Raw genomic sequence first — 55,579 nt, 5'->3', positions numbered from 1 at the left:
AGCGGCGGCAGGCGCTGGCTGGAGCTGACCAACAGCGGCAGCGGCCATGCGCGCCTGAGCAATGTCCGCGCCGGCGGAGCCGCCCTGGGCAACGGCCTGTTTGGCTATGTGCTGGCACACAGCAGCCAGCGCTGGCCGGTCAGCCAGCCTCTGCGCGGAGAGCTGGCAGCCGATGTCAACAACCGCGCCTGGCGCAGTACTGCCGCACGCTAATGACGCCTGCGCCCTCGCGTTATCTGCTGCTGGGCAGCGTACTGATGATCCTGCCCGCGCACGGGCGTGCGGAGAGCTGGTCTGCGCTGCCGCCTCCGCCCGCGCTGGAAAGCAGCGCACAGGGGCAGCAGCTGATGCTGGAGTTAATTATCAATCAGCGCGCGCGCGGCGATATTGTTGCCGTTGAACATCAGCAGGATCATTTCTGGCTGCGCCGCAGCGATCTGCTGCAGGCGGGCGTGGCGGCGGAAAAGCTGCCGGATGAGCGGGTCGATCTTCGGCAGCTGCCTGGCGCGGATGTCACCTATGATGAAACCCGGCAGCGGCTGCTGCTGACGGTGCCGCCGGCCTGGCTGCCGGCGCAGCGGCTCGGGCAGGCTGAGCAGCGTCCCCGCTTTCCGGCGCGCGCCAGCAACGGGGCGCTGCTGAATTACGACGTTTATCTGACCCACACCGACCGGGCCGGCTCACGCCTCTCCTCGTGGAATGAGTTACGGCTGTTCGGCCCGACAGGACAGTTCTCCTCTAACGGCGTCTATACGCAGCAGCTGAATGGATCGCTCAGCGGTCAGCAGGAGGGATATCTGCGTTACGACACCTGGTTCAGCAATGAGAATGAAGACGCCGCGCTCAGCTGGCGGGTGGGCGACCTTATCACTGACGCCCTGAGCTGGAGCAACAGCGTGCGGCTGGGCGGGGTGCAGATAGCGCGTGATTTCAGCGTGCGTCCCGATTTAGTAACTTATCCGCTGCCTGCCTTCAGCGGCCAGGCGGCGGTGCCCTCCTCGGTCGATCTGTTTATTAACGGCTATCGCAGTGCGCAAACGGCGGTGCAGCCCGGTCCGTGGTCGCTGACCAACATCCCCTTTGTCAATGGTGCCGGGGATGCGGTGATCACCACCACCGATGCGCTGGGGCGTCAGGTCACCACCACGCTGCCCTTTTACGTGTCGGCCAGCCTGTTAAAAAGTGGCCTGTCTGATTACGCCTTCTCTGCCGGCGCTGTCCGGCAAAATTATGGTGTGAAGAGTGCCGACTACGGCGCTGCCGCTGCCAGTGGCTCCTATCGCTACGGTATCAGCGACTGGCTGACGCTGGAGTCGCACGCTGAAGGCAGTGATGACGTTGTCATGGGCGGTGCGGGCGGCCTGCTGAAAGCGGGAAGCCTGGGCGTCATCAACGCGGCGGTGGCGCAGAGCGACGCGCAGAGCCAGAGCGGCACGCAGTACAGCTGGGGATATCAATATAACAACAGCTGGTTCAGCCTTGGCACCCAGCACATTCTGCGCGATACCACGTTCAGTAATCTGGCGCTGATCGGCAGCCGCAGTGAAAGCGCCGACAGCCGCTATTCACTCGCGCGTCGCAGCGCACAATATACGGCCAGCCTGTCGCTCAGCGACTACGGCAGTCTGGGACTCGCTTATCTCGATATCAGCGGCGGCTACGGTGAGCGCACGCGTCTGTGGAACCTGACCTGGAGCAAAAATTTGTGGGGCAACAGCAGTCTCTATATCTCAGCCAGCCGCGATCGCGATCTCGGTAGCTGGGACGGGGCGATTTCACTGGTGATCCCGTTTGGTGAACAGAGCAGCGCGTCTGTGAGCGTGGAGCGCGATCGCCAGGGGCGCAGTAACCAGCGGCTGTATGCCTCGCGGGCAATGCCCACTGAGGGGGGAATCGCCTGGGACGCCTCCTGGGCACGCCAGGGGGGCGACAGCGGCGATTATCGTCAGGGCAGCCTGCGCTATCGCAATAACCGGATCGATACGTCAGCCGGATTCTGGGGCGATGATGACAATACAACGCAATGGGCAGATCTCTCTGGCGCGCTGGTGCTGATGGATAACCGCCTCTTTGCTGCTAATGATATCAACGACGCCTTTGTGCTGGTGAAAACCCGCTATCCCGGCGTGACCGTGCGCTACGAGAACCAGGCGATGGGGAAAACTGACGGCCAGGGCTATCTGCTGGTCCCGGCGGTCAGCAGCTACTACGGCGCAAAATATGATATCGATACGCTGGATCTGCCTGCCAGCGTCGCCGCATCCCGGGTTGAGCAGCGCATTGCCGTGAAGCGTAAAAGCGGTTTTCTGCTCGACTTCCCGATTGAGCCGCTGCGTGCCGCCAGCGTTATTTTGCACGACACGCGCGGTCAGCCGCTGCCGCTTGCCAGTCAGGTGCTGCGCGCAGGTAAAGAGAGCAGCTATGTCGGCTGGGACGGCATCGTCTGGCTGGAGAATTTGCAGGCGCGTAATACGCTGCAGGTTATCACGCCCGATGGCCGCCAGTGTGAAACCACGTTCAGCGTCGCGCGCGGCGAACCAGAGGCGCTGAAAACCTATGGCCCGCTGGTCTGCGCGCTACCTCTCCCGCAGCCCGGCGCCGGTGCGCTGGCGCAGACACCCTCAGCAGGATTACAACATGATTAAGTTACTATTGATGCTGGCACTGCTGCTGCCCGGCGCCAGCTATGCGCTCTGCCCGCTCTCCGCTTCGCCGGCCAGCTTTGGCAGCCAGACCACCTTTTCTGTGCAATCCCAGGTTATCCCCACGTCCGCCAATACGAATGTCAACTGCGGCTCCGCCACGCTTAATCTGCTGGGCAACGACTATATTGCCTATGCGTTTACCGCTGCCAGCTACCTGAACGGGACCCGCGCCACGCTGAAAGCGAGCACCGGCGGCAGCGATAACGTTCCGATCCAGCTTTGTGTCGACAGCGCCTGCGCCACCGAGCTGCGTCAGGGCAACAGCTATCGCTGGAACGCCTCGGCGCTGCTGGCGCTGGGCAACAGCCTCAACTTCACTATCCCGCTCTATTTCCGCACCGTGCCGGGCCAGGTGATTGCGGCAGGCACATACACCACCACCCTGACGCTGACGGTAAGCTACAGCGTCTGTACCAGCGCCGGCGTGGCCGGTATCTGTCTGGGAACCGTGCAAGCCAGCAGCGGCACCGCCCTGCCGCTGACCGTGACGCTGGTGGTCACCAACGACTGCACCACCATTACCGCCCCGAACCTCAACTTTGGCAGCGCGCCGCTGGCGGGCAGCTTCTCTGCCGTTCAGCAGACCATCAGCGTGGTCTGCTCTAAAGGGAGCACCTATAGCGTTGGGCTGAGCAACGGCAATAATTTCAGCGGCACCGCGCGGCAGATGGCAAACGGAGCCAGCCGGCTGGCCTATGACATTTATAAAGACGCGGCCACGACCTCGCGCTGGGGACCCTCCGGCAGCGATCGCTGGAGCAGCACAACGTCAACCTCGCTTAATCCCGATACGGTAACGCGCAACTTTACCTACACGGCCCGGATACTGACGACGCAGGCGACGCCGGCAGCCGGAAACTACACGGATAACGTGGTGGTGGACGTGGCGTTTTAGCGGGGAGAGAGCCGGCCGCAGGGCGCGGCCGGAAAAGCATCAGAGTGAGGCGCTGGCGGGCGTTACCGCGTGGCGCTGCTGATACTGTCTCACCATCCGGCCAATCAGCAGTGTGCCTGCCAGTCCGCAGACGGCAGCAAATGAGAGCCAGATGCCGGGCATCGCTTTATCGCCGGTGGCATGAATAAGGTAGCTGGAGATGGCTGGCGTAAAGCCGCCAAACAGTGCGGTCGCCAGGCTGTAGGCCAGGGAAAAGCCGGATGCGCGCACCTCTGCCGGCATAATCTCTGCCAGATAGACCACCATGGCACCGTTGTAGCTGGCATAGAGAAAAGAGAGCCACAGCTCCGCTTCGACCAGATGCGCAAAGCTCGCGGAACCGGTGAGCCAGTGCAGCACCGGCCAGGCCGTCAGGATCATTAGCACGGTAAAGATAATCAGCAGCGGTCGCCGTCCGACCCGATCGGAAAGTGCCCCCATAACCGGCAGCCAGAACAGATTGGATATCCCGACAAACAGCGTTACCAGAAAGCTCTGCTTATCGCTCATCATCAGCACCGTTTTGCCAAAGGTTGGCGTGAAAGCGGTGATCATGTAGAACATCACGGTGGTGGTGACCACCATCAGCATGCCCGCCAGCACCAGCGCCCAGTTTTGTCCGACTGACCGCACAATCTGACGCATGGAGGGATGCGTTTTACGCTGGCTGAACGCCTCTGTCTCTTCCAGCATGCGGCGGATCCAGAACAGAAACGGCACAATCATACAGCCCACCACAAACGGAATACGCCAGCCCCATTCGGTAACGGCCTCTTTCGCCAGCAAATGATTCAGCCCCAGTCCCAGCAGCGCGGCGAAGATCACCGCCACCTGCTGACTGCCCGACTGCCAGCTGACCCAGAATCCTTTACGCCCTTCGGGCGCAGCTTCTGCCAGATAGACCGAGACGCCGCCGAGTTCTACCCCCGCGGAGAAGCCCTGCAGCAGGCGTCCGAGCAGGATCAAAATTGGTGCCGCGGCGCCAAGCGTGGCGTAACCCGGCACCAGCGCAATGGTCAGTGTGCCAATCGCCATCAGCCCCAGCGTCAGCAGCAGGCCTTTGCGCCGGCCGTGATGGTCAATATAGGCACCCAGCACAATGGCGCCCAGCGGACGCATAAGAAATCCGGCGCCGAAGGTCATCAGCGTCAGCATCAGAGAGGCAAAGGGATCGTCGCCGGGAAAAAAGGTTTTCGCGATGGCGGTGGCGTAGTAGCCAAAGACCATAAAATCATACATCTCAAGGAAGTTACCGCTGGTAACGCTAAAGATGGTTTTCGCCCCGCTGCGCGCAGGTTTTTGCAGAGATAACTGGCTGCTCATACTGTCCTTCCTGGTTTTTTACCCGTTGTAGCCTGCTCAGCCAGGAATGAATGTGATCTGAATCACCATTGTGCTTTACAAAGACTGACAAAAGGTAACAGGAAATTAACAATGCGGGGCGGTTCTGACAGCCGCTCTGCAGAAAGCAGATATAAAAAAAGCCGCTGTTATCAGCGGCTTTCTCTTCGGCAAAACAGTCCGGCTATTTGCCGGCCGTTTCCATTCCCATCAGGCCAATCTTCAGATAGCCCGCTGCGCGCAGCTGGTCCATCACCGCCATCAGCGTGGCATAGTCCACTGACTGATCGGCCTGGAAGAAGATAGTGGTCTGCTTATCTCCCGCGGTCTGCGCAGTCAGCGCGTTTACCAGCGTCTCTTTCGTCACCGCATCATTGCCGATATAGATCTGCTTATCCGCTTTGATTGAGAGATAGACCGGCTTCTCCGGGCGCGGCTGCGGTGCGCTGGTGGACGCTGGCAGGTTAACGCGTACATCTACCGTTGCCAGCGGTGCCGCCACCATAAAGATAATCAGCAGCACCAGCATAACGTCGATAAACGGCGTGACGTTAATCTCATGCATTTCGCTGTCGCCAGCGGCCTCATCGTTTAAACGCATCGCCATAATGATTATCCTGCGCGCAGCTTATGCGTAGCGGCCGGACGGCTGGTTTCCGCCGCGACGTGCGCTGTGCCGAGATCGAGATCGCGGCTTTGCAGCAGCAGCACCTGGGCTGCGACATCACCCAGCGACGCTTTATAACTGGCAATCATGCGCGCAAAAACGTTGTAAATAACCACGGCAGGAATAGCGGCAACCAGGCCGACTGCTGTCGCCAGCAGCGCTTCAGCAATGCCAGGCGCGACCACGGCAAGATTGGTAGTCTGCGTTTTAGCGATGCCGATAAAGCTATTCATAATGCCCCATACGGTACCGAACAGGCCGATAAAAGGCGCCACGGAACCGATGGTTGCCAGAAAACCATTGCCGCGCCCGGCATGACGACCGAACGCCCCTACCCGACGCTCAAGGCGAAAACTGGTGCGATCCTTGATGCCCGCCAGATCGTCTGTGCCCGCTGACAGCGTCAGCTCCTCGCGCGCATCGGCCAGCAGTACAGCACTGTGACTGCTGGCTTTAAAGCTCTCTGCCGTACGGTAAGCGTCAGCCAGCGAGCGTGCTGCGCCCAGCGCCTGCTGCTCTTTTTTCAGGCGACGTTTCGCGGCGCTCAGTTCAGCATATTTGCCAAAAAAGATGGCCCAGGTCACGACGGATGCCAGTAACAGGCCAATCATGACAATTTTAACCACGATGTCGGCATGCTGGTACATCCCCCAGACGGAGAGGTCTGTCTGCATTAAATCACTGGCTACCACGCTGCATCTCCAGATTCTGTTGTAGAGTTCACGACTGAAGAGACGATCATAGCAAAAAAAAGGATCTAAGTGATAGTCGTTCTCATTACTATTTACAAAGCAGCGCCTGCTGCTGCTGTGCCTTCGCCACCGGGCTGGTGCCACTCTGATAATCGGTAAACAGGCTCAACCCCTCCCCTGATTCGTGGTAACGTGAATGCTTTGTAAGATGGGTCAGGACAGGCAGTGATGGCTACGAAAAAACTGGATACCGCGCTGGTGAGCGCAGGACGTAATAAACGTTATACGCAGGGCGCGGTGAACAGCGTAATACAGCGCGCCTCATCCCTGGTTTTTGATACCGTCGCGGATAAACAACGCGCCACCGCCGGGCGGGCTGAAGGCGAACTCTTTTATGGCCGTCGCGGCACGCTTACGCACTTTTCGCTGCAGGATGCGATGAGCGAACTGGAAGGTGGCGCAGGCTGTGCACTCTATCCCTGCGGCGCAGCCGCCGTTGCCAACGCCATTCTGGCGTTTGTTGAAGCGGGCGATCACGTGCTGATGAGCGGAGCGGTCTACGAACCGACGCAGGATTTCTGCAGCAAAATCCTCACCAAAATGCAGGTCACCACCACCTGGTTTAATCACTGCACTGGCAGTGAGATCGGTGAACTGGTGCAGCCCAATACCCGCGTGGTGTTTCTTGAGTCGCCGGCGTCGGTGACGATGGAAGTGCAGGATATCCCGGCGATTGTTGCCGCCGTACGTGCCAAAGCGCCCGAGGCGATTATCATGCTGGACAACACCTGGGCGGCGGGCGTGCTGTTTAACGCGCTGTCGTTCGGGATTGATATCTCTATCCAGGCTGGCACCAAATATATCATTGGTCACAGCGACGCCATGATTGGCACCGCGGTGGCCAACGCCCGCTGCTGGCCGCAGCTGCGTGAGAACTCTTACCTGATGGGGCAGATGGTCGATGCGGATACGGCCTATATGGCGAGCCGCGGTCTGCGCACCTTAGGCACCCGCCTGCGCCAGCACGAAGAGAGCGCGCTGCAGGTGGCGGAGTGGCTGACTGGCCGGCCTGAAGTGGCGCGGGTCAATCATCCGGCGCTGGCGCAGAGCCCGGGACACCGTTTCTGGCAGCGCGACTTCAGCGGCAGCAGCGGCCTGTTTTCATTTGTGCTGCATGAGCGGCTGGATGCGCAGCAGCTGGCAAATTATCTCGATCGCTTCCATCATTTCAGCATGGCCTATTCGTGGGGCGGTTATGAGTCGCTGATTCTGGCCAGCCAGCCCGAAGAGCTGGCGGCGATTCGCCCGGCAGGCGGCGTCGACTTTACGGGCACGCTGATACGTCTGCATATCGGTCTGGAGCACGTCAGCGACCTGCTGGCCGATCTGCAGGCGGGTTTTGACCGCTTAACGAATTAAACCAACCTTCAACCATCCGTGGCTCGCCGTGTCAGATCAACGCGCCGGCGGCTGCGGAGGGCTACTATAAAAGCCTTGTAACTCGACGGGATAGCAGATGGGTGTTTTACATGAGATTGTCCAGGCGCTCTGGCATCAGGATTTTGCTGCGCTGGCCAATCCGGATGTCGTATGGATCGTCTACGGCGTGATGTTTCTGACGCTGTTTCTGGAAAATGGCTTGCTGCCGGCGTCGTTTCTGCCGGGTGACAGCCTGCTGCTGCTGGCGGGCGCCATGATTGCTAAAGGCGTAATGGACTTTGTGCCGACCATGGTGATCCTGACCACTGCCGCCAGCCTCGGCTGCTGGCTGAGCTATCTGCAGGGGCGCTGGCTGGGCAATACAAAGCTGGTTAAAAGCTGGCTGATGCATCTGCCCGCGCAGTACCATCAGCGCGCCTGGCATCTGTTTAACCGCCACGGCCTGATGGCGCTGCTGGTGGGCCGTTTCCTGGCGTTTGTGCGCACGCTGCTGCCTACCATGGCGGGTATCTCCGGACTGCGTAACAGCCGTTTTCAGCTGTTTAACTGGTTAAGCGGCGTGTTGTGGGTCGGCATTGTCGTTACGATGGGCTACGGCATCAGCCAGGTGCCGTTTATCAAGCGGCATGAAGATCAGGTTATGGCTATTCTGATGATCCTGCCGCTGGTGCTGCTGTTTACCGGGCTGGCCGGCAGCATTGTGGTGATCTGGAAAAAACGCCGTCAGAAAACCTCTTAATTATCACGCCGCGTCAAACGGCAGCGTCTGCACCGTTTGACGCGCGCGGCTGACCTCTTCACCCGGCGTTGTGCCAAACAGCCGTTTGAACTCCCGGGAAAACTGTGACGGACTCTCATACCCTACCCGCAGCGCGGCTGTACTCGCCTTTACGCCATCCTGCAGCATCATCAGCCGCGCCTGATGCAGACGATAGCGTTTGAGGTACTGCAGCGGGGACGTCTGCGTTACCGCCTTAAAGTTGTGGTGAAAAGCGGACACGCTCATGTTGACCTCGGCCGCCAGCGTCTCAACGCTCAGGCTGCCGGCAAAGTGCGTTTCTATCCGCCGCAGCGCGCGCGCAATCTGACTGAACTGCGTCTGCCGGTTAACCAGCGACAGCAGCGCCCCGCCAATCGGACCGGTGAGCACATAATAAAGGATTTCCCGTACCAGCTGCGGGCCAAGCACCCGTGCATCGCGCGGATGGCTCATCACATCCAGCAGCCGCTCTGCGGCACACAGCATCTCTTCGCTCAGCCAGGCAGAATGAATACCCGAGGTCTGCACCGCGGGCTGAAACTGCTCATCGTCACCGATATCCAGCAGCAGATCCTGCAGCGAAGCGGTATCCACGCTCAGACACATGCCCGCCAGCGGCGCATCGGGCGTGGCTTCCGTTTCGCACTCAACCGGCAGCGGCACCGTCAGCATCAGATATTTACTGGCGTCATAGTGAAAGACCGTGCTGCCGAGATAGCCGGTTTTGCGTCCCTGAAACAGGATCACAATGCCGGGCTGATACATCATCGGCGTCCGCGGCAGCGTTTCGCTGGCGTAAATGAGCCGGACATTTTTCACTGCACAGTGCGGTTTTTGCGGGTCGCACATTAGCGCGACGACCCGGCGGGCAAGCTGGCGACACAGGGCGTCATGGGACATGGCGGCTTTCCGGATAAAAAATTCAGTGTGCCGCAACGCTGCACAAAGCTCTACTCCCCTGGAGGATCAGGCAAGATTTTTGCAGAAAAGGGTCAGAGTCCGCTCTGGCAGAGCGATCCGCACTGCACGTTTGTTGTCTAGACTTAAGCACACAGTTTTTCCATTCAGCGATCGCAATGAAAAAGGAGCCCCTATGGCAGATCAACCTATTATCAAACTGCGCGACGGCAATATGATGCCGCAGCTTGGCCTCGGTGTCTGGCAGGCAAGTCAGGAAGAGGCGCATACCGCCGTACTGAAAGCGCTGGAAGTGGGTTATCGCTCTATCGATACCGCTGCCGCCTATAAAAATGAAGAGGCGATTGGCAGGGCGCTGAAGGATACGCCGGTAGCGCGCGACGATATCTTCGTCACCACCAAGCTGTGGAATGATGACCAGCAAAATGTGCAGCAGGCGATGGAGAGCAGCCTGGAGAAACTGCAGCTCGACAGCGTTGATCTCTACCTGATGCACTGGCCCTGCCCGGAAAAAGATCACTACGTTGCGGCATGGGAGAAGATGATTGAGCTGCAGCAGCAGGGTCTGACCAAAAGCATCGGCGTCTGCAACTTCCATGAGGCCCACCTGAAACGCCTGATTGATGAAACCGGCGTGACGCCCGTCGTGAATCAGATTGAGCTACATCCGATGCTGCAGCAGCGTACGCTGCACGCCTGGAACGCACTGCATCAGATTCAGACTGAGTCCTGGAGCCCGCTGGCGCAGGGCGGCGAAGGCGTGTTCGATCAGGCGATTATCCGCACGCTGGCGAAAAAGTATGGCAAGAGCGCGGCGCAGATTGTGATCCGCTGGCATCTCGACAGCGGCCTGGTGGTGATCCCGAAATCCGTGACGCCGGCACGCATTGAGGAGAACTTTAACGTCTTCGATTTCCGGCTGGAGAAAAGTGAGATCAGTGAAATCACCAAACTGGATAAGGGCCAGCGTCTGGGTCCCGACCCGGAGACGTTTAACGGCTAGAGAAGCACGACAATTGCGGCCGCCCTCACGGCGGCCTTTTTCTTCTTCAGGAGAGCGGATTGACGACCATCTGCCCTGCCGTACCGCGATCGGCCAGTTCCAGCGTCTGGCTATAATAGACAAACGGGAAGTGATCGCTGGCGCTTTGCGGAAAACTCACCAGCAGTTCCACACTGCCGTCAACCCAGACGGTATCTTTCCAGCCGCGATCTTCGCCCATCGACTGCGCGCCGTTGACGCTTTTGATAAGGAACATGACGCCCTGAATATGCAGCGACTGCGGGCGATCGGCGTGAATAATCCAGCGCTCAAACGTTCCCTGCTGCGTTGTGGTATCGATGCGGTTCATATCCCACAGCGCGCCGTTAATGCCCGGTACGCTGTCGCCAATACGAAATTCGCGCGTCCGCACCGCCACGCCGTCGAGGATCTGATCGGCCAGCAGTCGCATCGGCAGGTTATCGGTGACCAGCGGCAGCAGCCCGGTCGGGCGCAGCGTCAGCACCAGCGTGTTGGTCAGAATGGATGAGGGTTCAAACAGGCCGCGCAGGCGATCCATAATCCCTGCCGCCGTGCCCGCCGTGATTGACACTTCATCCCCCTGCGACATATCCACCAGCACCTCACGCCGTTCGCCTGGCGCCAGAGAGAGCGTCTGCACCGCGACCGGCGAAGGCAGGAACCCCTGATCGCTGGCAATAACGGTAAAAGGGCGACCGTCTGAAAAACGCAGGTCAAAGCGGCGCGCATTGGCGGCGTTCAGCAGGCGCAGGCGCACCCAGCCGCGGGAAACATCCACATAGGGATTCTGCACGCCGTTAACCAGCAGCGTATCACCGAGAAACCCGCCCTCTGATGGCGGGTTATAGACCGGGGTGGCGAAGTTATCGAGGCGCTTATCCTGAATCACCAGTGGAAAATCATCCACGCCGTAGTGCTTAGGCAGCGGCAGCGATTTGCTGACCTCATCTTCAATCAGCCACATTCCCGCCAGGCCGTTATAGACGTGCGGGGCCATATGATTCGGCGTGCTGGCGTGATACCACAGCGTCGCCGCCCCCTGCCGAATGGGCAGCACCGGCGACCAGTCAGCACCCGCTGACATCATGCGCGGCGCCCCGCCCATCAGCGCGCCCGGCACCTGCAGGCCGCTGACCGTCATCGCCACCGGCTCATTAAGCCGGTTGCTGTAGATAAGCTTAACGTCATCACCGCTGTAAACCCGCACCGTCGGCCCCAGATAGAGGCCGTTAATGCCCCAGACCGGAACTTTGCTGCCGCTGCCCGTAAACGACCAGTGGCTGCGCTGCAGCGTCAGAAACAGCGGCTGTCCGCGGCGGGATTCAATCAGCGGCGGGACCGGCAGCGGGACATCGCCAGCCGGAGTAGCGGCGCGGGCTGAAAAAGTCAGTGCCGGGGAGGCCAGCGCAACGCCGGCAGAAAGCTGAATAAAGTGACGTCTGCTGCAAGACATAAAACTTCAGACCTTTTGAGCGGGGCGTAAAACGCCGTGTCCATGTTGTTGTTGTTGTTAATTTTGCTGTGGTGCACGGGGGTGGCATCCACCACCCCCGGATAGGGCTCAGATTTTACCGTTTTTTTCGCGTTCAGCGACTTCTGCGTTTAACTCTTCCAGCTTAGCAGACATTATTTCACGGCAGTGGGTCGCCAGCTTACGCACAGAGGTGGTCTCAAACTGTGCGGTATCGACCGGTGGCAGCATCTCTACAATCACCAGGCCATTCTTCCAGCGATTCATATTAATTTTGCCATGCGTATTGGAGACGACGATCGGGATAATGGGTACGCCAGCGGCGACGGCAGCGTGAAACGCGCCGGTCTTAAACGGCAGCAGGCCACGTCCGCGGCTGCGCGTGCCTTCCGGGAACATCCAGAATGAGATACGCTTCTTTTTAAATTGCCCGACAATCTCTCCGATAGTGCCGTGCGCTTTCGCCCGGTTGTCGCGATCGATCAGCAGGTTGCCTGTCAGCCAGTAGAGCTGCCCGAAAAACGGGATCCACAACAGGCTCTTTTTGCCCACGGTAACGGTGGTCGGCTGTACGATTTTCGCCGCCGTGATCATGTCATAGTTGTTCTGATGGTTTGCAATATAGATAGCATTACCGTAATTCGCCGCCTCAGGAGGCTTACGCAGCTCAACTTTAACGCCCAGCACTCCGGAGAGCCGGCCAAAAAGATGGCCAAACGTCGCGACATGGCGCGGGTTGCGCGGCGAAAACAGGCACCAGATGCTGCCGAAGACACAGACCAGTACGGAATAGATGATAATAATTATCGCGCGTAAAATTAGTAACATAGCGTCCTCAAAAAAATACTCCTTCGCAGATAACCTGATTACTCTGCACTTGCGTCACGCTTAGGGCGTGCCGGCGCGTTGACTTCAACGCTGTCAATACGCTGCAGGCCGCGTGATACGCTGCCGCGACGGCCGCGATCGGCACGCACTTTCTGCAGATCTTCATCGCGCAGGATCAGCTTACGTTTACCCACATAGAGGGTAAGAGTGCTGCCCGGCGTCAGAATCAGTAGCCACTGCAGCCGGTCGGCACCGGAGGCAGCATCTGCGGCAGGAATTGAGATAATTTTATTGCCTTTGCCTTTAGACATTTGCGGCAGGTCAGCCACCGGGAACATCAGCATTCTGCCCGCCTGGGTGATTGCCAGCAGCATGTCATCGCCGGAATTGACCGCCAGCGGCGTCATGACGCGCGCATTCTCCGGCAGCGTCAGCAGCGCTTTACCGGCGCGGTTGCGCGATACCAGATCGGCAAAGGTACAGATAAAGCCATAGCCGGCATCAGAGGCCATCAGCAGCTTCTGATCGTCCGCTTCCATCAGCACCTGCTCCATCACTGCGCCCGGCGGAAGCGTCAGCTTGCCGGTCAGCGGTTCCCCCTGCCCGCGCGCCGACGGCAGCGAGGTGGGATCGAGCGTATAGCTGCGGCCGGTGGAGTCAATAAATGCCACCGGCTGATTGCTCTTGCCGCGCGCCGCCGCCCGATAGCTGTCTCCCGCTTTATAGCTCAGGCCGGCAGGGTCGATATCGTGCCCTTTGGCGCTGCGCACCCAGCCCATCTGCGACAGCACAATGGTCACCGGCTCAGCGCTCACCAGCTCATTTTCACTCAGCGCTTTCGCCTCTTCACGCTCGTGCAGCGGCGAGCGGCGCTCGTCGCCGTATGCCTGGCTGTCAGCCTGCAGCTCTTTCTTCAGCAGGCTGTTCATTTTCCGCTCAGACGCCAGCGTGGCCTGCAGCTGATCGCGCTCTTTCTCCAGTTCGGCCTGCTCGCCGCGGATCTTCATCTCTTCGAGTTTCGCAAGATGACGCAGCTTCAGCTCCAGAATCGCTTCGGCCTGCGTTTCGCTGATTGCAAAGCGCGACATCAGGACCGCTTTGGGTTCATCTTCACTGCGGATAATGTGGATCACATCATCAATGTTCAGAAACGCGACCAGCAGCCCCTCAAGGATATGCAGGCGGCGCAGCACGCGCTCCAGCCGGTAATTCAGACGGCGCGTGACCGTATCGCGCCGGTAGACCAGCCATTCAGAGAGGATCTCCAGCAGGTTTTTCACTGCCGGACGGTTATCCAGACCAATCATGTTCAGGTTAACGCGGTAGCTCTTCTCCAGATCGGTGGTGGCGAAGAGATGGTGCATGACCTGATCGAGATCGACGCGGTTAGAACGCGGCACAATCACCAGCCGCGTCGGGTTTTCGTGATCGGATTCGTCGCGCAGATCCTCAATCATCGGCAGTTTTTTGTTACGCATCTGGGCGGCGATCTGCTCCAGCACGCGCGCGCCGGAGACCTGATGCGGCAGCGCAGTGATCACTGCCTCACCCTCTTCTTTTTTCCAGACGGCGCGCTGACGTACCGATCCACGCCCGCTCTGGTAGATCTTGCGGATCTCTTCACGCGGCGTGATGATCTCTGCTTCCGTCGGATAGTCAGGACCCTGCACAATATCCAGCAGCTCATCCAGCGTGGTTTTGGGTTTGTCGATCAGCCGCACCGCGGCTTCAGCCACTTCGCGCAGATTGTGCGGCGGGATATCCGTTGCCATGCCGACGGCGATACCGGTGGTGCCGTTAAGCAGAATGTTGGGCAGCCGCGCCGGCAGCATTTTGGGTTCCTGCAGCGTGCCGTCAAAATTCGGGGTGTAATCAACCGTGCCCTGGCCCAGCTCGCTGAGCAGCACTTCCGCATATTTAGAGAGGCGCGATTCGGTATAGCGCATCGCGGCAAAAGATTTGGGATCGTCCGGTGCGCCCCAGTTACCCTGACCATCAACCAGCGGATAACGATAGGAGAACGGCTGCGCCATTAATACCATCGCTTCGTAACAGGCGCTGTCGCCATGCGGATGATATTTGCCCAGCACGTCACCGACGGTGCGCGCTGACTTCTTAAATTTGGCGCTGGCGCTCAGGCCCAGCTCTGACATGGCGTAGACGATACGGCGCTGCACCGGCTTCAGACCGTCACCGATATAGGGCAGCGCGCGATCCATAATCACATACATGGAGTAGTCCAGGTACGCTTTTTCGGTAAACTTGTGCAGGGCAAGACGCTCTGCACCATCCTGCGTCATTTCGCTCATTACGTTTGCATCCTCACTTCGTGGCCCGCACCGGCGGGTCATTTGGCGAGGATAGTACCTTATTCACGCGAGTTAGTCACAGAGAAGCCGTGTCTCTGCGGCAGAAAGGTTTGCGTTAAAAAACAACAGCGCAGCAGGCGGATCCGGCCGCTTTTGCCCTTTGATAAAACCGCTGATTTTGCTGCAGAAAACCCGGTGTGACGTCATACCGCATCAGGGCACTTTACCCAGCCACGCTTGCTGGATCGCCGCATATTCGCCCGTGGCAGTCGCCAGATGCAGCCACTGATCCACGTAGAGTTTCCAGCTCATATCATCGCGCGGCAGCATGTAAGCTTTTTCACCATACTGCATCGGCTTATCCGGATTAATGGCGCATAGCGACGGATAGTGCTGCTGCTGAAACTGCGCTTCAGACGCGTCGGTGATCATCACGTCCGCTTTTTTATCCGTCAGCTGCTGAAAGATGGTCGTATTCTCTGCCAGCTGCAGCGTAGCCTGCGGCAGATGGCTGTGCACGAACGCTTCGTTAGTGCCTCCGGCAGGCTCGATGACCCGCACCTCACGCCGGTTTATCTGCGCAATGGTCTGATAGCGCGCTTTGTCCTCACAGCGCACCAGCGGAATTTTGCCATCTGTGCCGAGCGGTCGGGCAAACCAGGCGATTTTCTGACGCTTCAGCGTGACCGATACGCCGCCCAGTGCGATATCGCACTGGCGGGCAACAAAATCGGCGCTCAGTTTTTTCCAGGTGGTCGGCACCCACGCGACTCTGGCGCCCAGGCTGGCGGCCAGCGACTCCGCCATGCTGATATCCAGCCCTTCATATTTTCCATCACTGCGCAGAAAGCTGTAAGGCTTATAGTCGCCAGTGGTACAGACGCGCAGCGTCTGCTGCTGCTGAATGAGATCGAGACGTGACTGCGCCTGAGCCGTGCCCGCTACCAGCAGCAGCGCGATAGTGATCTGTTTTTTCATAGCCTCTTCTTATTTTAATTCCGGGTTGCGCACAGAGTGTTTCACACGCCGGAGCATTATTGCTTTATAAGCAACAGTATTGTGACCCGTGGCACGTTTTTCCCCGCAACTTTCGCGCGTAGAGTGTGCCGTATCAAACTAACATTCAGGTGCAAAACAGTATGAGCAACATTCTGATCATTGACGGTGGCAAAACCTTTGCTCACTCAAAAGGCGAACTTAACCATACGCTGACCGACGTCGCGGCCAGTCAGCTGCGCGATCTCGGTCATCAGGTCTCTGTCACGCTGGCCGACAGTAACTACGACGTCGCAGAGGAGATCCAGAAGTATCTGGACAGCGATGTGGTGATCTATCAGATGCCGGGCTGGTGGATGGGCGAGCCGTGGACGGTGAAGAAATATATCGATGAGATCTTTACCGAAGGTCACGGCAAACTTTACGCCAGCGATGGCCGCTCACGCAGCGACGCCAGCAAAAAATATGGTTCCGGCGGCCTGATTCAGGGTAAAAAATATATGCTGTCGCTGACGTGGAACGCGCCGCTGGAAGCCTTTACTGAAGCCGATCAGTTCTTTGAAGGCGTGGGCGTGGATGGCCTCTATCTGCACTTCCATAAGGCCAACCAGTTCCTCGGAATGGAGGCGCTGCCTACCTTTATCTGCAACGACGTTATCAAACAGCCCGATGTGCCGCGCGATATTGCGCGTTATCGGACTCATCTCAGCGCAATCTTTGCTTAACTGTAAGCACAACGGGAAAAGAGGAAGCGCTATGTTAACAGTCGTCGCTGAAATTTGTGTTAAACCGGGCCGTCGTCAGGCGGTGCTGGATGCCATCAATGAGCTGATTCCGGCGGTACTGCAGGAGGAGGGTTGCCATCAGTATGATGCGCTGCTCGACCATCAGGCGCAGGTGCCGTGGAAGCAAAACTCACCTGACTCCATTTTTATGCTGGAGCAGTGGGCCTCGCTGCGGGCGCTGGAGCAGCATCAGCAGATGCCGCATATGGATGCACATCGCGCCCGCATCAAAGACGACGTGGTGGATGTAAAAATCCTGGTGCTGGAACCGGCCAGCTGATCCTCTCCTCAGGCAACGCTCTGGCTATGCCGGAGCGTCTGCCGCCCGAATGCTTAAATCAGCTGCTGACGCTGGATTTTCTCCTGCAGGAAATCGAGAAAGCAGGTGACGCGCGAACTCAGCGTCTGGTTGCGATAGTAGACGGCGTGCACCGGCAAACGTAGCTCCCGGGTTTCGCTCGCCAGCACATCCATCAGCCGCCCCTGTTCGCGATCTTCCCGGCTGACAAAATCAGAGAGCCTGACAATACCCAGCCCCTGCAGGGCCAGCTGGCGCAGCGTTTCGCCGCTGGAGGCGGTCAGGGTGGGTTTAATACGCAGAAACTCTCCCTCCTGCTGCCAGACGGGCCAGATGTTATGGGTATCCAGCTGGCTGAACCCGATCAGCTGGTGCTGGCTCAGCGCGGCTACGCTATCGGGTATGCCATGTTTTGCCAGATAGTCCGGACTGGCTACCAGTCGCGTCGCGCTGCTGCCTAACACCCTGGCGCGCAGCGTCGAGTCGCGCAGTTCGCCAATGCGAATAGCGATATCCGTTTGCTGTTCCAGCAGATCGATAACGATGTCGTCGGTGTTGAGTTCAAGTTCAATTTGCGGATAGCGTTGCCGGAACTCCGCCAGCAGCGGCACGATGACGTGCAGCATAAAGGGGGTATTGGCGTTAATGCGCAGTCGCCCGGCAGGCGTCTCACGGCGGCGGGCTATCTGCTCTTCGGCCCGCTCAACGGAGGTGAGGATCTGGCGGGCGTGCTCAAGAAAAATCGCGCCCTCATCGGTCAGCGCCAGACGGCGCGTGGTGCGGTGCATCAGCGTGGTCTGTAACTTACTCTCCAGCCGGCTGAGCGCGCGGCTGATACCGGAGGTGGTCTGCTCCAGCTGTTCTGCAGCGGCGGTGATCGAACCGCTGTCGACCACCGCCACCCAGGCGCGCAGCTCTTCGAGAGTAATTTTCACCGTGTTATCCTCAGCGCGCGTCGCCGTCATTAAACGTCGAGATCGGCGAGATCGCCTTTCTCCTGTAGCCAGTTGCGGCGATCTTCGGAGCGTTTCTTCGCCAGCAGCATATCCATTACGCGCAGAGTCTGCTCAATATCCTCATCGGCAATGGTCAGCTGTACCAGACGCCGGGTATTTGGATCGAGCGTGGTTTCGCGCAGCTGCAGCGGGTTCATTTCACCCAGCCCTTTAAAACGCTGTACGTTCGGCTTGCCTTTTTTCCGCTTCAGCTGCTCCAGCACGCCCTCTTTTTCATCTTCATCCAGCGCATAATAGACCTCTTTACCGAGGTCGATACGATAGAGCGGCGGCATCGCAACATAGACGTGTCCCTGCTGCACCAGTGAACGGAAGTGCTTCACAAACAGCGCGCACAGCAGCGTGGCGATGTGCAGGCCATCGGAGTCCGCATCCGCCAGAATACAGATTTTGCCGTAGCGCAGCTGGCTCAGATCTTCGCTATCCGGGTCGATACCAATCGCTACGGAAATGTCATGCACCTCCTGCGACGCCAGTACCTCATCAGAAGAGACTTCCCAGGTGTTCAGGATCTTTCCCTTCAGCGGCATAATCGCCTGGTATTCGCGATCGCGCGCCTGCTTGGCCGAGCCGCCCGCTGAGTCACCCTCAACCAGGAACAGCTCGGTTTTATTCAGATCCTGGGCGGTGCAGTCTGCCAGCTTGCCCGGCAGCGCCGGCCCGCTGGTGAGTTTTTTACGCACCACCTTTTTCGCCGCGCGCATACGGCGCTGCGCGCTGGAGATCGCCAGCTCAGCCAGCATTTCTGCCGCCTGCACGTTCTGATTCAGCCACAGGCTGAACGCATCTTTCACCACCGCCGACACAAAGGCCGCGCACTGGCGCGAGGAGAGACGCTCTTTGGTCTGACCGGCAAACTGCGGATCCTGCATTTTTACCGATAACACATAGGCGCAGCGATCCCAGATATCTTCCGCTGACAGCTTAACGCCGCGCGGTAAAATATTGCGGTATTCGCAGAATTCGCGCATGGCATCCAGCAGTCCCTGGCGCAGACCGTTTACGTGCGTTCCGCCCTGCATGGTCGGGATCAGGTTAACGTAGCTTTCCGTCAGCAGCTCGCCCCCTTCCGGTAACCACAGCAGCGCCCAGTCTACCGCTTCCACGTCACCGGCAAAGCTGCCCGTAAACGGCGTTTCCGGCAGCGTGGGCAGCCCGTTGACCGCCTCACTCAGATAATCGGTCAGACCATCCTGATAGAGCCAGGTCTGCTCGCTGTTGTTCACCTTATCTTTAAAGACAATCTCAACGCCGGGACAGAGTACCGCTTTGGCTTTAAGCAGGTGTTTCAGGCGCGATACGGAGAAGCGCGGGCTGTCGAAGAAGCTGACGTCAGGCCAGAAATGCACGCTGGTGCCCGTGTTACGTTTGGCGACCGTACCTATCACTTTCAGGTCTTCAACCTTTTCGCCATGCTCAAAAGCGATACGATACACTTCACCATTACGCCGTACGGTCACTTCCACCCGCGTGGAGAGCGCGTTGACAACCGAGATGCCCACGCCGTGCAGGCCACCGGAAAACTGATAGTTTTTACCGGAGAATTTACCGCCTGCGTGCAGCCGGCACAGGATCAGTTCAACGGCCGGTACGCCCTCTTCCGGATGGATATCCACCGGCATACCGCGCCCGTCGTCGATCACTTCCAGTGACTGATCGGCGTGCAGGATCACCTCGACCCGGCTGGCATGGCCCGCCAGCGCTTCATCGACGCTGTTATCGATAACTTCCTGACCCAGATGGTTTGGCCGGGTGGTATCGGTATACATACCCGGACGGCGACGCACAGGCTCAAGGCCGGTCAGGACCTCAATCGCGTCAGCATTATAGTTTGATTGGCTCATTGTATTTGTCTGATGAACAAGAGAAAAAGGAGCCCATGACGCAGCTTAGGAGAGGGATAAACCCAGAAAATCTACTATCTGCGTAAAATGGCGTTCAAATCCGATAAAGGCGTGATTGCCGCCCGCTTCAACCGTCTGCCGGCATGCGCTGTAGTAATTCAGTGCCTGGCGATAGTCGAGGATCTCATCGCCGGTCTGCTGCAATAGCCAGAGCAGATCGGGCGCATCAAGCGGGTCAATCTGCATCACTTTCAGATCGTAAATATGGCGTGACTCTAACACATATTGCTGGCCGGTGTAGGGATTACGGTTCTCGCCCAGATAATCCGTCAGCAGCTCAAACGGACGTACCGCCGGATTCACCACCACCGCTGGCAGCATAAAACATTGCGACAGCCAGGTCGCGAAATAGCCGCCCAGCGATGAGCCAACCAGCCCCAGCGGTTCGCCGGTATGCTGCATCACTAACTCTTCCAGCAGGCTGGCTGCCTCCTCCGGAAAAGCGGGCAGCTGAGGCACCAGAACATTAATGTGCGGCTGCGCTGCGGCGCACCACGCCTGCAGCTGCGTCGCTTTGGCTGACTGCGGCGAGCTATTAAATCCGTGCAGATAGAGCAGCGTGGCCATTAATCAGTACCCATCTGAGTCAAGGTCCGGCCGGAACATATCGCTTTGCAGGCGATTCACTTCCGTCTCCAGTGAGCCATCCGCCGCTAATGTCAGCCAGCGCCAGCCGGGGGCCAGCGTGTCGATGGTGAAACTGGTGCAGTGCGGTTTGAACTGGACGCAGGTAGAAGGCGAGGCCAGAACCCGGCGCCCCTGCCAGTGAAGATCGAGCTCCTGATGAATGTGGCCACATACCAGATGCTGCGCCTGCGGAAAAGCCTGTAACACCGCTTCCAGCTGGTGCGGGTTACGCAGGCTATGCTGATCGAGCCAGGTACAGCCGGAAGGCACCGGATGATGGTGCAGCAGGATGAGCGAGTGCCGCCCAGGAAACCGCGCAAGTGACGCTGCCAGCCACTCCAGCTGATAGTCGCTCAGCATGCCGTGTGGCACGCCAGATACCTGGCTATCGAGCAGCAGCAGCTGCCACTGCTCCCCCAGCAGAACGTGTTTATCTGCCGCTATGCCTGCTTCGGCGAGGGTATTCACCATCGCTGGCTGGAAATCGTGATTACCGGGCAGCCAGACGCATGGCTTTTGCAGGCGGGCAATACCGGCAACAAAATGCTGGTACGCTTCCACGGTATGATCCTGCGCCAGATCGCCGGTCGCGATAATCAGATCATATTCGTGCTGCTGTGCCGCGATAGCATCCAGCACCGCATCGAAGCTCGCCCAGGTGTTAACCCCCAGCAAAGATTGGTGCTTCCCCGCGAAGAGATGGGTATCAGTGATCTGCAGGATCCGGATCGCGGATCCTGGTGCCGCAGGAAAAGTGAGCAGGCTATCCAAAGCGTTTCCTTAATCTCCACGCCATCAATGCGTCAGACGCGTTTAGCAAACAGGCACGGCCAGAGCACCGTGCGCCAGGCAGTAGCGCAGCCAGTCAGCCAGAAACTGGTTAATCTGATGTTTTTCATCACGCTGATGCAATTTTTTATTAGGATAATCATAGCGTGCTTTAAAGCGATAGATCTGCTGTGTGGAACACACTTCAGCGACCATCGCATCGTGATAGAGCCGCACTGACATCGCGGGCAGACTCCAGTAGCTTACCGCCGGCGCCACCTGCCGGATTTCAACCAGCGTGGTATAACGCGTTGATTCTTCAATCGTCAGCTGATAACGGGCGCCGTTGACCTGATAGAGCACCGAGGCGCCTGCTTCATCACTGCGCGGCAGCAGGCGACGCAGCTGCGCGAAGTTCGTTTCGCACAGGCGCATCATTTCGGGAAAATCAGGGGTATAGCGCTGTTTCATTTTACCTTCCACTCACGTCGTAGTGTTTCATGGTGCAACGCCAGCCATTGCAGCGCAATGACAGAAGCTGCGTTATCAATAATCCCCTCTTCCACCCAGCGATAAGCCTGTTTGCGGCTCACCACATGTACGAGAATATCCTCATTCTCTTCCTCCAGCCCATGGTTCCCTTCTGCCAGGCTGGCATCCACTTCACCCACCAGCACCGACAACCGTTCAGAGGTGCCGCCAGGGCTGGCTAAATAACTGATAACCGGTTTCACGCGCCCGACATTCAGGCCCGCTTCTTCCTGTGCTTCGCGTCGTACGACCTCTTCCGGCGTTTCTCCGGGCTCAATGATACCTGCCACCATCTCCAGCAGCCAGGGTGTGGCGCTGGAATCAAGAGCCGGAATGCGGATCTGTTCGATTAAGACGACTTCGTCGCGCAGGGGATCATAGGGTAGCAGCACGGCGGCGTGTCCGCGCTCGAAAACTTCACGCACCACTTCACCACTCATTCCGCCATTAAAAAGGCGGTGGCGAAAGCGATAGCTGACGATGGAAAAAAAACCGTCATAACGGGTATCGCGTGCAATAATTTCTACATCGTTTTTTGTGAAAGTCACAGGGGATTTTTTTTCGCCCGCCATCGTCTGGTTCCTTATGCAGATTGGGATAGAGCATCGAAAAGCCAACCCTTGTGCTCCATCCGAGTGGTTCTTTCTGAATTATTTACGTAAATTAGGGAAAGAAGGCACGTTCAGCCAACCTATCTCTGACAGCGCCTCTGTAAAATCGGCGATTATTTTTTTGGCTTAGCAGCAGCACTTTTCGCGTCACAGGCTGCAACAAAAGGAATGCAAATGAAAAAACTGCTCCCATTTTTTATTGGACTGAGCCTGGGCGGATTCAGCCTTGCCAGCCAGGCAGAAAACCTGATGCAGGTTTATCAGCAGGCGCGCCTGAGCAATCCCGATCTGCGTGCCTCTGCCGCCGATCGCGACGCTGCGTTTGAAAAGATCAACGAAGCGCGCAGCCCGTTGCTGCCGCAGCTGGGCCTGGGTGCAGATTACACCTATAACAACGGCTATCGTGATAACAGCGGACTGAACACCACTACCAAAAGCGCCTCGCTGCAATTAACGCAGACGATTTTTGATATGTCAAAGTGGCGCAGCCTGACGCTGCAGGAAAAAACTGCCGGCATTCAGGATGTCACCTACCAGGTCGCGCAGCAGGATCTGATCCTCAATACCGCTACCGCCTACTTCAACGTGCTGAATGCGATTGATACGCTCTCCTATACCGAAGCGCAGAAACAGTCCATTTATCGCGAGCTGGATCAAACCACGCAGCGCTTTAATGTCGGCCTGGTGGCGATTACCGATGTACAGAACGCCCGCGCCCAGTATGACAGCGTGCTGGCGAATGAAGTGACGGCCCGAAACACGCTGGATAATGCGGTTGAATCGCTGCGTCAGATCACCGGGATGGACTACCTCTCCCTGGCCTCGCTGAGCATCGATCGCTTTAAAACAGCACGGCCTGATGCGGTCGCCAGCCTGTTAAAGCAGGCTGAGAGTCGCAACCTTAACCTGCTCTCTGCGCGCCTGAGCCAGGATCTGGCTCGTGAGCAGATCCGCTATGCTGAATCGGGCCATATGCCTACGCTGGATCTGACGGCGTCGACCGGTCTGTCTAACAATAAATATAGCGGCAGCCGGGCGAATCAGAGCATCACCAATAACGACTCGATCTCGGGTTCAAATCAGGTCGGCCTGAGCTTCTCATTACCGCTCTACAGCGGTGGTTCAGTGACCTCGCAGGTGAAACAGGCGCAGTACAACTTTGTCGCCGCCAGCGAACAGCTGGAAGGCGCGCATCGCAGCGCGGTGCAGACCGTACGCTCCTCGTTTAACAACGTGAATGCGTCAATCAGCAGCATTGATGCGTACAAACAGGCAGTGATCTCTGCGCAAAGCTCACTCGACGCCTCTGAAGCAGGCTATCAGGTGGGTACCCGTACGATTGTTGATGTACTGGACGCGACCACTACGCTGTTTAACGCTAAACAGCAGCTCTCCAACGCGCGCTACAGCTATCTGATTAACCAGCTGAATATCAAATATGCGCTGGGTACTCTCAATGAGCAGGACCTGCAGCAGCTGAACAGCGCGCTGGGCAAAGAGGTGACGACCTCACCTGAAGTCGTCGCGCCGGAAAATAGCCAGCAGACTGCACAGGCCGACAGCGCACCGCAGGCGGCAGCTTCCGCTCCGGCGGCGTCTGTTCAGCCGGCAGCGCGCAACAGCGGCAATCCATTCAGCCGCTGACAGCAAAAGGGGCCCCTGCGGCCCCTTTCGCATTTGAACGTATAGCTACGTAAAGATCCGCGCCCTGTCAGGCTTCACGCTTTAAATCCCCCCTCGCATCACCTATCCTGACTGCAACTCTGGGTACAGGATAATCACTATGAAACGGACAAAAAATATCCGTCATGCCGCTTTTCGTAAAGGCTGGCAGGCACGTCATCTTACGCCCGTCGCGCTGGCGGTCACTGCAGTATTTATGCTGGCAGGCTGCGAACAGAGCGACGAAACAGTTTCGCTCTATCAGAATGCTGACGACTGTGCGAAAGCCAATCCGGATCAGAGCGGTCAGTGTAAAGCCGCTTATAACAATGCGCTGAAAGAGGCGGAGCGCACCGCGCCTAAATATGCCTCACGCGAAGATTGCGTGGCGGAATTTGGCGAAAATCAGTGCCAGCAGGCACCGGCTCAGGCGGGTGCGGGCACCACCGCAAACAATGCCGAAGCACAGCACAGCGGCGGCTTCTGGATGCCGCTGATGGCTGGCTACATGATGGGACGTATGATGGGCGGCGGCGCCGGTTTTGCTCAGCAGCCGCTGTTTTCCCCTAAAACGCCTGCCAGCCCGGCTAACGGACAGTTCGTAGACGCCGCCGGTAAAAACTATGGCTCAGCGACCTCTGGCCGTACCATGAACGTGCCTAAAACCGCCATGGCACCTAAACCGGCCACGACCTCGACCATTACCCGCGGTGGCTTTGGTGAGACGGTCGCGAAGCAAAACAGTATGCAGCGCAGCAGCGCCAGCGGCACCAGCAGTCGCTCGCTGGGAGGCTAAGCGCCGTATGCAACGTATTGCTATCAGCGAACGCCCGGACTGGCGCGCAAAAGCCACTGAATATGGCTTTCAGTTTCACACGATGTATGGTGAGCCCTACTGGTGTGAAGAGGCCTATTATCAGTTCACGCTGGCACAGGTAGAGACGCTGGAAAGCGTTACGGCAGAGCTGCATCAGATGTGCCTGCAGGCGGTGGAAAAAGTGGTTAACAGCGATGCGCTGCTGACCCGCTTCTGCATTCCGAAACACACCTGGGAGTTTGTCCGCGAATCCTGGGCTCAGCGTCAGCCTTCGCTCTATTCCCGTCTGGATCTGGTGTGGGATGGCAGCGGTGAGATCAAGCTGCTGGAAAACAACGCCGACACGCCGACGTCACTCTATGAGGCCGCTTTTTTTCAGTGGATCTGGCTCGAAGATCAGCTCAAAGCGGGCAACCTGCCGGCGGGCAGCGATCAGTTTAACAGCCTGCAGGAGAAGCTGATTGAGCGGTTTGCGGTTCTGCAGCAGCAGCACGGCTTTAACTGGCTGCACTTTGCCTGCTGCCGTGATACGGAAGAGGACCGCGCGACGGTACAGTATCTGCAGGATTGCGCCACAGAAGCGGGACTTCCCGGCGAGTTTCTCTATATCGACGAGATTGGACTAGGGGAAAAAGGCCAGTTTACCGACCAGCACGATCGCGTCATCAGCAACCTGTTCAAGCTCTACCCCTGGGAGTTCATGCTGCGCGAGGTGTTCTCGACCAAGCTGGCCGATGCCGGCGTACGCTGGCTGGAACCCGCCTGGAAAAGCATCCTCTCCAATAAAGCCCTGCTGCCGCTGCTGTGGGAGATGTTCCCGGACCATCCCAATCTGCTGCCCGCCTGGTTTGCAGATGACAGCCAGGCGCCGCAGATGGATAAATATGTGGTGAAGCCGCTCTTCTCCCGTGAGGGCGCCAACATCCGTATTATTGAAAACGGCAACGAAATTGCGCGCGCTGACGGTCCCTATGGCGAAGAGGGTATGATTATCCAGCAGTTCTGCGCGCTGCCTCGATTTGGCGACAGCTATACGCTGATTGGCAGCTGGCTGATAGACGATCAGCCGGCGGGGATTGGCTTACGCGAAGATCGGGCGCTGATCACCCAGGATCTGTCGCGCTTCTATCCGCATACTTTTATCGGCTAACCTGGTGGCGCATTCCGGTGCGCCCCCTTCCGGCCTGCGACGCCGCGGGCCGTTATCCCACCTGCGCTGACAGCATACTGATTGCGCCCATCTCCATGCCCTCAACCGGCACGCTGACCGCCTCACCCGCTGCGCGTGCGCCCAGAATATAGAGCAGCGGCAGATAGTGTTCAGCGGTCGGATGCGAAAGCGCCGCGCCCGGATGCTGCTGATAGTTAACCAGCGGATGATCGGCTGCCGGCGCGTCGCTGGGCAGATTATCGCGCACATACTGGTTAAACGCTTCGGCCCATGGATACGCCGGCGCACTCCCCTGCCACTGCAGCTTGCGCAGGTTATGTACCACGTTGCCGCTCGCAACCAGCAGGATCCCCTCATCGCGCAGCGCAGCCAGCTTACGTCCGGCCTCAAAATGCCATGCGGCGGGCCGGGTACTGTCCACGCTGAGCTGCACCAGCGGAATATCCGCCTCAGGATAGATTTTGGCCAGCAGGCCCCACGAGCCGTGATCGAACCCCCAGCTCTCATCTTTTTCTGCCGCCGGCAGCAGCTCCGTTACGCGCTGCGCCAGCGCAGGCGATCCGGGTGCCGGGTAGCGCACGTCAAACAGCGCCTGCGGAAATCCGCCGAAATCGTGAATAGTGCGTGGCTGTTCCATGGCGGTTACCCGCGTTCCGCGCGTGTACCAGTGCGCGGAAATCGCGAGAATAGCGCGCGGGCGCGGCAGATCTCTGCCCAGCTGCTGCCATACCCGGGTATAACGGTTCTCTTCCAGCACGTTCATCGGGCTGCCATGACCCAGAAACAGAGCAGGCATACGGCCATCACACATTTTCACACCTCACCGCTGTTGCTTTCATAAGCGTCACAATACGCGCTTGCCAGGCCACTTAAACGCGGAGAAGCGTGATAATGTCTGTCAGCAAATTTGAATAAGCGTGAACGACATAACTTTACGCTTAATAACTCGATATTTTATAAGGTTAATTATAATGTAACTGGTAATCATTATCATCATGGAGCTTGCTATGTCGGTGCCTTTACTGCTCACTATTCTGGCCGGTGGTGCCACCTTTATTGGCGCCCTGTTTGGCATTCTCGGTCAAAAGCCGTCAAACCGTCTGCTCGCCTTTGCGCTCGGCTTCGCCGCCGGCATTATGCTACTGATTTCGCTGATGGAGATGCTGCCAGCGGCGCTGCATACTGCAGGAATGTCACCGATGCTGGGATACGGTATGTTTATGCTCGGCCTGATCGGCTATTTCGCGATGGATCGCCTGCTGCCGCATCAGCATCCGCAGGATCTGATGGCCACTCAGGGTCGTCCCGTTAACCTGAAGCGAACTGCTGTGCTGCTGACGCTGGGCATCAGCCTGCACAATTTTCCTGAAGGGGTCGCCACCTTTGTTACTGCCAGCAGCGATATGGAGCTGGGGCTGGGCATCGCTTTAGCCGTGGCCATCCACAATATTCCTGAAGGACTGGCGGTTGCCGGGCCGATGTACGCGGCGACCGGTTCCAAAGCCAAAGCGCTGTTCTGGGCCTGTATTTCTGGTATGGCGGAAATTCTGGGCGGCGTCATTGCCTTTCTGCTGCTCGGTCCGGCGCTGTCGCCGGTAGTGATTGCTGCCATTATGGCCGCCGTCGCAGGGATTATGGTCGCACTTTCGGTGGATGAACTGATGCCGCTGGCGCGCGAAATCGATCCGCACAATAACCCGAGCTATGGCGTGCTGTGTGGGATGACGGTGATGGGGCTGAGTCTGACGCTGCTGCAGACCGCCGGCGCGGGCTGATTTCCCGCCCTCCGGCTGGTCTGCTTTTGTATGCCAGCTTTAGCTGGCCTGACGGGTCTCACGCTGGCGGCGGTAAGCCACCAGATCTTCAATGGTCACCACGGGCATATCATGCTGCTGCGCAAACGCGATCGCTTCAGGGGCGCGCGCCATGCTGCCATCGTCGTTAGTCAGCTCGCACAGGACGCCAGCCGGCCTGAAGCCCGCAAGCGTGACCAGATCGAGCGTGGCCTCGGTATGACCGCCGCGCGTCAGTACGCCACCTTCGCGCGCGCGCAGCGGGAAAACGTGTCCCGGACGGTGCAGGTCAGCCGGTTTAGCATTATCAGCAATCGCGGCGCGGATAGTGGTGATGCGGTCAGCTGCAGAGACGCCGGTGGTCACTCCCGCTGCGGCTTCAATCGTAACGGTAAATCCGGTGCCGTAAGAGCTGGTGTTGTTCTCTACCATCATCGGCAGATCGAGCTGCTGGCGGCGGGCCTCATTGATGCAGAGGCAGACAATGCCGCTGCCGTGGCGGATAGTCAGCGCCATCTGCTCTGTGGTCATGGTCTCGGCGGCAAAAATCATATCGCCTTCGTTCTCGCGATCTTCATCGTCAAGAACCATCACACCGCGACCGTTACGCAGTGCGTCAAGTGCACGTTCTACACGCTGTTCCGGCGTGCCAAATTCAGAAAGAAGCGTCTGATTCATGGTAATTAACCTTAAAATATTATGAGTTACCAGAACCAGGGCGAGCTTAGGAGTGCGTGAAAAATACACATGGCAAAAACGTGACGCGGGCATAAACCCGGCTGATGTCGTTACCCTCTCCCATCCGGACTTTAACCGTCGGCCCCGGAATCACACCGGATCTGCTGTCCTTTTGCACGGTCGCAAAAGCGCTCGCGGGCTTTCAGCAGAAGCTGATTTACCGCCGGTGGGGAATTTCGCCCCGCCCTGAGAATAAGCAAAATCACTATAGCGTTATTCACCGGGACGGGCAATCGACAAAAGTGCAATTGCTTTTGCACATCATGCGTTGCGGATTTCGGGTTTAACCTTTTTGGTTCTGGCATTACACTTACTTCTTGTACCGTCGGAAAACGTGCTGCTCACAGCCACCGCAATCAGGAAATAACCATGATCGACACAAAAAAAATTGAACAACTGGCGCGCCAGGTCCATGAAGCGATGCCGAAAGGCATCCGCGACTTTGGCGACGACGTGGAGAAGAAAATCCGGCAGGTTCTGCAGGCGCAGCTGACCCGTATGGATCTGGTTAACCGTGAAGAGTTTGATGTGCAGACTCAGGTCCTGCTGCGCACCCGCGAAAAGCTGGCAGCCCTGGAGCAGCGTCTGGCTAAACTGGAGAGTGAAAGCCCGGCGGCACCGGCGCCAGCAGTGGTGACGCCCGATCCGGCCGGTAAAATCGATACGCCACAGTAAATATGATCAGCCGGGTGGCTGCTGCCCCCGGCTGTCTGCTCAGTGACTGCGGATCGTTTTAATAATGTTGGTGGTGGAGATGCCATCTTCAAAGTTAAGCACGCGTACGTCACCGCCGTTGGCCCATACTTCTTTGCTGCCTGCGATCTCTTCCGGCTTGTAATCTCCGCCTTTCACCAGCAAATCCGGCAGCACATCGGCAATCAGACGCTGCGGCGTATCTTCTTCAAACAGTACGACCCAGTCCACCGCTTCGAGTGCGCTCAGCACAATCATCCGGTTCTCCTGCGGATTAACCGGCCGGGTTTCGCCTTTAAGACGTCGGGTTGACGCGTCGCTGTTCACCGCCACAATCAGCCTATCGCCCAGCTTGCGGGCATTGGCGAGATAAGAGACGTGTCCTGCATGCAGGATGTCAAACACGCCGTTGGTCATCACCACTTTCTCGCCGCGCTGACGCGCCTGAGCCACGGCGGTTTTCAGCTCGCTCTCCGTCATCACGCCAAAGCCGCTTTCGGGACGTGCATGAATAGCGTTCTCCAGCTCCACCGTACTGACGGTGGAGGTTCCCAGCTTGCCCACCACGACGCCTGCCGCCGCGTTGGCAAGGAAACAGGCGTTTTCCAGCGTGTCACCTGCCGCAAGGACCGCGGCCAGGACGCCAATAACCGTATCGCCGGCACCGGTCACGTCATAGACTTCCTGCGCCTGCGTCGGCATATGCAGGGGCGCTTTACCCGGCTGCAGCAGCGTCATGCCGTTTTCAGAACGGGTCACCAGCAGCGCTGAGAGCGCATAGTCAGCGATCAGCTGCATTCCCCGGCTGACAATGTCCGCTTCGGTTTTACATTTGCCGGCAACGGCTTCAAATTCAGACAGGTTTGGCGTCAGCAGGGTTGCACCGCGATAGCGCTCAAAGTCGGTGCCCTTCGGGTCGATCAGTACCGGTACACCCGCTTCGCGGGCCAGCCCGATCATAGTCTGGACGCTGCTCAGGGCGCCTTTAGCGTAGTCTGACAGCACCAGCGCGCCAGCCTGTGACAGCGACTGACGCATACGATCGTGGATGGGCTGCGGATCGACCTGATCAAAGCCCTCTTCAAAGTCCAGCCGGATCAGCTGCTGGTTGCGCGACAGCACGCGCAGCTTGGTGATGGTGGGATGCGTTTTCAGCGCCACAAAGTCACAGCTGACGTTAACCTGCTCCAGCGTGCGGCTCAGTACCTGCGCGGCATCATCCTCACCGGTCAGCCCAATCAGACGCGATGCGGCACCCAGCGCGGCAATGTTCATTGCCACGTTGGCCGCGCCGCCCGGACGCTCCTCAATGGTATCCACTTTGACGACCGGCACCGGCGCCTCGGGTGAAATGCGGCTGGTCGGGCCATACCAGTAGCGGTCTAACATCACATCGCCAACAACCAGTACGGTGGCCTTGCCAAACGCGGGCAGTGTTACTTTCATTTCAGAGACTCCAGACTACGCTCAAAATATTGCGCGGATAATACCATATACCCGCCGCAGGGTAAGATGCCGCCGCACGCCTCAACTGTCTGACTCAACCGTGCCCAGCCAGCGCTGCCAGCTGGCGTTGACAATGCCGCGCTCGCGGGCAAAACGATCCGGTGCCACGTGACCCGGCAGCGCCTGCAGGGCCAGATGATGCAGCGCATCACGCAGCGTGACGTAAGCATGCGTCAGCGCCTGCGCTTCCTGGGCAGGCATAATATCGTGCTCCGCCATCAGAGCAAAAATGCGCACGTTATCTGACCAGCGCGTCAGGGCCGGCCGATCCGCCGCTGACGCTAAGACCAGATACTGGGCAATGAATTCAATATCGGTAATACCGCCTGCATCTGTTTTTATCTCCCAGCGCCCTTTATGTTTGTTGCTCAGGTGCGCACGCATCTTTTCGCGCATTTCACGTACCTCAGCCCGCAGCGGTGCTGTTGCACGGGGCAGGCTGAGAATAGCGTGGCGGATCTGCGTAAAACGCGCCATCAGCGCCGGCTCACCAAAGACAATACGCGCACGCACCAGCGCCTGATGCTCCCAGGTCCAGGCATCATTACGCTGATACTCTTCAAAGGCGTCGAAGGTGCTGACCAGCATGCCTGCTGAGCCAGAAGGACGCAGGCGGGCATCCACCTCATACAAAATACCGGAGGCGGTGCGGGTGCTGAAGAGATGCATGATGCGCTGCGCCAGACGCAGATAAAACTGCCTTCCGTCGATGACGCGTTCACCGTCGGTCTCTGCACTCTCCGGACAATCATGCAGAAACACCAGATCGAGATCGGAGCTGTAGCCAAGCTCCCAGCCCCCCAGCTTGCCATAGCCGACCACGGCAAAGCCGCGCTCATCGTCACGCGTCAAATGTGATGGCCGCCCATAGCGCTGTACCATCATCTGCCAGGCCTGCTGCACCACCGACTCGATCATCGCCTCTGCCAGCCAGGTTAAGTGATCGCTTACTTTCATTACCGGCAGCGTTCCGGCGATATCTGCTGCGGCAATACGCAAGAGCTGCGCCTGTTTGAACTGGCGCACCGCCTCCAGCTGCTGCTCTTCATCCTCTGCCGGAATACGCAGCAGATATTGCCGCAGTTCGTCACGGTAGGCGTCAGTGGCAGTGGGCTGATACAGCGTGGCGGGGTCGAGCAGCTCATCCAGCAGCAGCGGATAGCGCGCCAGCTGGCTGGCAATCATTGGTGAGGCGGCACAGAGACGGATCAGGTGACGCAGCGCGCCGTGATACTCAGTCAGCAGCTCAAGATAGGTGCTGCGCGTCAGCACCCCCAGCAGCAGCGGCGTCAGGCGCTCCAGTACGCTGTCGGCATCCTCACGCGAAGCGATCTCCCCCAGCAGGCGCGGCATCAGCTGGTCGAGCGCCAGCCGGCCACGCGGCCCGATTGTGCGCCGGCTGGCATCCTGCCGGAAGTCATTAAGCACGTAAAAAAAGCGCTGTCGCTGCGTTTCATTCAGCTGCGGCACCACCGGCGTCAGCTCATGCTCCTCCAGCGTGTCCTGCCAGAGTGCCGCAAATTCCGCCAGTTCCGGCTGATCATCAACGTCCGGGGCATCGTCGCCAATCAGCTCATCAAACACCGCGCGTACGGCGGCCATGTGCGCCGTTAGCTGTGCCGTCAGCGCTTTCCAGTCGGCGCAGTTCATCGCCCACGCCAGACGCTCCCGGTTGAGCGCATCCTGCGGCAGCGTCTGCGTCTGCTCATCATTGATGCTCTGCAGCAGATTCTCCAGCCGGCGTAAAAAAAGGTAGGCGTCATGCAGCTGACTGACCTGCTGCGGACGCAGCAACTCCAGCTCACCGATGGCCTGCAGCACTGGCAGCAGTGAGCGCGACTGAAGTAAGCGCTCACGTCCACCGCGAATCAGCTGAAACACCTGCACAATAAATTCGATTTCGCGGATACCGCCGGCACCCAGCTTGATATTATCTTTCAGGCCACGACGGCGCACTTCACGCGCGATCATCCCTTTCATGTTACGCAGCGACTGAATCACGCTGAAATCGATATAGCGGCGATAGACAAACGGCCGCAGCATCTGCTGCAGCGCCTGGCTCCACTCGCCGCGATCGTCGCCCATCAGACGCGCTTTGACCATGGCGTAGCGCTCCCAGTCACGCCCCTGCTCCTGATAGTAATCTTCCAGCGCCGCAAAGCTCATCACCAGCGGGCCGCTATCGCCGAACGGACGCAGTCGCATATCCACGCGGTAAACAAAACCATCGACGCCAGGCTGATCCAGCACTTTTATCAGGCGCTGCCCCATGCGGGTAAAAAACTGTGCGTTGTCCAGCTCGCGTCGCCCGCCGCGCGTGACGCCGCTCTCCGGCCAGGCAAAGATCAGATCGATATCAGAGGAGAAGTTGAGTTCTCCGCCACCCAGCTTGCCCATGCCGAGGATCAGCAGCGGCTGCGGCTCGCCCGCCTCGTTGCAGGGCGTGCCAAAATCGCGACAGCAATCCTGCCACACGCGATCGCGGGCGGCAGCGATCAGGCTTTCTGCCAGTACGCTAAGCTGCGTCAGGCTCTGTTCGGTCGTGGCGTGCTGCAGCGCCTGCATCCAGGCGATACGCACCAGCATATGCCGGCGGAACAGGCGCAGCTCACGCATCAGCGCGGCCTCGCTATCCGCATGCTGCAGCGCCTGCTGCAGCCACAGAGCATAGTGCTGCCATTCATCAGGCTGAGGAGGCTGCTGCTGCAGTTGCTGCCACCATGCTGGCTGCTGCTGCAGGTTATCTGCGATAAAGTCACTAAAGGCCAGCGCGCCAGCCTGTTCAGACGTCAGCGCCGGCAGCGACAGCTGCAGGCGTTCTGCGATGCCGGCCAGCTGCGCCTGCATCAGCGAAGGTAACGGTAACTGCATCCTCTCTCCCTGAATTTTACATAGTGTCGTTAACGCCTGACGCCGCTGCTCAGCCAGAATGGCGGCTGGCGCATGGCCATCGTAGCGAGCTGAATCAGGCCGTGCTGCTGTTTTTCCCGGATGGCGAGCTGCAGCTCCTGCCATCCCGCCATCCACTGGCATACCTCTTCAGCCGGATACGCCGCCGCCAGCAGACAGACAGCCAGCAGCTGCCGCTGCAGACGCGTGGCCTTATCCTGAAACTCGCTGACCAGTTTTACATCCGTAAAGGTTTCCCGCAGATCCGCAGCCACGCGGCTTAGCATGATGTCGCAAAAGCGTTTATAAGAGCCCTGCAGCTTGATCTGGTTTTTGCTGTCGATCCACGGCTGCCACTGCGCTTCTGCCAGCCAGCACGTCAGCGCCATCTGCGCCTCGACTGAGGTGGCAGAGAAACAGAGGGTTTCCGCACTGATAGCATCATCCTGCAGCAGCTCCTCAAGACGGGTCAGCTTCTGGCGCAGCTCGCTGTTAGCCTTACGCGGCACCAGCGCACCAAACAGCGAAAACGCCTGACGCAGCGTTTCCAGCGCCTCCAGCACAGCGTGTCGCGCAGCCGGATTACCGCGCAGCCAGACCTCTTCATGATACTGCCAGTGATCCAGCGCGGCGCTGAGCGCGGCAATCATCCCCTGCTCTACTGTCGCTTTTGGCGTCACTTTCAGCAGCGGCAGCGCCCGAACCGGGCGCAGCGCGTCACCCTGCGCCAGCTGATAGCCACGCGCGGCTTTGCTCAGGCTGCCGGGACGGAGTCCGCCGCCCGCTGCCAGCGTCTGCGCGAGCCTGAGCAGATCGGCAGGCGTGCCCTGTTTAAGCTCCAGCTCAACTTCACACAGCGGTTCGCTAAGCTCGCCGGCCGCCACGCTGCCCTGATCGAAGGCAATTTCAATCGTGCTGTTACCTGCCTCTACCGTCCAGGTTTCGCGCCGGAAATGCGTGCTGAATAGCGGCTGCAGCCGCTGCTGCAGGGTGGCAATATCAGTACCCTGCGGCCAGATCTCTGCCGGCAGCCGGGCGATATCAAGCTGCGGCGCCGTTATATCCACGTTGTACTCCGGGCGCTGATGCAGACCGCCCAGCGTCTGACCCGCTGCCTTAAGCGTCATCTCATAACGCTTGTCCACACCCCGGATGCGCAGCCCCATATCCCAGCGGCGCAGCTGGTTGTCGTCCGTTTCATAATAGATATTCGTCAGCTCGCGGGCGGCTTCATGCTGATGCGGCCAGGCGGCCAGTGTCTCTGCCAGGGTGGCGGCAGCCTGCGGGGTGGCAATGAACTTTAATTCGATTTCAGTGGTCATAATTTTTTATTTACTACGCTGCTGGCACTTATACGGTTAATCTGGCGAGAGTAATGCACCACAAGCACGCTGTCTCGGCTTTCTTGTGCTTTTACGCCCCTTTTCGCGCCGGATTGAGACCAGGATAGTTCTCATTCAGATTTATGCGAGGCAACTCCAGACTGTGCCGGTAAATTTACGCCCATCAAGAAAATACGACATCGAATGAAAAAAATTACACTTGCCGCCCTTTCTTTGCTGGCTTTCAGCGCCATCACCCCCGCTCACGCTGCTGATGAAAAGCGTTATATCTCCGATGAGTTATCAACCTGGGTACGCAGCGGTCCAGGCGATCAGTATCGCCTGGTCGGTAAGCTGAACGCCGGGGAAGAAGTTACCGTACTGCAGACCAACAGCGATGCGCAGTATGCGCAAATCCGCGATGCAGAAGGCAAAACCAACTGGATCCCGCTGTCGCAGCTCAGCGCGACCCCAAGCCTGCGCACCCGCGTGCCGCAGCTGGAGCAGCAGGTTAAAGATCTGACTGACAAGCTGGCTAATATCGACAACAGCTGGAATCAGCGCACGTCAGAAATGCAGAACAAAGTCGCTAACAGCGACGGCACGATTGATGGTCTGAAACAGGAAAACCAGAAGCTCAAAAATGAGCTGATCGTGGCGCAGAAAAAAGTGAGCGCAGCCAACGTACAGCTGGATGACAAACAGCGCACCATCATTATGCAGTGGTTTATGTACGGGGGCGGCGTACTGGGCGTTGGCCTGCTGCTGGGCCTGCTGCTGCCACATATGGTGCCGCGCCGTAAAAAGAAAGATCGCTGGATGAATTAATCTGCCGTACGCCAGCCGTTTGTCCGGGGGGGATCGCCAGATGCCCCCTTTCGCATGCCCGCTTTTCCACCAAAGTATGCAACAATTACGAAACAGGCGCCTGACGCGCAGTTATCTGAATACCTCTGGAGTTGTTGAGTGAAAACCTTTCTGGTCGGTGGTGCGGTGCGTGATGCCTTACTGCAGCTGCCGGTAAAAGATCGTGACTGGGTGGTGGTTGGCGCCACGCCTGATGAGATGCTGGCGCAGAACTATCAGCAGGTAGGCCGCGATTTTCCGGTCTTTTTACATCCGCACAGCCGTGAAGAGTATGCGCTGGCGCGCACCGAGCGCAAACAGGGCAGCGGCTACACCGGCTTTATCACGCACTTCGCGCCCGACGTCACGCTGGAGCAGGATCTGCAGCGGCGCGATCTGACCATTAACGCCATCGCGCAGGCGGAAGATGGCAGCCTGATCGATCCCTGCCACGGCCAGCGCGATCTTGCCAGTCGCACGCTGCGTCACGTTTCGGCAGCGTTCAGCGAAGATCCGCTGCGCGTGCTGCGCGTGGCGCGGTTTGCCGCCCGCTATGCCCACCTTGGCTTTCGCATTGCCGCTGAAACGCAGGCGCTAATGGCAGAGATGGCTGCCAGCGGCGAACTGGCGCATCTGACGGCAGAGCGCGTCTGGAAAGAGACGGAAAATGCACTGCTGACGCGCAATCCGCAGGTCTATTTCCAGGCACTGCGCGACTGTGGCGCACTGCAGGTGCTCTTTCCGGAGATCGATAATCTGTACGGCATTCCTGCCCCGCCGAAGTGGCACCCTGAGATCGATACCGGTGTGCATACGCTGATGACGCTGACGCTGGCGGCCGCGCTCTCTGATGAGCTCGACGTGCGCTTCGCTACGCTGTTTCACGATGTCGGCAAGGCGCTGACTCCTCCGGAGAAGTGGCCGTCGCATCACGGTCATGGCCCGGCGGGTGTCCCGCTTGTCGCCGCCCTGTGCCAGCGGCTGCGCGTCCCTAATCACGTACGCGATCTGGCGCTAATCGTGACAGAGTTCCATGACATCGTGCACACCATTGAGCGACAGTCAGCGGCGGCGCTGGTGGCGCTGTTTGATCGCATCGACGCCTGGCGTAAGCCGGAGCGGGTGGAAAAGATGGCGCTGACCAGTGAGGCGGACGCGCGCGGACGCGCCACGCTCGAGAGTATGCCCTATCCGCAGGGTAACTATCTGCGTCAGGCGTTTGCGCTCGCGCAGGCGGTACCGGTGCAGCAGGTGATTGCAGCAGGCTTTAAAGGCGCAGAGGTGCGGGAAGAGCTGGGCAGGCGCCGGATTGCGGCTATTGAAGAGACGCTGATTGGTGCGCGGCCGGCATAACCCGCCGCGCAACCGCTGTTACATAAACACGGCGTAAACCGCTGCTGCAACGATAAAACGATAGATGGCGAACGATACAAACGAGATACGCTTGATCAGCTCAAGGAAGACTTTGATTGCCAGCAGCGCCACGATGAACGCGGTAATAAAGCCCACTGCGAACATCGGGAAATCCTGCATCGTCAGGAAGCCCATGCTTTTGTAGAGGTCCAGCACGGTCGCTCCCATCATCATCGGCACGGCGAGAATGAAAGAGAATTCCGACGCTGCGTAGCGGCTGACGCCCATCAGCATACCGCCCGAAATCGTCGCACCCGAGCGGGAAAAGCCCGGCCACAGCGCCAGACACTGGAAGCAGCCAATCATAAACGCCTGACGATAGGTGATATCATCCACGCCCACTGCTTTTGGCTGTTTTGGCTTCAGGAACTCTGCCGCCAGCAGCAGCACACCGCCTACCACCAGGGCATACATGACGTTGATCGGATTAAACAGCGTTTTGATCTGATCGTGCAGCAGTAAACCGATCACCACCGCCGGGATCATCCCGAGCAGAATGTGGATCAGCGTCAGCTTACCGGTACCGGTGCCTTCATGACGCTCCTGACCAAAATGGATACCGATCAGGCCAAACAGACGTCGCCAGAACATTACGACCACTGCCAGAATCGATCCGAGCTGGATCACCACTTCAAACGTCTCTGCTTTATCGCCCTCAAATCCCAGCAGGTGCCCGACAATAATCATATGGCCCGTGGATGAGACCGGCAGAAACTCGGTCAGCCCCTCAACGACCCCGAGGATCGCAGCGACCCATAGCTGATGCATATCTGCCATCAAAATTTTCCCCTATCCGTTTTAAACAGTAAAAAGGCGGTCGCAAACTGCTACCGCCTGAAATTATGCCGGCGTTGATCTGAAGAAAACCTTAGGGTTTTCTGTTACTTCGTTTCACTTAACGCAACGGCCTCAGCTAAGACACACCATAATTTGATTTGGTTTCATTGTGATGGCAATCACAGGGGGTTTATTTAGGAATTGTCCCGCGCTCAATACGCACGCCAACGCTCGCCGCCTGGGCTACTGCACCCGGCTTACCTACCCGGATACGCACGCCGGGCGTTTTGAAACGATTCATCAACAGATCGCAGATTTCTTCTGCGACGCGCTCGACCAGCGCAAACCGGTTTCCCTGCAGATGCGAGAGGATGGCGTCGGTGACATCGGCATAACTCAGACAGTCGCTGACATCGTCGCTGGCCGCGGCACGCCGGTTGTCCCAGGCCATTTCGACATCGAGCACCAGCTTCTGCTGCATGCCCTGTTCCCAGTCGTATACGCCAATGGTGGTGAACACGGTGAGTTGTTCTATAAATACGATATCCATGATGTCACTCTCTGTTTTTGGCCAGGCCGGATACCACTTCCGGCGGATTATGCGTATTATCCACGCTTACCGGCAACAAAACGACCCAAAAGGAACGGTACGACGCTATGAGTGCTATCGCGCTTGGTATGATTATTTTCGCGTATCTTTGCGGCTCGATTTCCAGTGCGATACTGGTCTGTAAACTCGCAGGCTTGCCCGATCCGCGTATCTCAGGCTCCGGTAACCCTGGCGCCACAAACGTCCTGCGCATCGGCGGCAAAGCGTCAGCAGCAGCGGTACTGATATTTGATGTGGCCAAAGGAATGGTTCCGGTCTGGATCGCCTGGATGCTGCACGTGACGCCTATGTATCTTGGCCTGACCGCGATAGCTGCCTGCCTGGGTCATATCTATCCGGTCTTTTTCCGCTTTCGCGGTGGCAAAGGCGTGGCGACGGCGTTTGGCGCGATTGCGCCGATTGGCTGGGATCTTACCGGCCTGATGACCGGGACGTGGCTGCTGACCGTGCTGCTGAGCGGCTACTCCTCGCTGGGTGCCATTGTCAGCGCGCTGATCGCCCCGTTCTACGTCTGGTGGTTCAAGCCGCAGTTTACGTTTCCGGTTTCCATGCTCTCCTGCCTGATCCTGCTGCGGCATCATGACAATATTCAGCGGCTCTGGCGCGGACAGGAAAATCGCGTCTGGAAACGGAAAAAAAAGAAAGAATAAAAAAAACCGGCTGCGCGCCGGTTTTTTGTTTTCAGATAGCGGGCAGTTCCGCCAGCGGCCAGCGCGGACGGACGCTGACGCCGAGCTCACCCCGTGTGCCGCCCTTCAGACGCACCATGCCGGCATAGGCGATCATAGCGCCGTTATCGGTGCAGAACTCAGGCCTGGCATAAAACACCTCGCCGCCGCGTGCGCTCATCATCTCTGCCATTCGCGCGCGCAGCGTGCGGTTGGCGCTGACGCCACCGGCGATCACCAGCCGCGTAAAGCCGGTTTGCTCCAGCGCGCGTTTGCACTTGATCATCAGCGTATCCACGACCGCATCTTCAAATGCGCGGGCGATATCTGCCCGCGCCTGTTCGTCGCCGTCATGCTCGCGAATAGTATTTGCCGCAAAGGTTTTCAGCCCTGAAAAGCTGAAATCGAGGCCCGGGCGATCGGTCATCGGACGCGGGAAGCGGAAGCGGTTCGCAACACCCTGCTGCGCCATGCGCGACAGCATGGGGCCGCCCGGATAGTCCAGACCCAGCAGCTTGGCCGTTTTATCAAACGCCTCACCCGCCGCATCGTCGATTGACTCGCCCAGCAGCGTATATTCGCCGATACCGGTGACGCTGATAAGCTGCGTATGTCCGCCGGAGACCAGCAGCGCGACAAACGGGAACGCCGGCGGATTCTCCTCCAGCATCGGAGCCAGCAGATGGCCTTCCATATGATGTACCGGGACTGCCGGCACATTCCAGGCGAACGCCAGCGCGCGGCCAATCGTGGCGCCGACCAGCAGTGCACCCACCAGACCCGGACCGGCGGTATAGGCGACCGCATCGATATCGCTGGCCTGCAGGTTTGCCTCTTTCAGCGCGGCCTGTATCAGCGGCACCGTTTTACGTACATGGTCGCGCGATGCCAGTTCCGGCACAACGCCGCCGTAGTCAGCATGTAGCTTCACCTGGCTATACAGCTGATTCGCCAGCAGACCGGACACATCGTCATAAATCGCGATGCCGGTTTCATCGCAGGACGTTTCAATACCCAGAACTCGCATAGCTTTATTACCCTCTTCTTGCGGCGCGCAGTGTAGCACAGGCAAATCTGCCGCCGGACTACTTTGACGGGAAAAAGTGTTTTTCTGCCGCACAAAGAGTGCGCTATACTCCACGGCCTGAAAAAACCGGCAGCCGCACAGGCAAACGCTCCTGTTGGTTCTAAATTGTCCATGGTGCTTTACAAGCTGGCCCCGGCTGGAGTAAAATGCTGCACCATTTTGAGATGTGCTGACGCCGCAGTCAGCAGCAAAAACCGAATTTTATCGAGGTGAGAGTTACATGCCGGTAATTAAAGTACGTGAAAACGAGCCATTCGACGTAGCACTGCGTCGCTTCAAGCGTTCCTGCGAGAAAGCAGGCGTTCTGGCTGAAGTTCGTCGTCGTGAGTTTTATGAAAAACCAACGACCGAGCGTAAGCGCGCTAAAGCGTCAGCAGTTAAGCGTCACGCCAAGAAACTGGCTCGCGAAAACGCACGCCGCACTCGTCTGTACTAATTTCTTTCGGAAGTTCGCTTCCGCCGCGTGTTAAACGCAGACAGAGTCAAGTAAGAGGCCGTGCTTTCCGAAAGGAAGCGCGGCTTGTTGCCGTTTAAGAGCTGAAAAAAATCGGGGCTTATGGCTGGACGAATTCCACGCGTTTTTATCAATGATTTACTTGCCCGCACGGATATCGTGGATCTTATCGATGCCCGCGTTAAGCTGAAAAAGCAGGGTAAGAACTATCACGCGTGCTGTCCATTCCATAACGAAAAAACCCCCTCTTTTACCGTCAGCGGTGAAAAGCAGTTTTACTACTGCTTTGGCTGTGGTGCCAAAGGCAACGCTATCGATTTCCTGATGAATCACGATCGTCTGGAATTTGTGGAAAGCGTTGAGGAACTTGCCACCCAGCACGGCCTTGAAGTGCCGTACGAAACAGGCAGCGGCCCCAGCCCGATTGAGCGTCATCAGCGTCAGAGTCTTTACCAGCTGCTGGAGAAACTGGATGGTTTCTATCAGCAAAGCTTCCGCAGTCCGGGAGCAGAGGCGGCCCAGCGCTATTTAGGCTCGCGCGGGCTCAGCCAGCAGGTGATCGATCACTTTGCGATTGGCTATGCACCCGCCGGCTGGGATAACGTGCTGAAGCGTTTCGGAGAGCAGCAGGAAGACCGCGAGTCGCTGATGGAAGCGGGCATGCTGGTCACCAACGATAAAGGCCGCAGCTACGATCGCTTCCGCGATCGCGTGATGTTCCCGATCCGCGATAAGCGTGGTCGCGTGATTGGCTTTGGCGGACGCGTGCTGGGTAATGATACGCCTAAGTATCTGAACTCGCCGGAAACACCGATTTTCCATAAAGGCCGCCAGCTCTATGGCCTGTATGAAGCACAAAAAAACCATCCTCAGCCGGCGCGCCTGCTGGTGGTGGAGGGCTATATGGATGTGGTCGCCCTGGCACAGTTCGGCATCGATTATGCCGTGGCGTCGCTGGGGACCTCCACCACGGCTGAACATATTCAGCTGCTGTTCCGCTCGACTGACACGGTTATCTGCTGTTATGACGGCGACCGGGCCGGTCGCGAAGCCGCCTGGCGCGCGCTGGAAACCGCCCTGCCCTACATGAATGACGGGCGTCAGCTACGCTTTATGTTTCTGCCTGATGGCGAAGATCCCGATACGCTGGTGCGCAAAGAGGGAAAAGAAGCGTTTGAAGCACGCATGGAGCAGGCGATGCCGCTCTCGGTGTTTCTGTTCGACAGCCTGATGCCACAAGTGGATTTGAGCACCCGCGATGGTCGTACCAAGCTCGCGACGCTCGCTCTGCCGCTGATTAGTCAGATCCCGGGCGAAACGCTGCGGATCTATATGCGCCAGACGCTGGGTAATAAACTCGGCATTCTGGACGATAACCAGTTAGACAAGCTGATGCCAAAGGCGGCAGAAAACGCGACGCCGCCCGTCGCGCCGCCGCTGAAGCGCACCACGATGCGCGTACTGATTGCGCTGCTGGTGCAGAATCCGCAGTTTGCGACGATTGTGCCCACGCTTGACGGGCTGGCGCAGTCAAAACTTGCCGGCCTGTCGCTGTTTGTTGACCTGGTCAGCCGCTGCACAGAGAATCCTGGCCTGACGACCGGACAGCTACTAGAGTTATATCGCGGGACAAATTTTAGCCAGCCCCTTGAAACACTGGCCACCTGGAACCACATGATAGTGGATGAGGAAGCCGAAGCGGTGTTTCAGGACTCGCTGGCAAGCATATATGATGCTGCGCTGGAGCAGCGCCTGGAAGCGCTGATTGCGCGTGAGCGCACCGAAGGGCTCAGTGCCGCTGAGCGGCGCGAATTCTGGGCATTAAGCCAGGCATTAGCGAAAAAATAAGATTCAGCCAGGCCAGAATGGCGGAGTATTCCCCGTTCTGGCCTGCGGCTTTCGGTTTACACGCCATATAAGCGGAACCGGAGCACAACGATTTCAGACCGAATATCAAGCGGCTTAAGTGCCGAACTAAAAGGGGCTGCAGCCCTGGCCGCGTTGAAGGCAGCGGCAAAAACATAATGCCTTCACTGTTATAGTTGGCTCGCTGCCGACCGACACCAATCTAATTAACAGAAGTGTGGATACCGTCTTATGGAGCAAAACCCGCAGTCACAGCTTAAGCTGCTTGTCACCCGTGGTAAGGAGCAGGGCTATCTGACCTATGCTGAGGTCAATGACCATCTGCCGGAAGATATCGTCGACTCCGATCAGATCGAAGACATCATCCAGATGATCAACGATATGGGTATCCAGGTGGTGGAAGAAGCCCCTGATGCCGATGATCTGATGCTGAATGAGAACAGCTCCGATACAGATGAAGATGCTGCAGAAGCGGCCGCGCAGGTCTTATCCAGCGTTGAATCTGAAATCGGGCGCACAACCGATCCGGTGCGCATGTATATGCGTGAAATGGGTACCGTAGAGCTGCTGACGCGCGAAGGCGAAATCGACATCGCCAAGCGTATCGAAGACGGTATCAACCAGGTGCAGTGCTCTGTTGCCGAATATCCGGAAGCTATTACCTACCTGCTCGATCAGTACGATCGTGTGGAAGCGGGCGAATCGCGCCTGTCCGATCTCATCACCGGCTTTGTCGATCCTAACGCTGAAGAAGATCTCGCCCCCACTGCCACCCACGTTGGTTCTGAGCTGTCTGAAGAAGATCGCAATGACGACGAAGAGGAAGATGAAGAGAGCGACGACGACGACAGCAGCGACGACGACAACTCTATCGATCCGGAACTGGCGCGCGAGAAGTTCCTTGAGCTGCGCACCCAGTATGAAGCAGCCCGCACCGTTATTAAGGCGAAAGGCCGCAGCCACGCTGATGCCGTTGCCGAAATCAACAACCTTTCTGAAGTCTTCAAGCAGTTCCGCCTGGTGCCGAAGCAGTTCGACTACCTGGTAAACAACATGCGTGAAATGATGGAGCGCGTGCGTACGCAAGAGCGCCTGATCATGAAGCTGTGCGTTGAACTGTGCAAAATGCCGAAGAAGAACTTCATTACGCTGTTCACCGGTAATGAAACCAGTGAGAGCTGGTTTAAAGCAGCCCTGGCGATGAACAAGCCGTGGTCTGAAAAGCTGAAAGATGTTGAAGAAGATGTCATGCGCTCGCTGCAGAAGCTGCTGCAGATTGAGGAAGAGACCGGCCTGACCATCGAACAGGTTAAAGACATCAACCGTCGCATGTCGATCGGCGAAGCGAAAGCGCGCCGCGCGAAGAAAGAGATGGTTGAAGCTAACCTGCGTCTGGTTATCTCTATCGCGAAAAAATATACCAACCGCGGCCTGCAGTTCCTTGACCTGATTCAGGAAGGCAACATCGGCCTGATGAAAGCGGTTGATAAGTTTGAATATCGCCGTGGCTATAAGTTCTCAACCTATGCCACCTGGTGGATCCGTCAGGCGATCACCCGCTCTATTGCCGATCAGGCGCGTACCATCCGTATTCCGGTGCATATGATTGAGACCATCAACAAGCTCAACCGTATCTCGCGCCAGATGCTGCAGGAGATGGGCCGCGAGCCGACGCCGGAAGAGCTGGCTGAGCGTATGCTGATGCCGGAAGATAAGATCCGCAAGGTGCTGAAGATCGCCAAAGAGCCTATCTCCATGGAGACGCCGATTGGTGATGACGAAGATTCGCATCTGGGCGATTTCATCGAAGATACCACGCTGGAGCTGCCGCTGGACTCTGCTACCTCTGAGAGCCTGCGTTCTGCGACCCACGACGTGCTGGCGGGCCTGACCGCGCGCGAGGCGAAAGTCCTGCGTATGCGTTTTGGTATCGATATGAACACCGACCACACGCTGGAAGAAGTGGGCAAGCAGTTTGACGTAACGCGTGAGCGTATTCGTCAGATTGAAGCCAAAGCGCTGCGCAAACTGCGTCACCCGAGCCGCTCGGAAGTGCTGCGCAGCTTCCTCGACGATTAATCGTCTGCAGGAAAACAAAAACCCCGGCACGCCGGGGTTTTTTATTGCCCGCGCTCCGGCAGACCCAGCGCATCCGCCAGCTGGCGATACGCTGCCACCATCTCCTCCAGTGAAGCGCGGTTAAGGCCACTGGGATTTGGCAGCACCCAGATGCGCGTCTCCATCAGCGGCTGCGGCTGCTCGCCCCACTCCACTTTACGCTGCCGGAACGCACGCTGATACGCATCCTTGCCCAGCACCGCCAGCGCCCGCGGCTGATACCGTAAAATTTTATCCTGCAGCCGCAGCCCGCCGTCGCGCAGCTCATCGCCGCTCAGCTCGCTCGCCTGCGTGGTGGGACGCTCAACCAGCGCGGTGATGCCGCAGCCGGTCTCCAGCAGCCGCCGCTCCTGCTCCGGCTTCAGCAGCTCGCGCGTAAAGCCAGCCAGATAGATCACTTTCCAGAAGCGGTTGCCGGGATGCGCAAAATGGTAACCGGTATGCGCAGATGACTTGCCGGGATTGATGCCGCAGAACAGCACCTGCAGATCGTGCGAGAGAATATCGCGAATGTCGTGGTCGGGTTGCATACGCCTCTGAATACCTGGTAAACGTGCTTAAAGCGTAGGTTATTCAGCGGGATGGGGAAAGCATGGCGATTGCGATAAGTGAAAACCCTGCGCCAGCCGCCCAACGAGTTAACGATTTCTTTTACCGCCTGTGCAGTAAAAAAACGCTCAAACTGCTGTGGCAATCACTCCTGTCACAGCAGCACGCTGATTTTTTCATTAATATCAATCACTCACCATTGTGCTAATTTTCATCAACCGATCGGTGAACGCTGGATCGCCTTTGCCAGATACTTTATAATCCCCGCACTACTGGCCCCTTAGCTCAGTGGTTAGAGCAGGCGACTCATAATCGCTTGGTCGCTGGTTCAAACCCAGCAGGGGCCACCAAATTTAGTGATGTAAATCATATATTTAAGCCACCTCTCAGGGTGGCTTTTTTGTTGCCTAATCTGGCAGTGTCGCAAAAGTGTCGCACGACTTTTCAGGGTTGCGACACTCTCAAGCAAAGCGGGCAAACCCCGGGCATAAAAAAACCCGCCTAAGCGGGTAATGTAAGTACAACGCTCACATCCAAAGTGAGCCTTGTAAAGAACGATCTGGATGAGGAGGAACGGGTTTGATTTTCCCAGGACTCATGATTATTTCTGAAACCGTTTCGTGGGATTTAAACGTACAACTGCAATTGATGTTCTGGCACTGGTTGTAACGCTCTTTTGTTTCCTTGGATACTTGGAAACTACTACGGGTATGTGCAGCATTGCCACACAAAGGACAGTTCATCATACGCGCCTCCGGCTTAGCTTTTTTGCTAATGCTACAATTAAAATTAGATTAAACCTAATTTATTCCATCTCAAGTGAGTCAATTTTCACTTCAAGCTCAATGCTTGTTGTATATCCGCTTTCCGCGCTCAGTCCGTGCGTCAGCGTCGTGATAATCCATTCCGCCGCATCAATCTGCTGCTTGAACCCGCTCACCTTCACCGGCATTTCCGTGTAGAGATCGGCCCGTCCGCGCGCCAGCTGAATAGAGAACGTTGCCACCCCGCGCTGCAGCCGTTCCCACTGCATTTTGGCGGCACGCTCGGCGTTGGCCCGGTTCGCATAGGTGCGGCTCAGCACCAGGACGTTTTCATCCGTGCCGATCAGATAGTCGCCCTGCTTTGCCTCCGGCTCCTTCTTCTGAGCGGCGGGTTTGCGCCGCCTGCGCTTCACCGTGGCTTCCGGCTTCTTCTCCGGCTCGCGGGTGTGCAGCCAGCTCGCGATCACGCCGGTGTAGGCGTCACGGTCAGCCAGGGTAAAGCGGTGGCCGTCGCCGTCTTTGCGCACGAGGGTGATGGCGGGCAGCACTTTTCCGCTCGCTGTTTTGCCCTGCCCCTGCCGGATAAACAGTAGGTTGCCGTTTTTGATGCAGGCCACCGCGCCGCACTGTTTCGCTAGCCGCATCAGGAAGCTGGCGTCTGACTCGTTGGTCTGGTCGATATGATCCACGGCCATCTTCGCCACGTCGTCGCCTATTGCCGTTTTGAGCTTGTGCCGCCCGGCAATCTCTTTCACCACCTCGCCCACGCTGGTCTGGTGCCATGACTTTTCGCGCTTCGTGTTCAGCGTCTGGCGGAAGTCCGCGCTGCGCGCGCGCAGGGTCAGCCGGTCCGGCGTGCCGCTGTGCTCGATTTCGTCCACGGTGTAGGTGCCTTTCGGGAAAAGCGCCTCCCCTTTCCAGCCCAGCGCCAGCGACAGCTCAACGCCCCGGCGCGGCATCAGCAGCTGGCCGTCCGCGTCGTCCAGCTCGATGTCCAGCTGGTCCGCCTCAAAGCCCCGGTTGTCGGTAAGCGTCAGGCTGATGAGCCGCTGCTCTATCTTCTGCGTGATGTCCGCCCCGGCAAGCGTCAGCCTGAAGGCGGGCGCGTTTGCCTGCCCGTTAATCCAGCTGCCCGCCATCATGAGAACAGCCCACCCACTGCCGCGCCCACTTTTCCGGCGGCGTCGGTGGCCGCGCCCTGCATGGCCGACAGCTGATCGCTGAGGCTGCCGAACATCTCACCTAGCGATTCGTCGGTGCGCTTCAGCGTGAGCGTGAACTCAATGCGGCGGCACACGCCGTTGCTGAAGAACTCCGCTTTGGTCTGGCTCAGGCTCTCGATCACGAACATGCCGTAAATCGTGCCGCTGCCCTCAATCAGCGGCCACGCGCGCCCCAGCTCGGCAATCTGCTCCAGCGCGAACAGCGACAGCCTGCCGCCGGTGATTTCCGGCAGCAGCACGCCCGACAGCGTGATGGTGTCATTGTCCGGACCGAGGAACTGCAGCGCCGGGCGCATGCCCACGCGGCTGTTCGACGGGAAGCGCCAGCTGCGCTGGAGCTGCAGCTCCTGATACGGCACCGTCTTGAGCATGAAAACAAACAGGCCCAGCGTCATCATCATTATTCAAACCCTCCACGATCCCGATAACTGCTGCGGGCGCGGGACTGCGCCTGCCGCTCTTTTGCCTCCAGCCTGCGCATTACCTCGTCCACCACGTCCTGCGCGTTCTGGCCCGGCTGCTGCACGATGGTGATCGGCGCGTGAATGCTCACGGGCGCCATGCTTATGTCGGACTGCTGGCGCGGCGCGTCCTGCCGGTACGCCTGCGCGGGCAGGCTCAGCGGGTGCAGCGGCTTTGCCTCCGCCGTTCCGGACGCGATGCCGAGCGTCATCGCCGCCATGGCTGCCAGCTGCGCGGTGCGTTTCCGGCTCGTTACGCTCACCGGCCCGCCCACAATTTCCGGCCCGTTTTCACCCACGACGCCAAACTGGCCCGCCGGGATGTTGCCGCCGGTGTCGTACATGCCCGCAAACGCCGGGAAGCCACCCGTAGGCAGCGTCACCCCGCCACCGCTGACGCTGGCCGCTTTCGGCGGCTGCGGCAGCTTAGTGCCAGCCGCCGCTTTGCTGACGAGGCCGAACTTGTCCAGCAGCTCGCCGATCCCCGCCTTAAGTGAGTCAAGCGGGTGCATCACCATGTTCAGCCCGTCGGCCAGCGCCTGCCCGAACGCTTTCCCCTTCGCGGCGGCGCTGTCCAATTCGGCCGCCGTGGACTGCACCGGCGTCAGCAGGTCTTTAAACCAGCCAAACAGCGCCTGAACCTTGTCGCCAATCCACTGGAAAACCGGCTGCAGCGGTGAAAACGCCTCGCTGATGGGACCGGCGGCGGCCCTGAAGCCGTCCACCACGCCGCCTAAAAACGCCTTAATCGGTGCCCAGTATTTCCAGATAACCAGCGCCCCCCCGGCAAGCGCCGCGACGGCCAGCCCGACGGGACTCAGCAGCGCACCCAGCGCCCAGATTACGCCGGTCAGCACCGTGCGCAGTAGCGTAAGCGGCGACTTCACCAGCCACATCAGCGCGCCACCGGCGCCGCGCACCGAGGCGACCAGCGGCGCAAGGGCGGCACCGGCCAGACTGCGCACCTGCGCGCCGAGCGCCCGCACACCGGCCATCGGGTTACGGAAGGAGGCAACCAGCGTCTGCCCGGCGTCCTGCGCTTTCTCCTTGATTTTCTCCAGCGCTCCCTCGCGGAAGGCGTTCAGTATGCCGCCGTCATCCTCGTCATCGTCACCGCCGCGCAGGGACGCCAGCGCGTCGCGGATTTTCTCCAGCCAGTTCACCGACTCCCCGGCCTCGCCGCCGCTGAACAGAGAGAACAGCTTTTTGATGCCGTCACCTGAAGACGTCAAGCCGGGCGCCAGTTTTGCGAATGCCTTGCCCAGCCCGCCCAGCAGCGGCGAGAGCGTCGCCAGCCCCTTCAGGCCGAGCATGCTTAATCCGAAGCGCAGCATCAGTATCGGCCCCAGCACGGCGGCCATGCCCACGGCAAGCGTGCCGAGCGCCAGCGTGACCGTTGCCACCACGGCGGCGATTTTCATCAGCCTGCCGGCCAGCTCCGGGTTCGACTCCACCCAGCGGCGCATGGTGCCGGTGACGCGCTTCACCGCGTCCATGATTTCCAGCAGCGGCTGGCGCAGCGTGTCGCCGAGGCCGCTCATCGTGTTGGCCGCGCCGGTTTTCACCAGCAGCCACTGCGCGGACAGCGAGTCCTTGTTGATGTCGGACTCTTTCTGCATGGAGCCGCTGGCCGCGTTGCCCTGCGTCAGCAGCAGCTGGCGACGCAGCTCCGGCATGTTGTTGGCGAGCTTCGCCGCGTCCTTGCCGAACTCCTTGCCAAATACCATGGTCATTGCGGTAAGACGCTTGTCGGCGGGCAGGTTGTTCACCTTTTCCAGCACGCGCTGAATGGTGCCCATGGCGTCGGTAGTCATCTGCTTCTCAATCTTTTTCGGATCGAGCTTCAGCAGCTCCATGCCGCCCATAAAGGACTTGCCCTGCATGGTGGCAACGGAGAGTTCGCGCACCATGGCGTTCGCCGCGCTGGCGGCGGTTTCCGCCGTCGCGCCGAGGCTCAGGAACGTGGAGCCGAGCGCGGCGGCCTTGCGGTAGTCCAGCCTGTCCGCCACGCCGCCCATGCGCTGCAGCACGTCGATAATGTCCGATCCCTTGGACATCGCGTTGTCGTCCAGGTAGTTCAGCGCGTCGCCCAGCTGCTCGATGTTGCGCGTGGGGATTTTGTAGAGCTGCGCAATTTTGCCCAGCCCCTCAGCCAGCTCACCGGCGGGCAGCTCAAACGCGGTGGACGCCTTCGCCGCCGTGGTGGCAAACGCCAGCAGGTCGCGCTTCTGGTCCTCGTAGGAATCGTTCTGGTTGGTCACGCCCATGCGCGCCCCGCCCTCGACCAGCGCGGCGTAGTCAATCGCGCCGTTGTCCATCGGCAGCTGCTCGCTGGCGGCCTTGATGGCGGCCTGCATGTCGTAGAACTGCGCCGTGCGGTTGCCGTCATTGTCGCGCAGGCCGTTAACCTGCTTCGCCACGCCCTTCATGGCGTCTTCCATGTCCGCCGACGCTTTCACGGCGGCCAGCACCGGCGCGCCCATCGCCAGCCCGGCCACGGTGGTCGCCGCACCGGCCCCGGCAATTTTATCGCGCACCTCAAGCGAGCGGGCGTGACGCTCCCGCACCGCGTTGAGTTTCGCCTGCTGCTCGCCGAGCCGCTTCAGGGACTTCTGCTGGCGGTCAATCGCCGCGCGTGCGTCGTCGGCGCGGCCCTTCAGGTCGCGCTGTGCCTGGCTCAGCTTTTTGGTATCAACGCCGGACTCGGTGAGCGCGGCGCGCTGGCGCTGCACCGAACCCAGCAGGCCGTTATAGCTCTGCTGCAGCTCGCGCACGCGGTTTTTCGCCTGCTCCAGCACCCGCGCCTGCGCGGCGGTGGGCCGGTTGGTGGCGCTGAACTGCGTCGCCAGCTTCGCCGCTTCTTCGCGCGCGCCCTTAAGATTGTTTGCGGTGATGGCAAGCTGTGACCGGGCTTTGCGGAAGCCGTCAATGCGCGCGGCCTGCGCGTCCAGGTCTTTCAGGCTGGCGCGCGCGGTGCGCAGGGAGTCGGCCAGCTCGCGGGTGCTGGCCTTTGCAGAACGGAAGGGGCGGGTCAGTTTGTCTACCGCGTTAAGAACAACCTGCAGGCGCAAGTCTTTATCACTCATCGCTGGTCCCGTGTCGCATTATCGCCTTATGCCGCCATTCGAGTACCTCGGTCAGCGTCATGAACTCGGTAACGGACGGCGGCCAGTGAAAGACGGTGGCGATGTCCGCCACCAGATCGTCAACCGTCAGGCCGTCGCTAAATCCGACAGCACCGACTTCTTCAGTAAAAAAGTGACCACCTCAACCGACAGGCTCACCAGATCGGCGGGGTCCATCTCGGTGATTTCCTGCACGGTCAGCGCCGGGGTGGTGACGCGCGGCAGCACGGTGATCATGGCGTTCACGTCCATGTCCATCAGCGCCTGCAGGCGCGTGCCGCGCAGCGCGCCGGACTGCGGTTTGCGCACGACGACACTCTTAATCTCGGTTTTCCCGCGCAGGATCGGGGTGTCCAGCTCAACGGTTTTTTCGGTGGTTTTGTCGGTCATGATGATGTCTCGCTAAAAGGGTAAAAGGCGGCAGGGTCTCCCCTGCCGGGTTGATTACAGGCCGAGCGCGTTGCGGTGCGCTTCCATCAGGTCCGTGCCGTCTACGATGTGAACCATGTTCACAAGATCAATCTCATAGAGCACTTCGCCGTTGATGGTCAGCTTGGCATAGCTGTTGGTGCCGGACACCTTGGTGGTGCTGGATTCGCCGGTCTTCCACTCGCCGGAGTCCAGCTCCTTGTGGCGGCCACGCGTCACCAGCTCCACCGCCTGCACCTCGCCGGTGTCGTCGCGCTGAATGGAGCCGGTAAAGCGCAGCTGCACGCCGTCCACGGTTTGGGTGCCCATCTGCTTGAACAGCAGCGCCTCAACGCCGCCGCAGGTAAATTCCGTGTCCAGCGCGCCGTCGTCCAGGCCCATATCGATGTCCACCGCACCGGCCATGCCGCCGCCGCGATACTTTTCGAACTTGCGGGTGATTTTTGGCAGCGTCACGGACTCGATAAGCCCCTGCCAGTTGTTGCCTGCGTTGAACAGGTTCAGGTGCTTGAGCTTGCGGGGTAATGCCATGATTCAGTCTCCTTATGCGCTGACGCGGCTGGCGAAATCGACCAGGTACTGATCGGTGATGCGCTGGCGCAGCAGCAGGTTTTCCAGCGGCGGCACCGGCGTGTAGTCGTAGTCAATCAGCAGCTTGCCCGCCTTCAGCGTGTCCTTGTCGTTCACGCTCTCGTCCAGCCAGCAGTCCGCGCCGATGAGATAGCCCTGATTCACGAGGCTGCGCAGCTTCGCGCGGATGCCCTCGATAATGTCGCGGGCCAGCGACGGGTTCAGCGCGCCGTCCACCGCCCACATGTGCGCCTCGGCCATGGTGTCGGCCAGCACCTGCGCGGTGCGGGTGTAGCATTCGAACGCAAACAGCGGGTCATCGCTCAGGCAGCGCGAACCCCAGAAGCGGAAGCCGTCTTTACGAATAAGCGTGGTGATGTCGTTCTGGTTCAGCAGGCCGGAGTCGGTAGCCGGATCCTGCAGGTCCCAGAACACGTCTTTTGAGATGCCGGTGACGCCGTTCACGCCGACGTTCGACAGGGATTTGTGCCAGCCGGTCTGTTCGTCGATTTTGGCGCGCAGGCCGAGCGCGCGGGCGGTGGCGAAGGCCGTCGCGTCCGCTTTCAGCACGGTGTCAAAGTTGATGAAGTCCGGCCAGATGAGCATCCCCTCGCGCTGGCTGAAGTTCGCGCGGTAGGCAATCGCCTCTTCCACGCTTTTACAGCCGTACGCCGACAGGTAGGCAAAGCCGCGCAGGCTCTGCGCCACGCTCAGCAGCTCGGTAGCTACGGCCTGCGTGTCATGGCCCGGCACGCCGAGAATGCGGGGCTTGACGCCGCACACCGCCTGCGCGGCCAGCAAGGCCTTCATGCCGGTGCGCTGGCCGTCGGTGACGCCGCCGATGATGTTGGCGGTGGTTTCCGCCTCGGTTTCGCCCTGCGGTACGCGCACCACGACGGTGACGGGTTTAGCCTGGTCGCCGATGGCGTCCAGCGAGCGCGCCAGCGTGCCGGACTCGCCCGCCTTGCCGCTCGCGGTAAGTACGTCGGTCAGCAGCACCGGACGGTTAAGCGGGAACGTAGCCGCGTCGGCGTCGTCGCCGGTGCAGACCAGTCCGACAATCGCCGTGCTGATGGTGGTAATGGTTCGGGTGCCCTCGTTGATTTCCTCAACGCGCACGCCGTGGTGATAATCCTGTGCCATATGGCGGTTCTCCTGTGAAGGGGTTCCGCTATGGTCGGCGCTATGTTACTTCGGGGCACTGATTTGCTGTTGTGTGGGTGATGACACAACGGACGAGCGCAGTGCCCGCTGCTCTAATGCGGGGATATAGCGGTAAAGCGTTTTAACCGATACGCCGATCACCAGTGACACCTGGAGAAGCGTCGCCCCCTGCGCCAGCATTCGCCGGGCGCGCTCTGTGATTTCCGGCGTCATTAGCCGCCGCCTGCCACCTATACGGCCTTTCTCGCGGGCGGCTGCCAGACCGGCGCGGGTTCGCTCCACGATTAGCTCACGTTCCATTTCGGCAAGCGCGCCCATCACGTGGAAAAAGAATCGCCCCATGGGCGTGCTGGTATCAATGCTGTCCGTCAGGCTGCGAAAGTTAACGCCCCGCTCGCGCAGCTCTTCGGTAAGCATAACCAGATGCTGCATGCTGCGCCCCAGCCGATCGAGCTTCCACACAACGAGCGTGTCTCCCTGCCCCAGCGTGCGAAGCGCCTTTTTAAGTCCCGGCCTGTCGCGGGATTTCCCGCTAATTTTATCCTCCAGAATCAGGTCGCAATTTGCGCTCTTCAGCGCGTTGCGCTGTAAATCCGTATTCTGCTCATTTGTTGATACCCTGATATAGCCAATCAGCATGGACTCATCCCTTTTAAAAGCGGCGAAGTGTGCCAGCAGGCCGCCAATAAGTGCCAGGGGTATCTTTCTCAAAAACCTTGGTTTAGGCGAAGCCGCGAAAAGAGCGGTCGGGACCGATAATAATCAATTACCCGACATGACGGCCTTTGGCCGCAGTCTGGCGACTAACGGTTATCAGAAACTGCCCGGCGGACTGATCATCCAGTGGGGTTACACCTCCACCGGTTCGACTGGCAGTACCGTTACTTTGCCCGTGGCATTCAACAGTTGGGTGGCCGGTTGTGCGGGAAATGAATCGGGCGATGACACCTCCATCAAGGTGATTTCAATCATTCCAAAATCATTATCAACCATTAAGGTGTCGGGTCGTGTTGTGGGAGGAAATACCCTTATTAACACGGTCGTGCGCTGGATCGCCGTAGGATATTAATCATGAAAATCTTTTGTTCGAAAAGCGTCCCCGGCTTTTACGTTGAGGGTATTTCAGTCATGCCAGATGACGTTGCAGAAATCAGTGAAAGTTACTGGAGGGAGCTACTGGAAGGTCAGTCTGTCGGGCAAATAATTGACTTCAGTCAGACCCCTCCCGTGTTAACTGATTACATCAGGACGGAAGCGGACGACATCGCAGAGGCGGAAGCAAAGAAATCAGAGCTGCGACTGCTGGCAGATGAAAGCATCGCGCCTCTGGAAGATGGCGAAAAAATCGGGATGGCAACAGACGCTGAGCTGAATCAGCTTCATGCCTGGCGAAAATTCCGCGTGCTGCTGAACCGCGTTGACACGTCAATAGCTCCCGATATTGAATGGCCTACACTTCCAGCGTAACCGGAATGCTAGGCCAGATAATATCCGCGAGAATATTGGTATGAATAGCCTGAACCGCGTCAATGTAATCAAGCCATTGGTTTAGGCTGTTTTTCTCAGCATCGCTGATACGCCCAAGGAGTAGTTTTGTCTGCCAGATACTGATTGTTTCTTGTGCAACACTTAACAGGCTAGCTTTGCGCTGCTCAGCTTTTGCTAATGCTTCTTCCGCCGTCAGCGGTGGAAGATCGGTCCATACAGGCAGGCTGTTCTCGCCAGCAGACATTACTTTCCCCAATGGGGCCGCCCCCATAAATTCTAACGCCAGAACGTCATCAAGCAGCACGGCATCTTCAGGCCACGTTCCGGCCATTTCATAATCGTTTTTAAGAGCTAACGCGCAAATCATATTCAGCGACGCGCTGTAAACGTAGTCTTTCATCAGTAGCCCACTCCCCATACGGTGACGGTTGATGTTGATTTGGAATAGCTGCTTGCTGCGGCAAACGTGGCGCGATCAATGGAGGCTGACGACGTGAAAGGCGTGCCATTGGTTGCGTAAATGAGCGAGTTGGTTAACGCCTGGATGGTTGACAGGCACGCCGTAGGAAACGCCACGGGCCATGATGTATTGACCACCTGCATGGTGCCGTCTGTCGACATCGGGACGCTCACCGATTTCCACTGCAGAATGATATTGCGGGTGACGCCGCCAATCAGCACAGGAATGGACAGCCAGCCCGCACCGTTGGTGATGGCTGATGCGGCGGGCATTTTCGCGGCTTCGCCTAAA

Annotated in this window: 54 protein-coding genes, 1 tRNA gene, 1 pseudogene and 1 riboswitch (1 of these 57 cut by a window edge); of the genes and pseudogenes, 22 read left to right on the top strand and 34 right to left on the bottom strand. The window is 58.6% G+C overall.

What is annotated here, in order from left to right; genetic code table 11:
* The 3 genes in view from B4M48_RS00280 to B4M48_RS00270 are tightly spaced (each overlapping or abutting the next) and all read left to right on the top strand, a layout consistent with a single transcriptional unit that may run on beyond the window.
* A protein-coding gene (locus B4M48_RS00280) for a fimbrial biogenesis chaperone (protein ID WP_071669240.1) crosses the window boundary here: on the top strand, window positions 1-213 show its end. 477 nt of this gene lie to the left of the window's left edge; only the last 213 of its 690 coding nucleotides appear in the window; the start codon falls outside the window, past its left edge; its stop codon occupies window positions 211-213.
* Entirely contained in the window at window positions 213-2,645 is a 2,433-nt protein-coding gene (locus tag B4M48_RS00275) for a fimbria/pilus outer membrane usher protein (RefSeq protein WP_394661808.1), read from the top strand. The genes B4M48_RS00280 and B4M48_RS00275 overlap by 1 nt, the downstream gene beginning before the upstream one ends.
* The gene (locus B4M48_RS00270; protein ID WP_288655725.1) at window positions 2,638-3,600 is read left to right on the top strand and encodes a Csu type fimbrial protein; all 963 of its coding nucleotides are present in this window, start codon (window positions 2,638-2,640) and stop codon (window positions 3,598-3,600) included. Before B4M48_RS00275 ends, B4M48_RS00270 begins: the two co-directional genes overlap by 8 nt.
* 39 nt (window positions 3,601-3,639) lie before the next feature.
* On the opposite strand, the gene B4M48_RS00265 is transcribed toward B4M48_RS00270, so the two are convergent.
* From B4M48_RS00265 to exbB, 3 genes are all read right to left on the bottom strand, one after another.
* Window positions 3,640-4,962, bottom strand: coding sequence for an MFS transporter (locus B4M48_RS00265; RefSeq protein ID WP_071669238.1), 1,323 nt, complete (start codon window positions 4,960-4,962; stop codon window positions 3,640-3,642).
* Between the two features lie 202 nt (window positions 4,963-5,164).
* Window positions 5,165-5,587, bottom strand: coding sequence for a TonB system transport protein ExbD (gene exbD, locus B4M48_RS00260; RefSeq protein WP_039380171.1), 423 nt, complete (start codon window positions 5,585-5,587; stop codon window positions 5,165-5,167).
* Window positions 5,588-5,592: 5 nt separating this feature from the next.
* Window positions 5,593-6,321 carry a tol-pal system-associated acyl-CoA thioesterase gene (gene exbB, locus B4M48_RS00255; protein WP_175540485.1) on the bottom strand — a complete coding sequence of 243 codons (729 nt, stop codon included), beginning with the start codon at window positions 6,319-6,321 and terminating at the stop codon, window positions 5,593-5,595.
* 246 nt (window positions 6,322-6,567) lie between these two features.
* Here exbB and metC point away from each other — a divergent pair, with 246 nt between their 5' ends.
* Together metC and B4M48_RS00245 are read left to right on the top strand one after the other, a co-directional pair.
* Window positions 6,568-7,758: a cystathionine beta-lyase gene (gene metC, locus B4M48_RS00250; protein ID WP_039380176.1), complete on the top strand. Its 1,191-nt coding sequence runs from the start codon at window positions 6,568-6,570 to the stop codon at window positions 7,756-7,758.
* A gap of 97 nt (window positions 7,759-7,855) precedes the next feature.
* Window positions 7,856-8,518, top strand: coding sequence for a DedA family protein (locus B4M48_RS00245; RefSeq protein ID WP_039380178.1), 663 nt, complete (start codon window positions 7,856-7,858; stop codon window positions 8,516-8,518).
* Window positions 8,519-8,521: 3 nt separating this feature from the next.
* Here the strand turns inward: B4M48_RS00245 and B4M48_RS00240 are convergent, their stop codons facing one another.
* Window positions 8,522-9,439, bottom strand: coding sequence for an AraC family transcriptional regulator (locus B4M48_RS00240; protein WP_039380180.1), 918 nt, complete (start codon window positions 9,437-9,439; stop codon window positions 8,522-8,524).
* Between the two features lie 193 nt (window positions 9,440-9,632).
* On the opposite strand from B4M48_RS00240, the gene dkgA reads away from it, so the two are divergent.
* A complete protein-coding gene (gene dkgA / locus B4M48_RS00235; RefSeq protein ID WP_288655724.1) occupies window positions 9,633-10,460 on the top strand; it encodes a 2,5-didehydrogluconate reductase DkgA in 828 nt (275 codons plus the stop codon).
* 46 nt (window positions 10,461-10,506) lie between these two features.
* On the opposite strand, the gene ftsP is transcribed toward dkgA, so the two are convergent.
* The 4 genes from ftsP to B4M48_RS00215 form a co-directional block, all read right to left on the bottom strand.
* The gene (gene ftsP, locus B4M48_RS00230) at window positions 10,507-11,934 is read right to left on the bottom strand and encodes a cell division protein FtsP (protein WP_071669236.1); all 1,428 of its coding nucleotides are present in this window, start codon (window positions 11,932-11,934) and stop codon (window positions 10,507-10,509) included.
* A 108-nt stretch (window positions 11,935-12,042) separates the two neighbouring features.
* Entirely contained in the window at window positions 12,043-12,780 is a 738-nt protein-coding gene (locus B4M48_RS00225; protein WP_039380186.1) for a 1-acylglycerol-3-phosphate O-acyltransferase, read from the bottom strand.
* Between the two features lie 38 nt (window positions 12,781-12,818).
* On the bottom strand, window positions 12,819-15,089 hold the full coding sequence (gene parC, locus B4M48_RS00220) for a DNA topoisomerase IV subunit A (RefSeq protein WP_039380189.1): 2,271 nt from the start codon (window positions 15,087-15,089) through the stop codon (window positions 12,819-12,821).
* A 213-nt stretch (window positions 15,090-15,302) separates the two neighbouring features.
* Window positions 15,303-16,067, bottom strand: a complete 765-nt coding sequence (locus B4M48_RS00215; protein WP_039380192.1) for a transporter substrate-binding domain-containing protein — start codon at window positions 16,065-16,067, stop codon at window positions 15,303-15,305.
* A 161-nt stretch (window positions 16,068-16,228) separates the two neighbouring features.
* On the opposite strand from B4M48_RS00215, the gene B4M48_RS00210 reads away from it, so the two are divergent.
* Both B4M48_RS00210 and B4M48_RS00205 read left to right on the top strand, forming a co-directional pair.
* Window positions 16,229-16,810: an NAD(P)H-dependent oxidoreductase gene (locus B4M48_RS00210; RefSeq protein WP_071669235.1), complete on the top strand. Its 582-nt coding sequence runs from the start codon at window positions 16,229-16,231 to the stop codon at window positions 16,808-16,810.
* A 31-nt stretch (window positions 16,811-16,841) separates the two neighbouring features.
* Window positions 16,842-17,150, top strand: coding sequence for a putative quinol monooxygenase (locus B4M48_RS00205; protein ID WP_039380197.1), 309 nt, complete (start codon window positions 16,842-16,844; stop codon window positions 17,148-17,150).
* Between the two features lie 53 nt (window positions 17,151-17,203).
* Here B4M48_RS00205 and B4M48_RS00200 read toward each other — a convergent pair whose 3' ends face one another.
* The 6 genes from B4M48_RS00200 to nudF are packed head-to-tail and all read right to left on the bottom strand — an operon-like array spanning window position 17,204 to window position 22,586.
* Complete coding sequence (locus B4M48_RS00200; RefSeq protein WP_039385639.1) at window positions 17,204-18,103, bottom strand: LysR substrate-binding domain-containing protein; 900 nt, start codon at window positions 18,101-18,103, stop codon at window positions 17,204-17,206.
* 29 nt (window positions 18,104-18,132) lie between these two features.
* Window positions 18,133-20,028, bottom strand: a complete 1,896-nt coding sequence (gene parE, locus B4M48_RS00195) for a DNA topoisomerase IV subunit B (RefSeq protein WP_039380200.1) — start codon at window positions 20,026-20,028, stop codon at window positions 18,133-18,135.
* A 45-nt stretch (window positions 20,029-20,073) separates the two neighbouring features.
* Complete coding sequence (gene yqiA / locus B4M48_RS00190; RefSeq protein ID WP_039380202.1) at window positions 20,074-20,655, bottom strand: esterase YqiA; 582 nt, start codon at window positions 20,653-20,655, stop codon at window positions 20,074-20,076.
* Between the two features lie 3 nt (window positions 20,656-20,658).
* Window positions 20,659-21,486 (bottom strand): 3',5'-cyclic-AMP phosphodiesterase, encoded by an 828-nt coding sequence (cpdA, locus tag B4M48_RS00185; RefSeq protein ID WP_039380205.1) that lies wholly within the window; start codon window positions 21,484-21,486, stop codon window positions 20,659-20,661.
* 42 nt (window positions 21,487-21,528) lie between these two features.
* Complete coding sequence (locus B4M48_RS00180; protein ID WP_039380208.1) at window positions 21,529-21,954, bottom strand: DUF1249 family protein; 426 nt, start codon at window positions 21,952-21,954, stop codon at window positions 21,529-21,531.
* A complete protein-coding gene (nudF, locus tag B4M48_RS00175) occupies window positions 21,951-22,586 on the bottom strand; it encodes an ADP-ribose diphosphatase (protein WP_288655720.1) in 636 nt (211 codons plus the stop codon). Before nudF ends, B4M48_RS00180 begins: the two co-directional genes overlap by 4 nt.
* 213 nt (window positions 22,587-22,799) lie before the next feature.
* On the opposite strand from nudF, the gene tolC reads away from it, so the two are divergent.
* The 3 genes from tolC to B4M48_RS00160 all read left to right on the top strand — a co-directional run bounded on the left by tolC (window position 22,800) and on the right by B4M48_RS00160 (window position 26,254).
* Window positions 22,800-24,269: an outer membrane channel protein TolC gene (gene tolC / locus B4M48_RS00170; protein WP_288655719.1), complete on the top strand. Its 1,470-nt coding sequence runs from the start codon at window positions 22,800-22,802 to the stop codon at window positions 24,267-24,269.
* 139 nt (window positions 24,270-24,408) lie between these two features.
* Window positions 24,409-25,083 carry a DUF1190 family protein gene (locus B4M48_RS00165; RefSeq protein WP_039380215.1) on the top strand — a complete coding sequence of 225 codons (675 nt, stop codon included), beginning with the start codon at window positions 24,409-24,411 and terminating at the stop codon, window positions 25,081-25,083.
* 7 nt (window positions 25,084-25,090) lie between these two features.
* On the top strand, window positions 25,091-26,254 hold the full coding sequence (locus B4M48_RS00160) for a glutathionylspermidine synthase family protein (RefSeq protein WP_104085425.1): 1,164 nt from the start codon (window positions 25,091-25,093) through the stop codon (window positions 26,252-26,254).
* A 52-nt stretch (window positions 26,255-26,306) separates the two neighbouring features.
* On the opposite strand, the gene ygiD is transcribed toward B4M48_RS00160, so the two are convergent.
* Complete coding sequence (ygiD, locus tag B4M48_RS00155; protein ID WP_169713297.1) at window positions 26,307-27,086, bottom strand: 4,5-DOPA dioxygenase extradiol; 780 nt, start codon at window positions 27,084-27,086, stop codon at window positions 26,307-26,309.
* 196 nt (window positions 27,087-27,282) lie between these two features.
* On the opposite strand from ygiD, the gene zupT reads away from it, so the two are divergent.
* The gene (gene zupT / locus B4M48_RS00150; RefSeq protein ID WP_039380219.1) at window positions 27,283-28,050 is read left to right on the top strand and encodes a zinc transporter ZupT; all 768 of its coding nucleotides are present in this window, start codon (window positions 27,283-27,285) and stop codon (window positions 28,048-28,050) included.
* 39 nt (window positions 28,051-28,089) lie between these two features.
* On the opposite strand, the gene ribB is transcribed toward zupT, so the two are convergent.
* Window positions 28,090-28,746 (bottom strand): 3,4-dihydroxy-2-butanone-4-phosphate synthase, encoded by a 657-nt coding sequence (gene ribB, locus B4M48_RS00145; RefSeq protein WP_039380221.1) that lies wholly within the window; start codon window positions 28,744-28,746, stop codon window positions 28,090-28,092.
* A gap of 108 nt (window positions 28,747-28,854) precedes the next feature.
* Window positions 28,855-29,004: riboswitch (FMN riboswitch) on the bottom strand.
* A 171-nt stretch (window positions 29,005-29,175) separates the two neighbouring features.
* Between ribB and ubiK the strand changes: the two genes are divergently transcribed.
* On the top strand, window positions 29,176-29,481 hold the full coding sequence (ubiK, locus tag B4M48_RS00140) for a ubiquinone biosynthesis accessory factor UbiK (protein ID WP_034828368.1): 306 nt from the start codon (window positions 29,176-29,178) through the stop codon (window positions 29,479-29,481).
* A 39-nt stretch (window positions 29,482-29,520) separates the two neighbouring features.
* On the opposite strand, the gene hldE is transcribed toward ubiK, so the two are convergent.
* The 3 genes from hldE to B4M48_RS00125 all read right to left on the bottom strand — a co-directional run bounded on the left by hldE (window position 29,521) and on the right by B4M48_RS00125 (window position 35,216).
* Window positions 29,521-30,945: a bifunctional D-glycero-beta-D-manno-heptose-7-phosphate kinase/D-glycero-beta-D-manno-heptose 1-phosphate adenylyltransferase HldE gene (hldE, locus tag B4M48_RS00135; RefSeq protein WP_039380223.1), complete on the bottom strand. Its 1,425-nt coding sequence runs from the start codon at window positions 30,943-30,945 to the stop codon at window positions 29,521-29,523.
* 81 nt (window positions 30,946-31,026) lie between these two features.
* Window positions 31,027-33,876, bottom strand: a complete 2,850-nt coding sequence (gene glnE / locus B4M48_RS00130; protein ID WP_071669234.1) for a bifunctional [glutamate--ammonia ligase]-adenylyl-L-tyrosine phosphorylase/[glutamate--ammonia-ligase] adenylyltransferase — start codon at window positions 33,874-33,876, stop codon at window positions 31,027-31,029.
* Window positions 33,877-33,905: 29 nt separating this feature from the next.
* Window positions 33,906-35,216, bottom strand: a complete 1,311-nt coding sequence (locus B4M48_RS00125; protein ID WP_039380227.1) for an inorganic triphosphatase — start codon at window positions 35,214-35,216, stop codon at window positions 33,906-33,908.
* 204 nt (window positions 35,217-35,420) lie between these two features.
* Between B4M48_RS00125 and B4M48_RS00120 the strand changes: the two genes are divergently transcribed.
* Together B4M48_RS00120 and B4M48_RS00115 are read left to right on the top strand one after the other, a co-directional pair.
* On the top strand, window positions 35,421-36,044 hold the full coding sequence (locus tag B4M48_RS00120; protein ID WP_094110976.1) for a TIGR04211 family SH3 domain-containing protein: 624 nt from the start codon (window positions 35,421-35,423) through the stop codon (window positions 36,042-36,044).
* A gap of 138 nt (window positions 36,045-36,182) precedes the next feature.
* The gene (locus B4M48_RS00115; protein WP_039380231.1) at window positions 36,183-37,415 is read left to right on the top strand and encodes a multifunctional CCA addition/repair protein; all 1,233 of its coding nucleotides are present in this window, start codon (window positions 36,183-36,185) and stop codon (window positions 37,413-37,415) included.
* Window positions 37,416-37,433: 18 nt separating this feature from the next.
* Here B4M48_RS00115 and bacA read toward each other — a convergent pair whose 3' ends face one another.
* Together bacA and folB are read right to left on the bottom strand one after the other, a co-directional pair.
* Window positions 37,434-38,252: an undecaprenyl-diphosphate phosphatase gene (gene bacA, locus B4M48_RS00110; RefSeq protein ID WP_039380233.1), complete on the bottom strand. Its 819-nt coding sequence runs from the start codon at window positions 38,250-38,252 to the stop codon at window positions 37,434-37,436.
* 190 nt (window positions 38,253-38,442) lie between these two features.
* A complete protein-coding gene (gene folB / locus B4M48_RS00105; RefSeq protein WP_039380236.1) occupies window positions 38,443-38,802 on the bottom strand; it encodes a bifunctional dihydroneopterin aldolase/7,8-dihydroneopterin epimerase in 360 nt (119 codons plus the stop codon).
* A gap of 107 nt (window positions 38,803-38,909) precedes the next feature.
* Here folB and plsY point away from each other — a divergent pair, with 107 nt between their 5' ends.
* Window positions 38,910-39,512 (top strand): glycerol-3-phosphate 1-O-acyltransferase PlsY, encoded by a 603-nt coding sequence (gene plsY, locus B4M48_RS00100; RefSeq protein WP_039380238.1) that lies wholly within the window; start codon window positions 38,910-38,912, stop codon window positions 39,510-39,512.
* Between the two features lie 31 nt (window positions 39,513-39,543).
* Here plsY and tsaD read toward each other — a convergent pair whose 3' ends face one another.
* Window positions 39,544-40,557 carry a tRNA (adenosine(37)-N6)-threonylcarbamoyltransferase complex transferase subunit TsaD gene (gene tsaD / locus B4M48_RS00095; protein WP_039385641.1) on the bottom strand — a complete coding sequence of 338 codons (1,014 nt, stop codon included), beginning with the start codon at window positions 40,555-40,557 and terminating at the stop codon, window positions 39,544-39,546.
* A 280-nt stretch (window positions 40,558-40,837) separates the two neighbouring features.
* On the opposite strand from tsaD, the gene rpsU reads away from it, so the two are divergent.
* The 3 genes from rpsU to rpoD all read left to right on the top strand — a co-directional run bounded on the left by rpsU (window position 40,838) and on the right by rpoD (window position 45,016).
* On the top strand, window positions 40,838-41,053 hold the full coding sequence (gene rpsU / locus B4M48_RS00090; RefSeq protein ID WP_001144069.1) for a 30S ribosomal protein S21: 216 nt from the start codon (window positions 40,838-40,840) through the stop codon (window positions 41,051-41,053).
* 120 nt (window positions 41,054-41,173) lie between these two features.
* Window positions 41,174-42,919: a DNA primase gene (gene dnaG / locus B4M48_RS00085; protein WP_039380239.1), complete on the top strand. Its 1,746-nt coding sequence runs from the start codon at window positions 41,174-41,176 to the stop codon at window positions 42,917-42,919.
* A gap of 249 nt (window positions 42,920-43,168) precedes the next feature.
* Window positions 43,169-45,016, top strand: coding sequence for an RNA polymerase sigma factor RpoD (rpoD, locus tag B4M48_RS00080; RefSeq protein WP_039380242.1), 1,848 nt, complete (start codon window positions 43,169-43,171; stop codon window positions 45,014-45,016).
* A 41-nt stretch (window positions 45,017-45,057) separates the two neighbouring features.
* Here rpoD and mug read toward each other — a convergent pair whose 3' ends face one another.
* Window positions 45,058-45,585: a G/U mismatch-specific DNA glycosylase gene (mug, locus tag B4M48_RS00075; RefSeq protein ID WP_039380244.1), complete on the bottom strand. Its 528-nt coding sequence runs from the start codon at window positions 45,583-45,585 to the stop codon at window positions 45,058-45,060.
* Between the two features lie 293 nt (window positions 45,586-45,878).
* Here mug and B4M48_RS00070 point away from each other — a divergent pair.
* Window positions 45,879-45,954 (top strand) — tRNA-Ile (locus B4M48_RS00070).
* A 177-nt stretch (window positions 45,955-46,131) separates the two neighbouring features.
* On the opposite strand, the gene B4M48_RS00065 is transcribed toward B4M48_RS00070, so the two are convergent.
* The 9 genes from B4M48_RS00065 to B4M48_RS00025 are packed head-to-tail and all read right to left on the bottom strand — an operon-like array spanning window position 46,132 to window position 53,979.
* The gene (locus tag B4M48_RS00065; RefSeq protein WP_288655717.1) at window positions 46,132-46,350 is read right to left on the bottom strand and encodes an ogr/Delta-like zinc finger family protein; all 219 of its coding nucleotides are present in this window, start codon (window positions 46,348-46,350) and stop codon (window positions 46,132-46,134) included.
* Window positions 46,351-46,409: 59 nt separating this feature from the next.
* Complete coding sequence (locus tag B4M48_RS00060) at window positions 46,410-47,510, bottom strand: phage late control D family protein (protein WP_288655716.1); 1,101 nt, start codon at window positions 47,508-47,510, stop codon at window positions 46,410-46,412.
* Window positions 47,507-47,992 (bottom strand): phage tail protein, encoded by a 486-nt coding sequence (locus B4M48_RS00055; protein WP_288655714.1) that lies wholly within the window; start codon window positions 47,990-47,992, stop codon window positions 47,507-47,509. Before B4M48_RS00055 ends, B4M48_RS00060 begins: the two co-directional genes overlap by 4 nt.
* Window positions 47,992-51,138, bottom strand: a complete 3,147-nt coding sequence (locus B4M48_RS00050; protein WP_288655712.1) for a phage tail tape measure protein — start codon at window positions 51,136-51,138, stop codon at window positions 47,992-47,994. Before B4M48_RS00050 ends, B4M48_RS00055 begins: the two co-directional genes overlap by 1 nt.
* Window positions 51,131-51,250, bottom strand: coding sequence for a GpE family phage tail protein (locus B4M48_RS00045; RefSeq protein WP_071531062.1), 120 nt, complete (start codon window positions 51,248-51,250; stop codon window positions 51,131-51,133). The genes B4M48_RS00050 and B4M48_RS00045 overlap by 8 nt, the downstream gene beginning before the upstream one ends.
* Window positions 51,251-51,264: 14 nt before the next feature.
* A complete protein-coding gene (locus B4M48_RS00040; RefSeq protein WP_288655710.1) occupies window positions 51,265-51,567 on the bottom strand; it encodes a phage tail assembly protein in 303 nt (100 codons plus the stop codon).
* 54 nt (window positions 51,568-51,621) lie between these two features.
* Window positions 51,622-52,137 (bottom strand): phage major tail tube protein, encoded by a 516-nt coding sequence (locus tag B4M48_RS00035; protein ID WP_049850600.1) that lies wholly within the window; start codon window positions 52,135-52,137, stop codon window positions 51,622-51,624.
* A gap of 12 nt (window positions 52,138-52,149) precedes the next feature.
* Window positions 52,150-53,319, bottom strand: coding sequence for a phage tail sheath protein (locus B4M48_RS00030; RefSeq protein WP_288655708.1), 1,170 nt, complete (start codon window positions 53,317-53,319; stop codon window positions 52,150-52,152).
* 45 nt (window positions 53,320-53,364) lie between these two features.
* Window positions 53,365-53,979, bottom strand: a complete 615-nt coding sequence (locus B4M48_RS00025) for a recombinase family protein (RefSeq protein WP_288655706.1) — start codon at window positions 53,977-53,979, stop codon at window positions 53,365-53,367.
* Here B4M48_RS00025 and B4M48_RS00020 point away from each other — a divergent pair.
* Window positions 53,978-54,409, top strand: a complete 432-nt coding sequence (locus B4M48_RS00020; protein ID WP_288655705.1) for a gp53-like domain-containing protein — start codon at window positions 53,978-53,980, stop codon at window positions 54,407-54,409. The two genes, B4M48_RS00025 and B4M48_RS00020, sit on opposite strands and share 2 nt — an antisense overlap.
* 2 nt (window positions 54,410-54,411) lie before the next feature.
* Window positions 54,412-54,807 carry a tail fiber assembly protein gene (locus B4M48_RS00015; protein WP_288655703.1) on the top strand — a complete coding sequence of 132 codons (396 nt, stop codon included), beginning with the start codon at window positions 54,412-54,414 and terminating at the stop codon, window positions 54,805-54,807.
* Here B4M48_RS00015 and B4M48_RS00010 read toward each other — a convergent pair.
* Entirely contained in the window at window positions 54,791-55,228 is a 438-nt protein-coding gene (locus B4M48_RS00010; protein WP_288655702.1) for a tail fiber assembly protein, read from the bottom strand. The genes B4M48_RS00015 and B4M48_RS00010 overlap by 17 nt on opposite strands.
* A pseudogene (locus tag B4M48_RS00005) lies at window positions 55,228-55,579 on the bottom strand (phage tail protein); the annotation flags it as partial. The gene B4M48_RS00010 and the pseudogene B4M48_RS00005, both read right to left, overlap by 1 nt.

Source organism: Pantoea sp. UBA6567 (genome assembly GCF_002434165.1).
GTDB classification, from domain to species: domain Bacteria; phylum Pseudomonadota; class Gammaproteobacteria; order Enterobacterales; family Enterobacteriaceae; genus Pantoea; species Pantoea eucrina.
Note: the sequence above shows the minus strand (reverse complement) of the source record. Positions and strands in the feature narration are given on the sequence as shown.

What these genes read in the sequence shown, in the direction of transcription:
- plsY (WP_039380238.1), top strand. Translation starts at nt 38,910, where the DNA reads ATGAGTGCTATCGCGCTTGGTATGATTATTTTCGCGTATCTTTGCGGC.
- B4M48_RS00060 (WP_288655716.1), bottom strand. Translation starts at nt 47,510, where the DNA reads ATGATGGCGGGCAGCTGGATTAACGGGCAGGCAAACGCGCCCGCCTTC.
- B4M48_RS00055 (WP_288655714.1), bottom strand. Translation starts at nt 47,992, where the DNA reads ATGATGATGACGCTGGGCCTGTTTGTTTTCATGCTCAAGACGGTGCCG.
- parE (WP_039380200.1), bottom strand. Translation starts at nt 20,028, where the DNA reads ATGAGCCAATCAAACTATAATGCTGACGCGATTGAGGTCCTGACCGGC.
- mug (WP_039380244.1), bottom strand. Translation starts at nt 45,585, where the DNA reads ATGCAACCCGACCACGACATTCGCGATATTCTCTCGCACGATCTGCAG.
- B4M48_RS00030 (WP_288655708.1), bottom strand. Translation starts at nt 53,319, where the DNA reads ATGGCACAGGATTATCACCACGGCGTGCGCGTTGAGGAAATCAACGAG.
- ygiD (WP_169713297.1), bottom strand. Translation starts at nt 27,086, where the DNA reads ATGTGTGATGGCCGTATGCCTGCTCTGTTTCTGGGTCATGGCAGCCCG.
- B4M48_RS00160 (WP_104085425.1), top strand. Translation starts at nt 25,091, where the DNA reads ATGCAACGTATTGCTATCAGCGAACGCCCGGACTGGCGCGCAAAAGCC.
- B4M48_RS00210 (WP_071669235.1), top strand. Translation starts at nt 16,229, where the DNA reads ATGAGCAACATTCTGATCATTGACGGTGGCAAAACCTTTGCTCACTCA.
- B4M48_RS00275 (WP_394661808.1), top strand. Translation starts at nt 213, where the DNA reads ATGACGCCTGCGCCCTCGCGTTATCTGCTGCTGGGCAGCGTACTGATG.
- yqiA (WP_039380202.1), bottom strand. Translation starts at nt 20,655, where the DNA reads ATGGCCACGCTGCTCTATCTGCACGGATTTAATAGCTCGCCGCAGTCA.
- rpoD (WP_039380242.1), top strand. Translation starts at nt 43,169, where the DNA reads ATGGAGCAAAACCCGCAGTCACAGCTTAAGCTGCTTGTCACCCGTGGT.
- rpsU (WP_001144069.1), top strand. Translation starts at nt 40,838, where the DNA reads ATGCCGGTAATTAAAGTACGTGAAAACGAGCCATTCGACGTAGCACTG.
- B4M48_RS00165 (WP_039380215.1), top strand. Translation starts at nt 24,409, where the DNA reads ATGAAACGGACAAAAAATATCCGTCATGCCGCTTTTCGTAAAGGCTGG.
- nudF (WP_288655720.1), bottom strand. Translation starts at nt 22,586, where the DNA reads ATGGCGGGCGAAAAAAAATCCCCTGTGACTTTCACAAAAAACGATGTA.
- B4M48_RS00270 (WP_288655725.1), top strand. Translation starts at nt 2,638, where the DNA reads ATGATTAAGTTACTATTGATGCTGGCACTGCTGCTGCCCGGCGCCAGC.
- hldE (WP_039380223.1), bottom strand. Translation starts at nt 30,945, where the DNA reads ATGAAAGTAACACTGCCCGCGTTTGGCAAGGCCACCGTACTGGTTGTT.
- B4M48_RS00120 (WP_094110976.1), top strand. Translation starts at nt 35,421, where the DNA reads ATGAAAAAAATTACACTTGCCGCCCTTTCTTTGCTGGCTTTCAGCGCC.
- B4M48_RS00125 (WP_039380227.1), bottom strand. Translation starts at nt 35,216, where the DNA reads ATGACCACTGAAATCGAATTAAAGTTCATTGCCACCCCGCAGGCTGCC.
- tsaD (WP_039385641.1), bottom strand. Translation starts at nt 40,557, where the DNA reads ATGCGAGTTCTGGGTATTGAAACGTCCTGCGATGAAACCGGCATCGCG.
- ftsP (WP_071669236.1), bottom strand. Translation starts at nt 11,934, where the DNA reads ATGTCTTGCAGCAGACGTCACTTTATTCAGCTTTCTGCCGGCGTTGCG.
- dkgA (WP_288655724.1), top strand. Translation starts at nt 9,633, where the DNA reads ATGGCAGATCAACCTATTATCAAACTGCGCGACGGCAATATGATGCCG.
- bacA (WP_039380233.1), bottom strand. Translation starts at nt 38,252, where the DNA reads ATGGCAGATATGCATCAGCTATGGGTCGCTGCGATCCTCGGGGTCGTT.
- B4M48_RS00240 (WP_039380180.1), bottom strand. Translation starts at nt 9,439, where the DNA reads ATGTCCCATGACGCCCTGTGTCGCCAGCTTGCCCGCCGGGTCGTCGCG.
- parC (WP_039380189.1), bottom strand. Translation starts at nt 15,089, where the DNA reads ATGAGCGAAATGACGCAGGATGGTGCAGAGCGTCTTGCCCTGCACAAG.
- ubiK (WP_034828368.1), top strand. Translation starts at nt 29,176, where the DNA reads ATGATCGACACAAAAAAAATTGAACAACTGGCGCGCCAGGTCCATGAA.
- B4M48_RS00245 (WP_039380178.1), top strand. Translation starts at nt 7,856, where the DNA reads ATGGGTGTTTTACATGAGATTGTCCAGGCGCTCTGGCATCAGGATTTT.
- B4M48_RS00215 (WP_039380192.1), bottom strand. Translation starts at nt 16,067, where the DNA reads ATGAAAAAACAGATCACTATCGCGCTGCTGCTGGTAGCGGGCACGGCT.
- B4M48_RS00225 (WP_039380186.1), bottom strand. Translation starts at nt 12,780, where the DNA reads ATGTTACTAATTTTACGCGCGATAATTATTATCATCTATTCCGTACTG.
- B4M48_RS00025 (WP_288655706.1), bottom strand. Translation starts at nt 53,979, where the DNA reads ATGCTGATTGGCTATATCAGGGTATCAACAAATGAGCAGAATACGGAT.
- exbD (WP_039380171.1), bottom strand. Translation starts at nt 5,587, where the DNA reads ATGGCGATGCGTTTAAACGATGAGGCCGCTGGCGACAGCGAAATGCAT.
- exbB (WP_175540485.1), bottom strand. Translation starts at nt 6,321, where the DNA reads ATGCAGACAGACCTCTCCGTCTGGGGGATGTACCAGCATGCCGACATC.
- metC (WP_039380176.1), top strand. Translation starts at nt 6,568, where the DNA reads ATGGCTACGAAAAAACTGGATACCGCGCTGGTGAGCGCAGGACGTAAT.
- B4M48_RS00050 (WP_288655712.1), bottom strand. Translation starts at nt 51,138, where the DNA reads ATGAGTGATAAAGACTTGCGCCTGCAGGTTGTTCTTAACGCGGTAGAC.
- ribB (WP_039380221.1), bottom strand. Translation starts at nt 28,746, where the DNA reads ATGAATCAGACGCTTCTTTCTGAATTTGGCACGCCGGAACAGCGTGTA.
- B4M48_RS00180 (WP_039380208.1), bottom strand. Translation starts at nt 21,954, where the DNA reads ATGAAACAGCGCTATACCCCTGATTTTCCCGAAATGATGCGCCTGTGC.
- B4M48_RS00065 (WP_288655717.1), bottom strand. Translation starts at nt 46,350, where the DNA reads ATGATGAACTGTCCTTTGTGTGGCAATGCTGCACATACCCGTAGTAGT.
- B4M48_RS00010 (WP_288655702.1), bottom strand. Translation starts at nt 55,228, where the DNA reads ATGAAAGACTACGTTTACAGCGCGTCGCTGAATATGATTTGCGCGTTA.
- B4M48_RS00015 (WP_288655703.1), top strand. Translation starts at nt 54,412, where the DNA reads ATGAAAATCTTTTGTTCGAAAAGCGTCCCCGGCTTTTACGTTGAGGGT.
- glnE (WP_071669234.1), bottom strand. Translation starts at nt 33,876, where the DNA reads ATGCAGTTACCGTTACCTTCGCTGATGCAGGCGCAGCTGGCCGGCATC.
- dnaG (WP_039380239.1), top strand. Translation starts at nt 41,174, where the DNA reads ATGGCTGGACGAATTCCACGCGTTTTTATCAATGATTTACTTGCCCGC.
- folB (WP_039380236.1), bottom strand. Translation starts at nt 38,802, where the DNA reads ATGGATATCGTATTTATAGAACAACTCACCGTGTTCACCACCATTGGC.
- B4M48_RS00020 (WP_288655705.1), top strand. Translation starts at nt 53,978, where the DNA reads ATGGACTCATCCCTTTTAAAAGCGGCGAAGTGTGCCAGCAGGCCGCCA.
- zupT (WP_039380219.1), top strand. Translation starts at nt 27,283, where the DNA reads ATGTCGGTGCCTTTACTGCTCACTATTCTGGCCGGTGGTGCCACCTTT.
- B4M48_RS00265 (WP_071669238.1), bottom strand. Translation starts at nt 4,962, where the DNA reads ATGAGCAGCCAGTTATCTCTGCAAAAACCTGCGCGCAGCGGGGCGAAA.
- B4M48_RS00035 (WP_049850600.1), bottom strand. Translation starts at nt 52,137, where the DNA reads ATGGCATTACCCCGCAAGCTCAAGCACCTGAACCTGTTCAACGCAGGC.
- B4M48_RS00040 (WP_288655710.1), bottom strand. Translation starts at nt 51,567, where the DNA reads ATGACCGACAAAACCACCGAAAAAACCGTTGAGCTGGACACCCCGATC.
- tolC (WP_288655719.1), top strand. Translation starts at nt 22,800, where the DNA reads ATGAAAAAACTGCTCCCATTTTTTATTGGACTGAGCCTGGGCGGATTC.
- B4M48_RS00205 (WP_039380197.1), top strand. Translation starts at nt 16,842, where the DNA reads ATGTTAACAGTCGTCGCTGAAATTTGTGTTAAACCGGGCCGTCGTCAG.